This window comes from Paenibacillus psychroresistens, from assembly GCF_009728935.1.
Lineage (GTDB): Bacteria > Bacillota > Bacilli > Paenibacillales > NBRC-103111 > Paenibacillus_AC > Paenibacillus_AC psychroresistens.
The window spans coordinates 1,996,030-2,053,700 of the sequence record NZ_CP034235.1 but is presented as its reverse complement, the minus strand read 5'-3'; the positions used below and the strand labels follow the sequence as shown (position 1 = coordinate 2,053,700).

The following is a 57,671-nucleotide window of genomic DNA, read 5'->3' as shown; positions in this document are numbered from 1 at the left end:
CATTCGCTGGGACTCTCACTAGCAATGTATGGCTGCCGCTTAAGTCTAGAGCATTAAATACTGCTGCATTGTAGATTATATAGGCTGCGCTATCCAACTTATATTCCATCGCGGTCGTTAAGCCTGTTACGATATTCGTGATATCGTTTAATGTTACATTTGGGGCAAGAGGTGCGACAGGTGAAGGAGTTGCTATAGGTCCGGCAGGTGTCGGTCTAAAGATCAAAGTTGCTTCATGTCCTGCGGGTGCGCCCGTATTCTCATTCGCTGGGATGCGTACTAGCATTGTATGGCTGCCGCTTAAGTCGATACTATTGAATACGGCTGCATTGTAGATAACATAGTCTGCGCTATCCAGCTTATACTCCATTTCAGTCGTTATACCCGTCACGATATTCGTGATATCGTTCAATGTTACATTTGGGGCAGCAGGTGCTATTGGTGTTGGGGTAAAGATCAATGTCGCATTTAGTCCTGCTGGTGCTCCCGTATTCTCATCTGCTGGGATGCGCACTAGCAATGTATGGTTATCACTTAAGTCGATAGTATTGAATAGCGCCGCATTGTACATCACATAGTCTGCACTATCCAGCTTGTACTCCATCGTAATCGTTAAGCCTGTCACGACATTCGTTAAATCATTCAATGTTACATTTGGGGCAGCTGGTGCAACTGGTATTTCTGTAAATGTCAAAATTGCAGATAATCCCGCAGGAGCTCCCGTATTCTCATCCGCCGGGATACGCACTAGTATTGTATGTCTTCCGTTTAAGTCGATAGTATTAAATACCGCCTCATCGTATATTACAAAGGCTGCACTATCCAGCTTGTACTCCATCGAAGTCGTCAAGCCTGCCACGACATTCGTTAAATCATTTATTGTCACATTCGGTGCTGCGGGAGCGCCCGGTGTTGGGTTAAAAATTAAACTTGCTGCTATTCCTGCAGGTACTCCCGTATTCTCATCCGCTGGAATTCGCACTAGCAATGTGTGGTTATCACTTAAGTCAATTGCATTGAATACTGCCGCATTGTACACCACATAGTCTGCTTTATCCAGTTTGTATTCCATAGCAGTCGTTAAGCCCGTCACGATATTTGTTATATCATTCAATTTCAATATTGGTGCTGCCGGTGGATCCGGTGTTGGTGTAAAGGTCAAAGTTACGGCTAGTCCGGCAGGCGCACCTGTATTCTCATTTGCCGAGATGCGCACTAATAATGTATGGCTATCTCTTAAGTCAATTGCATTGAAAACTGCCGCATTGTACATCACATAGTCTGCGTTATCCAGCTTATACTCCATCACAGTCGTTAAGCCTGTCACGATATTCTTGATATCGTTCAATGTTACATTTGGTTCGGCAGGTGCTTCAGGAGTTGGGGTGAAGATTAAAGCTGCAGCTAGTCCAGGGGATGCTCCCGTATTCTCATTCGCTGGGATGCGCACTAACAATGTATGGCTGCCGCTTAAGTCAATTCCATTGAATATCGCCGCATTGTACCTCACATAATCTGCACTATCCAGTTTATACTCCATCGCTGCCGTTAAGCCTGTCACGATATTCGTCATATCATTCATTGTCACATTAGGTGCTGCTGGTGCGCCCGGTGTTGGGGTAAAGAACAAGGTTGCTGCTAGTCCTGCAGGCGTTCCCGTGTTCTCATCCGCTGGGATGCGCACTAGCAATGTATGGTTATCGCTTAAGTCGATAGCATTAAATACGGCTGCATTGTAGATAACATAGTCTGCGCTATCCAGCTTATACTCCATCGCAGTCGTTAAGCCCGTCACGATATTAGTAATATCGTTCAGTATTACATTTGGTGCTGCAGGTGCAGCTGGTGTTGGGGTAAAGAACAAAGTTGCAGCTAATCCTGCAGGCGCTCCCGCATTCTCATCCGCTGAGATGCGAACTAGCAAGGTGTGGCTGCCGCTTAAGTCTATAGCGTTAAATACGGCTGCATTGTAGATAACATAGTCTGCGCTATCCAGCTTGTACTCCATTGCTGTAGTCAGGCCCGTTACGATATTAGTAATATCATTTAATGTCACGCTCGGTGCTGCAGGTGCAGGTACTGGTTTCTCCGCCGTCATATTATAAAGGCTGTTTTTACCATGGATAAAACGATCAAAAGCAACTAGAGCATAGGTACCTTGATCAGTTGCAAGTCCATTTACCGATTTATTAATCGTGTGCATAAAGCCGCCATCGGGTATATTGAAAGTCAATAGAGCATCCAAAGCTGACTTACCATTCTTGACAAATCTAGGATCTGAATTGGGATCAATGCCCAATGCTGTTAATGCAACAATAACCTGTGCAATGCTTTCGCAATTCACGGTATTCAAGCTGGTAAATCCGCCGCCAACTGCTTGATTATTAGATAACCAAGTGACTGCTCTGTCTATCGCAGCTGTTACATTCTCTTGTTTTTTATAATAGGGAGCAAGACTTTGTAGGGTCATTGCCGTTATGTCCGGATCTGGTTTGGTACCGAATAATGCCCAACCGCCCGCATCACTTGTCCCTATCTTAATTTCCTTACTCAAAATATAACTAAGAAGCATCTCTCTTGTCGTCTGTATAGCCACACCTTGCATCTGCGGGATAACATAATTCTTGCTATCCAATGCAATTAGCGCAAAAATCGGTCCATTGAGACCTTGTATGAGGACTGAATTATAATCTGCAAGCTTTGCTAGCTGGTTAAAGCCGCCAACATCTGTAACATCTTTACCGACTGAAGCTAGCCCTAGAATCACTCTTGAATACTCTGTATATTTCGTTGCATCAAGGACACCATTTTTATCTTTTATCGTATTCACTACATTATTATAATAAATATCGTAATAGCCACTTGGCACTGCATAGTTAGCTCTTGCCAAAGAAAGAACCGACCATTCTCCACTGCCTGTTCCAAGCTTTGGATTTGGTACTGTTTTAACAATATAAGCTAGGCTTTTATTCAATTGTTGGGTGTAGGAATAAATTACGTCAAAGGCTAACTCCGTTTTGTTCCCAGCCGTATCCGTTGCCGAAACGGCTATTAGATTTCCTCCAACATGTAAAGAGGCCTTATATACTTTATTTGTAGCTGTGATAACAGTCCCATTCAGTTTAACTTGTGGGGTTATTGCAGTATTTACATTGTCTGTTGCCGTTACTGTAAAACTCAAGTCACTTTGTAAAACCACTTGTTTATCTACTAAGCCATTTACTGCAATAATTGGTGAAACACTAGTAGTTCCCGCTCCAATAGCGTAGGAGATCCCCGTGCTTGGTAAAACTATTGAAAATAACAAACTAATTAAGAGCAGCCAAGCGATGCTTTTATTTTTCTTCATTTTGATATTCATTCCTCTCATATAAAGCAAATAATAAACAAAAACCAGAATAAAATTAACAACACAACAATAAACCCCTCAACTGGAATCGTTGAGAGGCTGAATAAAGTACATAGATATACTACATGCACTAAACACACCCTTCTATCGTTCGTAGAATTTAATGGTGTACAAAACAGGCAGGTTTTCTGGCTTAAGCGTCATCATCCTTGCAACCTTCCCAGTTTCCCAGTGGCATTTAGCAAAGACTACACTTTCACAGCGGCGAGACCGCGCGGGATTATTACCCGCTTCCCTTTTAACCGATACATGCTTTGATGAATCAAAACATTATTGGCACCTGTTTGTAATATTTAATTGTAAGCTGGTTCATACAAACAAATCTTCTGTTGTCATATTACACTTTTCTCAGCGATAAAACCACAAAGGATTTATCTCCATGCAATTGTAGACTCATTTAATTTGACCGCGATAGCTGCTTGGCGTGTTCCCGACGATCCGTTTAAACAATACATTAAAGGAATGAATATCTTTATAACCCACTGATTCTGCTACTCGACTAACTGAAAGCTGTGAGCTTCTTAAGAGCTCGCAGCTTTTTGTGATCCGTAAATTTTGCAGGTAATGATTGAAGGTTTGCTCCGTATGCTGTTTAAATAACCGTTGCAAATGTCGCTCACTCCATTGAAAACGATCCGTCAAATGCGATAAAGTGATTTCCTCCGCGAATTGCTGGTCCATATAATGTAGAACCTGGAGAAAGCGTGCTGGTTTATTCGAGCTTGTCTCAATTTTATCATTTTTCAACCGGTATAACGTTACTATAAGCTGGATCAGAAGTGTATTTAAAAAGGTGGAGGAGCCACTAATAGGCAAGGAATACTCCCGATATAGCGCTAGAAAAAGCTTTTCAACAGCACCATCCGCATCCAATAAGGCATAATAAGGCAGCGTTTCTTCGGAAAGTCCTGCCAAATATTCCGCAATGGCTTTATCTGTGATGAAGGGGATCAAGCTATCTATGAGTTTGCGTGTAAATATACAATTATAGACAATCAGTGGATCCTTCAAAGCATCGGTGGAGTTGGGCCGAAAAACATGGGAGACCCCGATAGGGATGACATGCAGCTGACCTTTGTGGATACGTTGCACTTCATTCTCAATATAATGAAATCCTTTGCCTTCTGCGACATAAGCAAGTTCGATAAATTCATGGGAATGAAGCGGCATATGAAAGGTTTCTGTCGCCCGATTAACGTATAGGAGCAGTTGATCTTTAATAAAAATATCTTCTTTCAAAGTTTCCTTTGATGGCTTCATTCCCAGTTCTCCAATACTTAGTTGTCATTATCACACGCATAAAATGTCCTTTTTGCCCAGTTAAAACAACAGAATATCTTCTATAATTATAAGGGAAACAACAAGAATGGTATACCTTCTTAGAGGTTAATAAATCTAATTTTGAAAGGTGAGTAAATAGGATGATTAATGTTAAAAAACTGCGTTGTGAGTATATGGAGAACCCGATTGGTATTGATGTGCAAAACCCGAGAATCAGCTGGCAGATTCAGTCTGACGTTCGATCCTGGCTGCAAGCCGCTTATCAAATCCAAGTATTTACTGAGTCTGATCTTAAGGGCTTGATTTGGGATTCAGGTAAGGTAGAATCTGATCAATCCATTCACGTGGAATTGAATGAGCTGGCTGTAAAGTCTAGCCAACGCTACTATTATCAGGTACGAGTATGGGATCAACAAGATGGAGCATCGGAGTGGTCTGAAAGCGCTTTTTGGGAAATGGGATTATTGGCAGCAAGCGACTGGAAGGCAGAATGGATTAGTGCCCCACTTGCACAATTTCCTACAGAATCAGAAATTAGTCCGTTATTGCGTCGGAAATTCATTATTAGTAAGCCTATTAAGAGTGCAAGAATTTATGCGACCAGCTTGGGGCTATACGAGCTTGAGCTTAATGGGCATAGAGTCGGCGACCGTTATTTCACACCGGGCTGGACCAGCTATAAGCATCGACTCCAATATCAGACCTACGATGTGACCGATTTACTGGCAGCAGGAGATAATGCAGTTGGTGCGTTGCTCGGAAATGGCTGGTACAAAGGTAATCTTGCATGGCAGGATCAGAGTAATATTTGGGGAAATCGAACCGCGCTCCTTATGCAGCTTAATATTCAATACGTAGATGGTCATGAAGATATCATTACTACAGATTCGCAGTGGACAGTTTCGTCTAGTCCGATCTTAATGTCTGAACTGTATCATGGAGAAACCTACGATGCGCGTTTGGAAAAAGCCAATTGGAGCACTGCTGCTTATGATGCACAAGACTGGGTTGCAGCTGAAATTATCGAGCACTCTAAAGCTATTCTAGTTGCGCAAGAGAACGAACCTGTTCGTAAAATAGAAGAATTACAGCCCATCGAATTAATCATTACTCCTGCTGAAGAAACGGTAATCGACTTCGGACAAAATCTGGTAGGTTGGGTTCGCTTCACTATTCAAGGCTCTGCAGGGCAAGAAGTTACGATTCAGCATGCTGAAGTCTTGGATCAAGCAGGCAATTTCTATACGGCTAATTTACGAAAAGCGAAGCAAGCCATCCTATATTCACTCAAAGGCGAGGGTCAAGAAACCTATGAACCCCATTTCAGCTTTCAGGGCTTCCGTTATGTAAAGCTGGTTGGGTTTGGCGAGAATATTCAGTTGGAGAATTTCATAGCTGTTGTCCTACATACCGACATGGAATCTACGGGTTCATTTCAATGCTCGGATCCTTTAATCAATCAATTGCAGCACAATATCCTCTGGGGACAAAAGGGCAATTTCCTTGATGTACCAACAGATTGCCCTCAACGGGATGAGCGCTTAGGCTGGACAGGTGATGCGCAAATGTTTATACGCACATCCACACAATTAATGAATGTTGCTCCATTCTTCACGAAATGGTTGCGTGATTTGGCTGCAGATCAATTAGAATCTGGCGGAGTTCCTTTTGTAATACCACATGTACTTGATGAGGAGAACCACTCTTCAGCTGCTTGGGGAGATGCCGCTGTAATATGTCCATGGACCGTTTATCTAGCATATGGAGATACTCGAATTCTTGAGCAGCAATATACGAGCATGAAAGCGTGGGTAGAATATATGCGCGCTCAGGGCGATAATGAATACCTCTGGAATACACGCTTTCATTTTGGCGATTGGCTGGGCTTGGACTCCAAACCTGGTGACTACATCGGTGCCACAGACCGCGATTTCATCGCAACTGCTTTTTATGCTTACTCGACTTCTTTACTTGCAAAAGCAGCTAATATTTTACACAAAAACGAGGATTATCTGCTTTATAGCAATCTACATGCCAAAATCTTGGAAGCTTTTCAGCAAGAATTTGTCACACCATCCGGTAGGCTCTCAGTGAATACCCAAACCTCAACACTACTTGCATTAATGTTCGAGCTTGTAGAGGGCACAGCTAAGGAACGGACAGTTAAGAAGCTATTGCAGCTGCTTGAAGAAAGCAAGCATCATTTAACGACAGGATTTGTCGGAACTCCTTATTTAAATCTTGTGCTTAGCCAAACCGGGAATACAGAAGCTGCCTATAAGCTCCTATTTCAAACCGATTATCCTTCTTGGCTATATCAAGTTACTAAAGGGGCAACAACCATTTGGGAGCATTGGGATGGCATTAAAGAAGACGGCAGCTTTTGGAGCGAGGATATGAACTCCTTTAATCATTATGCCTATGGTGCGATTGGTGATTGGTTGTATCGTTATGTCGCAGGCTTGGATACAGATGAAGCTGCTCCGGGTTATAAACACATTTATATTAAACCTCACCCAGGACCTGGACTCGATTGGGCAGCACTAGATCTCGAATCTATGTATGGCTTAATTCATACCGAATGGCGACGTGTGGACGGAGCCGCTGCAATGGAGGTTCGCATTACTTTGCCAGCCAATACGACAGCTTCGGTTCATCTGCCAGATGCCTTATTAGATAAGTTGTTTGAGAGTGGAGCAACTCTTGAAAAAACGACTGGAGTAAGTACTATTGAACAATTGGAAACGGGGGTTTCACTAACTCTTGGTTCTGGTAAGTATTCATTCACTTATGCACTTGCTAAGGAAGTTGTTTGATGAAAGAACATCATCAAATTGCAATTAATAATTTAGTTAACTGGTTCAAGGATGATTCCGTTATTCAAGCCGTCATCCTAACTGGTTCAGTGGCAAAAGATATAGCAAGAGATGATTCAGATATTGATTGCGTCATCATTGTTACCGATGAAGAATTTACAAGAAGACAGCAGCTTAATGAATTATTCTACTACAACGATACCATTTGTGAATATCCAGGTGGTTATATCGATGGGAAAATCATTCCATTCCGTTATTTAGAATTAGCTGTAGATCAAGGAAGTGAGCCCACAAGGGCTTCCTTCCTTAACTCCCAAGTGGTTTTTTCCAGATTAGATGGAATTGAAGCTTTACTTGAAAAGGTTACACAATACCCTGAGAAAAATCGCCAAAAGAACCTGACCGATTTCTATGCACAGGTGCTGCTATATGGGAATTATTTTGCTATCAAAGCTATTGAACAAAATAATCCGTATTTATTATCGCAATCACTTAGCAATGTTGTCCTTTTTGCAAGCAGAATGATCTTAGCCTATAACCGTATCTTGTTTCCTTGTCATAAATCATTAATGCGAGTTGTTAACGATACACCCGATAAACCAACTGATTACGATCAGCTCGTTAATGAATTACTGACAGAGCCTACAAAAGCACGAATCACAGCCTTTGTAGAATTAATCAGCAGCTTTCAAGACTGGGGCTTATCCGCTGATCAAGCTGTCAGTCTATTTATTGAGAATAACGAGTGGAACTGGCTCGATGCTCCACCACCTTTACAAGATAGATAAACAAAAAAGTAGCCTCATGAGTAATTTCATGGGGCTTTTTCAGTAAATATTATAGCTTACACTCACTAATTATGAGTTTAATGCAATAGTTTGCACTATGGTTAAATCACTCTAATACGTTCATATTGTTGTAAAATTGTCAGCATATCTATTTAAAAGCTTAACAGCTCACTTCTATCCACTTAATTACTATTTCTAAAAGCTTTTCTCTCTTAGCTTCCACATCATTCATGTCCGTGAATTTAACTATAGCTCTATCAGTTGACGCCCAATCCAAAAGTCCTGTAGTATCGTCAAATAAGCGATTTTGGGATTGGTTTACTTTAACCTTTGATCCACAATGAAAGATTAGTCGGATAAATTTATCACCATGCAGGTTAAACGTAATCCTATCCTCGTTATTCATACAAAAGCTTGGTGCATTCCATTTAATATGTTCAGTCAATTGTTGATTCGCACTTTGAATAATATTTCTGACTACCTCTATTTCTTTTTTCAAGGGATGCTCGAGTTTGTTTAGGAATTCAACTACTTGCGGATTAATCGTCATTTCTACTTCATACCCCCCATTTGCTATTTTATTCTAGTATAACCGTTGTAAAATATGAGTTAAAGCCATATAATCCATGTTTTAAACCATTGTAGAACTGTGCATACTTTATTATTATTTGAAGATGCATGCATGAAATGACGAAGGGTGTGGTTGTATTGGCTATTCAGTTTAATCCTATAACGCGTATTTTTCATTTACAGTCCCAAGATGTTAGTTATGCCATAGGCATCGTTAAAGAAGGTTACTTGGCTCATCTTTATTGGGGAAAGAAATTAAATGGTGCTTTATCCGATCGTTTACTCGGGAAAACCTGGAGACCTTCATTTAGTCCAACACCTTATCCGGAGGATGAAACCTTCTCTTTGGATACACTACCGCAAGAATATCCAGGTTATGGAACCAGTGATTTTCGCGCTCCAGCCTATCAGGTTCAGCTTACAAATGGCAGCACAGTTAGTGAATTTTTGTATGTTTCCCATGAAGTGAAATCTGGAAAACCCAGCTTGGATGGACTGCCTGCGGTATATACAGAGGATGATTCAGAGGCAGAAACATTAGAAATTTTAGTTGAAGATAGCGTTGCAGGCCTACAGCTGCTGCTCTCTTATACCGTATTTCGCGATCACAATGCCATCTCACGTTCAGTAAAGCTAGTTAATAGAAGCAATGACGCTGTTCAAGTATTAAGAATTTTAAGCGCTAGCGTTGATTTCGGACAAGCTGACTATGACTTAATTCATTTGAATGGAGCTTGGACCAGAGAACGTCATATTTCACGAGCTGCTTTAAGACCAGGTATGCAATCCATAGAAAGTCGCCGAGGCTCGAGCAGTCATCAGCATAATCCATTTATTGCACTAGCTTCTGTTGATGCTACGGAGGATCATGGCGCGGTTTATGGCTTTAATCTAGTTTATAGCGGCAGCTTTCTTGGTATAGCTGAAGTGGACCAGTTCTCGACAACGCGAGTTTCGATTGGGATTAATCCCTTTGATTTCAATTGGCTGCTTGAACCAGGTGAGTCATTCCAATCTCCTGAAGCGATTATGGTTTATTCTCATGAGGGATTAGGCGGAATGTCTAGGACCTTTCACAAGCTATACCGTACCCGCTTGTGCCGCGGAGAATTCCGTGATAAAGCCAGACCTATCCTGATTAACAACTGGGAAGCGACTTACTTCAACTTTGATGCCGATAAATTAGAGAAAATTGCTCGTGCTGGCAGTGAATTGGGGATTGAGTTATTCGTATTAGATGACGGATGGTTCGGTAAACGAAATAATGATAAAAGCTCGCTTGGCGATTGGTTTGTTAATAGCGATAAGTTACAAGGTGGACTAACAACCATTGCTGAACGTGTGAATAAATTAGGGCTAAGCTTTGGATTATGGTTTGAACCGGAAATGATCTCCCCTGACAGTGATTTATATCGAGCTCATCCAGATTGGTGCTTGCATGTCCCCAATCGGAGACGTACAGTAGCCCGCAATCAATTGATTCTTGATTTTTCACGCAACGATGTGCAAGAAGCGATTTATGGGCAGTTAGCAAGCATCCTCTCTAGTGCGCCGATTACCTATGTAAAATGGGATATGAACCGTAATATGACGGAGATTGGCTCAGCCTTGTTGCCTGCTGAACGTCAACGTGAAACGGCTCATCGCTATATGCTTGGTTTATACAAGGTTATGGAACGAATCACGAGTGAATTTCCAGCTATTCTCTTCGAAAGCTGCTCCGGTGGTGGCGGCCGTTATGATGCTGGAATGCTTTATTACATGCCACAAACCTGGACAAGTGATGATACAGATGCGATTGAACGCTTAAAAATTCAATTCGGTACGAGCTTAGTGTATCCTGCCAGCTCAATGGGCAGTCATATTTCAGCTGTACCTAACCATCAGGTTGAACGTAATACTCCTATACTCACTCGCGGACATGTTGCGATGTCTGGGAATTTTGGCTATGAGCTTGACCTCTCCAAAATGGAAGAAGCGGATAAAGCAATTGCGCTTCAGCAAGTCATCGAGTACAAAAACATTCGAATGTTGGTTCAGCAAGGCGAGTTTTATCGATTGCTAAATCCATTTGAAGGCAATGAAACGGCTTGGCAATTTGTGGCCCAAGATCTTTCCGAAACGTATGCCGTGTATGTGCGTACACTCGCTATTCCCAATGGTCCCTTACGCAGGCTGCGTTTAAAAGGGCTTGATCCTGCTAAAAGCTATACTTTAGAGGGCAGTGAACTGATCTATAACGGTGATGAGCTCATGTATGCTGGACTGTCGATCCCTGATTTAAAGGGTGATTATCAGAGCATCACCTTCCATTTTAAAGTTTACGCTTAGGCTTGAAAATGATATAATTCACACAGCGGAAGCACCGCCAAACGTATTCTTTACGTCTTGGCTGGTGCTTTTTTGCGTTTTAATAAGGAGGAGAATGGATGAGTATTGATCATGATCGACTTTTCAAAGAATTAATTCAGACCTTTTTCAAAGAATTTCTGCAGCTGTTCTTCCCTCAAGCTTATAAAGCGATTGATTTTGAGCAGCTTACCTTTTTGTCAGAGGAAATTTTCACGGATTTAGTGGTCGGAGAACGACGAAAGGTAGACATATTAGCTCAGGGAATTATGCATGGAGAGGAAGTATTGGTTATTGTTCATGTAGAAACTCAATCGTACTATCAAAAAGAATTTGCGGAACGAATGTTTATTTATTCAAGCCGCTTGTACGAGAAATATCGTTGTCAAATCTTACCTATTGCACTATTTAGCTATGACCAGAATAAAGAAGAACCTAATACTTTCAATTGGGGCTTTCCGTTTTTCGAGGTACTCAACTATCGCTTTCACACGATTGAATTGCGCAAGCAAAATTGGCGTGATTTTATTAAAAGCACTAATCCAATAGCTGCTGCGTTATTGAGTAAAATGGGATATACTAAAAAAGAGAAGGTACAGGTAAAAAAAGAATTTTTACTGATGCTGGTACGTTTGGAACTAGACCCAGCAAGAATGCATTTACTCGCTGGATTTTTTGATACTTATTTAATATTGGATGTAAAAGAAAACATAGAATTACGTGAAGAACTACAAATGCTTGATTCAAAGGAGGGAGAAAAGATTATGGAGCTACAAACACAGTGGGAAAAAGATGGTGAATTACGTGGTTTAGAGATAGGAAAGATTGAAGGTAAAATTGAAGGTAAGATTGAAGGAAAGATTGAAGAAGCTCGAAAGTTTATAAGCAAATTCATTCAAGCACAGTTTGGTGAGGATAGCCGGGAACTATTAATTAATGTTGCTGCCTTGAAAGAGCTTGAAATACTTGAAGAATTAGCCGATCATTTATTCAAGGCTTCACGTTTGGAAGAAGCCAAACAACTTATTGATGAAGCTTGTACGAAGCAGCAAGCTTTAGATTAGTCCAATATGAAAGCCCCAAACCAATGACTAACGGTTTGGGGCTTTACTAATATTATTAGCTCTCTTTTCTTAAATCCAACCAACGATTCTCCTCTTGAGTTAATGATAATGCAAGTGCATTAGCGCTTGATTGAAGCTCAGCAACAGAATTAGGGCCGATAAGCGCACAGGTCGGAAATGTTTGATTCAAGACAAAAGCAAGAGCAATATCATTAGTTGAAACACCTTTTTGCTTAGCCAATGCTTCTGCTCTGCGATATCGCTCCCAGTTGTCTTCACTATAATAAACGCGGATCAGCTCAGCATCACCATTATCCGGTGTATAACGTCCTGTGAAGAATCCACCTGCTTGCGATGACCAGGATAGCAAAGGCAGCTGCGTTCGTTCATGCCAAGCTGCATCATCCGCATATACAGATATACACCCAGCCCAGCGTGGTTCGTTGGGTTTAGCCAAGCTTAAGTTCGGGCTATTACAGAGGAGCCCCTCTAGTTGATGAGCCGCTGCATATTCATTTGCCTCTTGAATCCGCGCAATGGTCCAGTTGGATACACCTAAGGCATGACAACGTCCGGCCTCCAGCTGCTTATTCATCGATTCCATAATATAACCAACGGATTGATTCGGATCATCGCGATGCAGCATAAAAATATCGACATAATCGGTTTGCATCCGTTCAAAGGTTTCTGCCAGATCTTGCTCCATACCCTCAAGCGTTACTCTCGGACCTTTATCATCATGATGTGCGCCTTTGCCGATAATCACCATATCCGCTCTATTTTTTCTTTCCTGCATCCAAATACCAACCGCACGAGAGCTGCTCGCCCCATAAACATGAGCGGTATCTATACTATTCCCCCCCGCTGTCACATACGCATCCATTAATCCGGCTGAAAACTCCATTTTTTCCTCATGCAGCATCATCGAGCCTAGAATTAATTGTGAACAACCTAATCCCGGTTTAATCGAGATCTTTTTCATCGATTGAGTCATGTTGAGCCTCCATGTAAAAATTCATTTATACTAACGAAACTCTAACTTTTTCTTTAGCAGACTTAAGTACAGCGTCGATTACCCGCATATTCAAAACAGCATCCTGAGATGCATAAAGTAAAGGCTGATCATCTAGTATAGCTCGGGCAAAATTATCTGCTTGTAATGTGTATGGATTCTGAAAAACGACTTTTTCTTCTCTGCGCTCACCTTTGACTATTACAGTGAAGTCAGCAGCATCTGGACTAGGTAGAAAAGCTTGAGACAATTCTATTCGTCCCTCCGTACCTAGAATTTCAAAGGTTTGCCTAAAATCCGCCCACATTCCGCAATCGAATGTCATAGCAACTTGATCAGAGAATTCTATCAAACCGGAGCACATCATATCCACTCCATCATGCTCCGTTGAAAAAAAGGCATGTGCTGTAGCTGCTGTTGGCTCGCTTCCCATTATTAATCGAGCTAAGCTAATTGGATAACAGCCGACATCATAAACGGAGCCTCCGCCCATATTCGCCTGGTATCTCACATTATTCTTATCCTGAGCATTGTTGAAAGTAAAAGCGCCATGTAAAGCACGTATAGATCCAATTTCACCAGAAGCTATTATCTCTTTTATCCGTTCTAACCGAGGGTTATGGCGATGCATAAAGGCTTCAGCTAGCTTAACATTTGCTTTGGCACAGGCATCTACCATTTCCTGAGCCTCCTCCGCATTCAAAGCTAGCGGCTTCTCGCAAAGTACATGCTTTCCAGCTTGTGCGGCACGAATAGCCCAATCTTTATGTAAATGGTTAGGCAACGGAATATACACAGCATCTATCTGGTCATCTAGCAAAATTTCCTCATAGCTTCCATAAGCTGTCGGAATATTGAACTTCTCTGCAGCTTTTTGTGCCTTTTCCAAATTACGGCTTGCAATGGCAGTAACACTTCCAGTTGAAGATGCTTGAATAGCAGGAATAACGGACTGATTGATCCCTGCAGCACCAATGACACCCCAACGCAATTTTCTCGTCAATCTAAACACCTCTTTCATTAATTGTACAATATTGTTATTATACTAAAGCATAAGATTGTTTTATATCTAAATATATTGTAATTAATGTAACTATATTGTTATCACTAAGGAGATTTTATGAAACACATTGCCTTGCCAACGATAAACGCTAATTCCTTCATCTGTTTTCCAGAATCCGTCGGGATTTATAATGATTTCCCAGAGCATAATACTTTTCGTGCTGCGGATGAGTTCCCACTTTTTAATATTCATTTTATTACTAAGGGGAAAGGTTATGTCGAGCTGGATGGCAAGGTTCATGAGCTTAAGAAAGGGGATTCCTTTCTCTTTTTCCCTATGCAGTCTCAGCACTATTATTCAAGCCAAGACGATCCATGGGAGGTTTATTGGATCCATTTCTATGGTGATAAAATGAAGGAATTTCTTAGTGAAAGAGGCTTTTATCGAACTAATTTGTGGACAATGAATCAATGGAATGCCTTGCAGCTTGCTTTTGATAACTTAATTAACGAGGCAGAGCAATATAAGCTATTACATCCAGCCTTATTATCAACGATGACCTACGGAATTATTACTGAATACATGATGCAAGCCATCCCCTTAACACCAAGAAGGGAGCAGGATGGTTCTGCCACGATTGTACAGCTATTAGCAGAGATGCAGGACGAGGCTTGTCAGCCATTTGAGCTGAAAGCTTGGGCTGCTAAAGCTGGAGTAAGCACATTCTATTTCTGTAAGCTTTTCCGTAAAACAACTCAATTAACACCGATGGAATTCATCTCACTTTGTCGAATTCGCCAAGCCAAGCAGCTGCTATTGGAACAAAAAAGCCTGCCGATTACGCAGATTGCCTTGGAATGTGGTTATCCGAGTGTAAGCTATTTCATTCAACGCTTTAAGAAGCAAGAAGGCTTAACTCCGCTTGAATATCGTAAAAGCTCAAATTTATGAGATCCAAAGCTGGCAATAGCTTTCTAAGAGCTAGATTTCAGCTTCAGTGGCAGACAATAATGCATAAAATCAATATTCTGCATTTGAAACATTGGAGGTTTAGGGGTAGTGAACATTTCCATGCTGGGTCTCATATCAAGCTCATATATACTCTCAGGCAGCCATTTTATATGCAACAGATGGATAAGCTCCCAAAAAGATCTAAAATCAAGATTATTAAAAGGGATAATTGCGTAAAGACCCCCTGGTATTACCTTTGTGCTGATAATTCCGCTTGCTTCCACATCAGGTGGACAAGAAAAACAAGCGTCATATCGACATTTATCAAATGGCGTTAAATAGGGATCATCTAATAAGGTTCCTATACACAATGTTTGCTCATTGATTTGATCTCTCTCCAGCAGCCAATGATAAACTTGATTAAATGAAGCTTCAATTCCTGGATGAGCCTGCCCATGCCCCTCGATAAAGCAATGATAGAAACGATAAAAGGCAACATGATAGGCAGGTAATCTCTCAATTCGAATTTCAAGATTCGCAAGTTTTTCTATATACTCTTCTTTTTTATACGAATCCTCAAGCTTGTATTTCTCTTTGTAAGCAGATCCCGTCATCCCAAATTCCTTAACAAACGTTCGCGAGAAATTAGCCGAGGATTGCAATCCGCTTCTCATGGCTACCTCTGTTAAAGTCAATCCCGGTTGGAAAATCATCAGCCTTCTGGCTTTTTGTAAACGAAGCCTTTGGATATAATCGTGAACATTTTCACCTATTATAGCTTTAAATACTCTATGAAAATGAAAGGTAGAGATTGCAGCAATCTCAGCCAAAGATTCTAGAGACAACGGTGATTGCAGGTGATTATCGATATGATTCAACACTAGATTAATTCTTGACATGTGATTATGAAAGGTTCGAGTTCGTTTAGTTTGCATAGCTTCCCTCCTTTAATGGCTTAATATACTGGCATCATAGCATGAAATTAGCAAGATATGTTAAAAAAATGCGCAAGAGCTGGATATCCATAAATTGCAATATTAGCTTAAAATGATTAAAACGATCAGAGGATGTATGCCATGAAAGTCAATGCTAATTTGTTCACTCTATCCATATGCAGCATCATTTGTTTACTTGTTTTTTCCTCTTGCAAGTCAACTGTTGCTTCAAAAGAATCAACATTACCTGCTTCAACCACATCACACATTTCAACAGAACCCGTCTTTCCAGACAAGGAATGGCTAACATCATCTCCCGAACAACAAGGCATGGACTCCCAAATACTTACTGACATGTTCACTGAAATTAATACCAGCCAAATCGACATCCATAGTGTTGCTATCGTGCGAAATGGCAACTTAATAACCGAGGCTTACGCAGATCCTTACACCCGTCAAAGTAAGCAAGGGATCTATTCCGTTACGAAAAGTATCATCTCCGCATTAATCGGGTTAGCAATCCAAGAAGATACTATTAAGAACGTGGATGAAAGAATAGTAGATTTATTAACAGACACCTCTTTTGATAATGAGGATGAAGAGAAACGCAGCATAACGATTAAACATTTATTAACAATGACTTCTGGATTAAACTGGCCTGAGCTCACTGGAGCTTATTATGGGGACAATAATATTATTTTTAAAATGAGCAACTCACCAAATTGGGTCGATTTTATTAGGGATCAACCCATGCTGGCTCCACCTGGACAGCTTTTTAATTACAGCTCGGGAAATTCTCACTTGCTCTCCGCGATCATTACAAAATCTACAGGAATTCCAACCCAGGATTATGCAGCAAAAAAGCTATTTCTCCCACTAGGTATTAATGATCTTCAATGGGATAGCGATCCTCAAGGCATCGCAAATGGCGGCTTTGGGCTGAAAATGAAAACATTGGATCTCGCTAGATTTGGACTACTTTATTTAAATAATGGGAAATGGGCGCACAATAAACAGTTGCTTTCACCCGATTGGATTAAGCAATCCACTCAAATTTTAGCTGGAGGTGAGTATGGGTATCAATGGAGAATTAGTGCCGATGGGGATTATTACGCAAGAGGCTTTCGGGGGCAATATATTTTCATTTCTCCCAGCAATAATCTGCTAGCGGTATTCACGAGCGATTTAAATTTGAATGATGAGCTATTGCCTTATCAGCTCTTTACTAGGTATGTGAAGAAATCGGTTAAATCCAGCTCACCATTACAGGGGAATATCACTGCTAAGGACACTTACAATAATGCCCTAACTCATTTCCAAACACCTGACCTCCTGAGTACAGATTTACCCGATAAAGCGATGCAAATATCAGGCGCTACCTACCAGTTCGAGCCAAACGAGTATGGCTACCAAGAGCTGAGCTTTAATTTCGACGAGAAAAGTAATGAAGGCTTATACACCCTGCATATCCAAGGTGGCCCTACTTTAGTGCAGACCTTTGGGCTTGATGGTCGATACAGAACACAGGATAATAATAGTCTAAAAGGTTTCTGGAAGGAGGATAGCTTCGTTCTGAATGAAAAATACTCTGGAGTTCCCTTTACTTATACATCGACATTTTCCTTTAATAAGGATGGAATTCAGCTGGATTTTTCTAGCAGCGAAGGTCAGTCCTTTTCTTTAAGCGGCAAGAAAAAATCTTGAAATCCTTTTGATTATCTCTGTTATCTTTTTATCACATTAAAGTTATCTTGAATAAGCAGCCAGTTTTGTGGAAAAGAAAGTCCTAGCTTCCAATAGCTGATGCCTCGAAGCCCTAGTTCTTTAATCAAATTGAATTTAGCTTGGATCGATCTGGCATCCTCAAACCACACCTTATGCTTCTTGCTTAAATCATCCCAATAATTAAAATACGGCGCCTGGTCCAGATAATCATATTGGATCGCTGCCCGTCTATCTCTCGCCAAGTCAATTGCTGCCTGTGGACTAAGCGCTTTAGCATATGGACCACCTGCCACAAAGGGCAAAGTCCAATCATAGCCGTATAAATTTTGCCCCATCATGACCTTGGTTGCCGGTATCTCGCTAATAGCATACTCCAATACTTTGCGAACAGGACCAATAGGTGAAACAGCCATCGGAGGTCCCCCACTATATCCCCATTCATAAGTCATAATGATCACAAAATCAGCAATTTCACCATGCGCCTTATAATCATGAGCCGTATACCAGGGTCCTGTTTGGGCTGCGCTTGTCTTAGGAGCCAATGCTGTAGACAATAAGAATCCTTCTTGATGGATGCGATCTGCAGCTTTTCGCAAAAAAGCATTATAAGCTTCACGATCCTCAGGCTTGAGAAATTCAATATCAAAATGGATATCTTTGAAATCTAATTGTTTCGCTAGATCAATTATATTTTCCAATAAACGATTTTGGACGACTGGATCATTCAAAATAATACTTCCCAGCTCGGAGCTAAATTGAGCATTCTCCAAATTAGTCACAACCATCATCAGCGTAACCTGTTTTTGTTCGGCTATAGATGGAAGCTTATCCAGCCCTAGAGCTTTCAATGATCCATCGCGCTGGATTTGGAAGCTAAACGGTGCCAGATAAGTAAGGTTTGGCGCAGCTTCAGTCGCAGAATCAAGTGAATTCTGGGATAATGCCTCACCTCTAGGCTCTATATAGGCATTAACTTCTGCCGATTGTTTTGTTTTAGCTGGAATATATAAACGTTTCCCAATCTGCAAAGGCCGATTCAAAGGCTGCTGATTGATTTCGGCAAGCTTACTGACGCTTGTGCCAAACCTCTGGGCGATCGTATATAAGCTATCCCCCGATTGAACCCAGTAATACATTCCATTTAGCGGAATCACCAAAGTTTGCCCAACCACAAGATTACTCGGTGCAGACAGTTGATTAGCTTCGGTAATCTTACTCATCGATATCTCATAGGCATTAGCAATTCCATACAAAGTTTGTCCGCTTTGTATAACATGAATTTGCATATTTCCACTTCCCCCTTCAATTAACGGACAATGAATATATTCCTTAATTTATTCGACTGAAGGGGAGGGTATGCCATCTCAGAGATGGGAGTGTTCAACGGCTTGATCCTTTTTCTACTTTACGATGTTCCGATACTCAGTTGGCGAAATACCGACTATTTTTTTGAATACTCTGCTGAAGTAAGTAGCATCACTATAGCCCACTTTATCACCAACCTCATAAGTCTTAAATCTAGCATCCTTCAATAGAAGCTTTGCCTTCTCTATCCGAATCTTTGTTAGATACTCGATGAAATTCTCACCCGTTTGATTCTTAAATAGATCACAAATATAACTCGAATTGACGTAGGTTATCTCTGCAATTTTACTTAGAGTAACATCCTCATTATAGTGTTTGGTTACATAGTCTTTAACAATATCAACAAGCTTCCCTTCCTTTCTTTTTCTATTGGACATCATCTTTTTCAATACATCACTATATATGAATAGATTATATTTTTTAAAGTCGCTTAGACAATCATATATCCCAATTTCATTTATATAAAAATAATCAGATCCGTAGAGCTCATGAACAGCTCGATTAAAATCAGAAATGTCGGACTGAATTTTGATAAAAGCATTAATGAATATGTTGACTACTTCTCCGGGGTCCATATTATTTTTCACTAAAATCGTACAAAAATCTTCAATAGCCGACTCTGCTTGCTTTGCGTTTGATATTTCAAAGGCATTTTTTAATTGATCTTCAAATCTATCCACTAAATAAGCAGGGAAATCCGCATTAAAGTGCATAAACTCCGCTTCCGCGTAATAGTCGATAACCGCATATTTATCACGATAAAACCTACGCTTTAATGCCGAAACTGCATGATTATAGCTGCTTTTTAAATCAAGCAAATCCGTCGAAAGTGATCCAATTGCAATCGTACAATCAATTTTGGCGGCATATCGCTGAAGATTATCGCCGATTCCTTTTACAATCTTATGGATCAGTTCCTCTTCCCCACTCGGTATAGATATGGCTATAACTAAGCCAAGCGGATCCGTATAAGAAACGTAAGACGACGAAATCCGAATGGTTTCCTCTGTAATATTCTTAATGATATAAGCCTTTATTCTAGCCTCTTCCATACCTATTTCTCTCGTGATCACTTTATATTTATTGATACTCACAATGATGACATAATAATTCCCTGTTTCCTCTTGGAGGTTAAAATAATCCAGCTTACTCGCTAAATCCTGCCGCGAAAATTTCTTGCCTTTAATCAATTCCTCAATAAATTGCTCTTTTAAAAAAGGCAAGCTTTCATTTAGCTTTACCTTCAGCCTGATATCATTTATTCGGAGCTCATTCTCATTCTTTATGCTATCTTCTATCTTACTTAGAAGAGTAAGCAGCTGTACATCGTCAACAGGCTTAAGCAAATAATCTAACGCTCCGAGCTTCATAGAATCTCTGACATAATTAAATTCATTAAATCCGCTAATCATAATCTTTTTAATCGAAGGATGTAGGGTTTCAAGCTGTTTAATCAGTTCTATTCCATCCATACCCGGCATTTTTATATCGGTAATAATCACGTCCGGAAGCCGGTTTTTAATAAACTCCAGAGCCTCCAAACCATTATTCACATCACCAATAACTTCAAATCCCGCCCCTGAACGGTTTATGATTTTGGCTAACCCTTTTCTTATAACTTCCTCATCATCTACAATCAATATGGTTAGCATAAGCTTCCTCCGCACCTGAAACTGTTTAAAGCTGCACGATGTTCATCGTAAATTTATCAGGTAATTCAAGACTTACTGTTGTACCTTTGCCTTGTTCGCTTGTAATCTTTATGCCATATATTTCACCATAATGCAGCTTTATACGCTCGTTTACATTCTTCAAACCAATCCCTCGCGAGGCGTCCCCAGAATGGATTTCAGTAACGTCTGGATCATTTAGTTTTTCCAGCTGTTCAGCGGTCATCCCAATCCCGTTATCCTCAATTAAGAAGATGGTCTTATTCTCAGCTTGGTATCCCGTTATCTTTATCTCGCCTTTCCCGATCATGGTCTCCAAACCATGAAAGATCGCATTCTCAATAATTGGCTGAAAGATGAGTTTAATAATCGGAATGTCGATAAGCTCCTGATCCATCTCTATAATCAACTCAAATTTATCTTTAAAACGGAAATTTTGCAGCATGATATAGTTTTTTAGATGTTCTATCTCGTCTCCAATGGTAACTAGCCTATCCTTGGGATTAATACTATAACGAAGCAGCTTTCCAAGAATCAACGTCATCTTGGCCGTAACGGTATCATCGTTGAGCTCAGCCGTCATCCGGATGGATTCCAAAGTATTGTACATAAAGTGAGGATTGATCTGAGACTGCAAAGCATTCATTTCCGCTTCCTTCTTGCGAAGCTCAGTAGAATAGACAATGCTGACTAATTGATCGATTTTGTTAATCATATTGTTGAAGCCATGGCCCAGCCTGCCAATTTCATCTTTATGCATCACGGTAAAGCGAATCGTTAGGTCGCCATTTTCAACAACTCTCATTGTTTTAATAAGTCTTTTCAAAGGTTTTGTAATGTTATAAGAAGTAACAATCGATAAAAGCAACGACAATAGCACAAAAATGATAATAAGCGTTAATAAGCGTGTTTGAATCGCTTTTATTTTCGAGAATAAAGCGGCCTCCGGTAAAATACTAACTAATTTCCAAGTGGTTTCTTTCGAGAATTCAACATCAACTAAAGATTTTTTGTTCAGCACCTGCATGCTGGATTGACTCGCTTGCAAATTAAGATTGTGAATTTCGTTTAGATCAAAGCTTTTGTCCCCAATTGATTTGGTAATATTCGTTTCATTGGTATCGTACACGATAAACCCATTATCATCGAGCAACAAGATTCTTTCTTCATCAAACGATTTCATTTTCTTAATAATATTTCTAATAATGTCGATATCGGAATCAATACTGATTAATCCCATGCTTCCTCCGCTTTTTATTTCTTTAATAGCACGGGTAACCGAAAACATGTAAAAATCCTTGCCCCTAGGTGCATTCCAATTACTAAATCTAAAGCTGTTGCCAACTACAGCTGACCCCTTAAGCTCATTAGCTTCCTTAAACCAATCCTCTTGTGATGGATTATAAGCAGGATCAAGCTTGCTATCCACCATTCTATATTCGTTGGTTCCATTCAAATTAAATATAAAAACAGAATAAATATTCTTGTTAAAAGCCAGAATTTCATTTAAGGTAACGGATAAAAGCGCCCGATCGTTAAAATCAAAGCCTTTACTGCCTGTCGTTAATGCAGAATCCCCGAAGTTTTTCTCATACAAAAGCTCCAAAATATCATTATCATATAATGGATGCATGGTAAGCACTTTCATGTCCTTAACATAATTATCGATGTTTTCCATCGACTGAATATTCACCTGTTTAATAAACCGTAAGGTTTCTGTTTTTTTATCATGCGTATAAATACTAAATATCAGGTAGTAAATAATGATTACGGGCAATAAAATCAACAAAAAATGATTCAAGAAGATCTTTTTGAGCATTTTTATTCTTCTTTCTACAATTCTTTTAATTTAATATTGTCATTTGTCATTGGGAATGTAAACAGCTATTTTACTCCTTGCTTGAACCCAAGGTAATCCCAGAAAGAATATACCTTTGCATAAATAAAAACATCAGTATAGTTGGGATCATGATCATCATAATTCCTGCTGACATCAGATTCTGCTGGTTTACCCGATCTCCTGCAAAAGTCATTAACGAATTAATTACGGTATATAGCTTGGGACTCGAATTGTATAGATATTGGGTAAACAAATCGTTATAAATGCCAATCGACTTTAAGATGATTACGGTAGCGGTCGCTGGAGCCAGCATCGGGAAAATAATCGATCTAAAGATTCTAAGATAAGAAGCCCCATCTAGCATCGCGCTCTCATCCAAGGAGATTGATATTTTATCAATAAATTGCAGGTATATCCAGATTTGAATAATATCAGCGCCTAAATAAATTAGAATCGGCGCAGTCAAATGGCCTGTGAATCCAAACTGCTTTAATATCGGATAAATGGAAACCTGGAGCAGAACGCCGGGTATCATTACAGAGACAACGTAAATGGATTTGATTATATTCTTGAATAAGAAATCAAAGCGGCTAAGACAATAAGCGGTCATTGTCCCCAGGATCACACTTCCTATGGTCCCTGATGCAACAAGAATAAAACTGTTCATAAAGGAATGTAGAAATTTCCCTTGAATAAATGTTGTTTTATAATTTTCAAAGTTCAAAAAATTGGAAGGCATTTGAAAAACGGAAGTTCGGGTATACTCCGCATCTGTCTTAAAGGAAGTAAAAAAAACAACTAATAACGGTAAGATCACAATCCATGTCCACACAAGAACAGGAGTATACTTCAGAATATTGAAATAGATACTTCGATCAGAAATCTGATTACCTAAGTGTCGCATTATTCTCATAACCTCCATCCCCGATAACCAGCTTTCGCTGAATGGCAGTAATTATCAGAATTAAAACGAGAAGCACCACCGATAAGGCAGCGGCTAAGCCATAGTTGTTATATTTGAAAAAAGCGTCAATCGTATAAACGATAAAAGTACTGCTGGCATGGTCAGGACCTCCTTTTGTTAAAACCAATGCTTCAGAAAATGCATTCAACGAGCCACTAAGCGTTAAGAATAAATTCAGCTCGACAATTCTAATAATGCTCGGATAAGTAATAAAGCGAAAGCTTTGCCAAGCATTAGCCCCATCCACAGTAGCAGATTCATAAATTTCTTCCGATACAGATTGCAGCGCCGAGATATAAACGACCATTGTAAAACCGAGATATCTCCATAAAGAAATTCCAGCCAATGAAAAATTTACGATGTGAATATTACTTAGGAACCGGATCGGCGAGAGCCCAATATGGGTCAGCATCAGATTGATCGGACCATGCTCATAGTCAAAAATATAATTAAACATATAAGCAACCGCCACCGAGTTTAGGATAAACGGCAAAAATATAATCGCTTTAAAGAAATTTCCTCCTCTAAACTTCCTGGCAAGGAATACTGCAAAAAGCAATCCAAGCATATTCTGCAGGAGTCCGCCGAGCACATAATAAAGGTTATTTCTTAATGACAGCCAAGCTGTTGGATCTGTGAAAACATCCCTAAAGTTATCTATCCCTACAAAGTTATAACGAGGCAGTACACCGTCCCAATCGGTTAAACTCATAAAGATCAGTCTAAAAAAAGGGTAGATCAGAAACATAATTAATAAGGCTATAGGGATAAAAAGAAACCCGAAAATCAGTAGTTTTTTTTGTGTTTGATAGCTCATAAATAGCTTACCAACTTTCTATCTATCGGCTTTTGCTTTTTTCCACTTAGTATTAACATCAGTGAATATTTTATCGAAATCTTTCCCCGTTAGAACGGCTTGGGCAATATCCCGATAATCAAACTGCATTTTATTGGCAATTGTCTGATAAGCTGCTGAATCGGTCGCCCCAACTATCTGGATTGGCTTAAAGCTGTTAAATTCTTCAAAGTACGGATTTTCGACGCTTATACTCTTTCTGGCTGACATAAAACCACCTAACTTAACCAGTTCAGCATATTTCGTATCATTCAGAAAGTTGAAGAAGGCAAGTGCAGCTTCAGGGTTTTTCGATGTTTTGGAAATGGAAAACCCATTGTCCGGCGCTACAACAACATTCTTTCCGCCATTATTGTCGTATGGGAATGGGAAGAAACCAATATCCTCTTCCTTCAAAGCATCACCTACTGCTTGAGGTACAAACCAGTTACCTAGGAAGAACATGCCCACATTCCCAGAACGGAATTCTTTTTTCATTGGCTCCCAATCTGCAGAGAGTGGATCTTTTTCGAATATTTTTGCATCAGAGAGTTTTTTGAGAATGGCATAGGATTGCACCACTGGACTGTCTTTGGTAAATGGTTCATCCGTATCCGCAAGCTTGTTGGTAGCATTGGGGTCTCCACTCAGCTGCAACGGTACAGACTGCCAATAGTATTGCAACGGCCATTTGGCTTTTGCAGCGGAGGCAACCCCCACCTTGCCAGCAGCGTTGATCTTCTGTGCAGCGGCGATAAATTGATCTAACGTCGTTGGTACTTCAAGCGCTAATTCCTTGAATATTTTTTTATTATAAATCACACCGTAAGTATTGAGTCCCTCAGGCAATGCGTAGGTTTTGTTGTCTGTTCCTTTAAAATATTCGGTTCCGATAAAATCCTGAGTAATCGGCAGATCATCCAAAGGCAGCGCATATTGCATCATCTGTTCCTTGAAGCGATTATCAGGCTCAAAAACATCCGGCACATCGTTCGCAGAGAACTTAATTTTCAAACCATCCTGATAAGTATCCCCTACTGTTTCAACGTTGACTTTCACATCTGGATAGAGCTTATTGAATTCAGCAATATATTTTGGGAAAATATCATTTTGTCTATCTGTCCAATGACTATAGAATAAAATTTCCCCGGAAATTTTCTTTGCTGACGTATCTGTAGATTCAGCAGTAGATGGTGCAGTTGATATAGCTGATTTTGAATCCGAGCTTGAGCATCCTGCAAGAAGTGAGCCCGACAAAGCAATACAGCCTACTAAAGTTATAGCTTTTTTTAACATTTTGTTTTCCCCTTTCGACTCTCGCTGCTATGAGGCAAGCCCTTGATCACTTTAACATAATGTAAGTTTACCATCTCTTACTATTGATTTAGAATAAACTATCTTTGTTTTTCTAGGACTATCTTTAGGTATAGAAAAATCGCCCTTATGGACGATTTTTGATTTGCGTATGACTAACGAAACTCTAAAGTGCAAAAAGATCTTGGATAATCACTTTTGGTACTTTTGGTACGGATACTCCTAATAGCTTAACCAAAGAACCAAATTCCAGCTCTTCGAATTTACTAGTTGCTGTATCGTGGCTTAACTCCCAAATACACTCTATCAAACTGCATTCAATTGGCACATCGATTCGAATCCTCGCTAAATCCCTTGAAAGATGCAGCATTTCCAAATCGGCTTCAATTTTACCCTTAACACCCTTCGGCAGGAGGTGCAAATTCTCCAAGACTCCCTCTACCGATTGATAGTCAATAAGCAGCTTTAAAGCAGTTTTCTGGCCGATTCCTTTTACCCCTGGATAATTATCGCTTGTATCGCCCATAAAGCCTTTTATATCAATGACCTGTTGAGGGGATAATTGTTTCTCCACAAGCAGGCTTGCTATGTCATAAACGGCATAATTTAGTTTACCTGGTTTCATAATAACCACTTTGATCAGGTCGGTCACCAGCTGCAGCATATCGTGATCTCCCGTTAGAATATAAACCTCCGAATCTATACCGAGACGACTCGCAAGAGTGCCGATGCAGTCATCAGCTTCAAATCCAGCCAACCCAATATTGATTACACCTAAGGAGCTTACAACTTCTTTTACTAGATCAAACTGTGGAATTAGCTCTTCTGGAGCTTCCATGCGATTGGCTTTATATTGATCATACATCTCTGATCTGAAGGTTTTACTCCCCATATCCCAGCAGCAAATAACGTGGGTTGGCTTGAAGGTATCAATCGCATCAAAAAAATATTGAATAAAGCCATAGATTGCATTGGTAGGCGTTCCTGACTTGGTTTTTCTAATATAACCACCATATGAAGTTGCATAAAACGCACGAAATAATAGAGCCATTCCATCCACTATTAAAACCTTGTTATCATTTCCCATAATTAACTACACTCCAACATTTTTTTATAATTATACCATACAAATCTATGATCTATAACCTGTTCCAGCGAAACCTCAAAGATAGATCTTCAAAAGCATCCTTTAACCAAGTGAAGGATTTTGAGATACACTATTTTACCTATCCGTGTTGTTTCTATTGTTTGCATTGCATTTCCAGTCCGTCCGTCTCTCTCTAAAATCCTATCAATAACAACTGTTTAGGGATTTATTCAATATTTCGAATCAAAATATTCTGAACGCAGTAGGCTGCCACACAACGCTGAGAAAAAATGCTACACTTCTCGACAATGTGCTTTTTGTTGCTGATAAAATTGAGAGTGGTACGTAGAGGTTTTTTTTCGTTTATTTGGGCCGCAGCGGTTATAAACATTATAGAATAGGGTCCTAAACGACGTTTAGCATTCCAATGAACATTGTTTGTCATGTGTTATCCGGCAAGCAATGTTAAAAGGTATTATTGACTGGAACGATAGCGATTAATGAGGTACTTGTACCTCATTCAGCAACGGAAGGATAACTTTTGCCAAATTCTCTCCGATCTCGATCATTCCAAGGTTTCCAGGATGCAGCATGTCACTCGTCAGACCGCCGTGACGTGTTAGCAGATGCCTACCATCAACATAATATAGATTAGGTAACTTTGCTTGTTCTACAATATGGCGCAATGCTTCACGATATTGATTCGTAGTAGCACATAATTTGCGGCCTGGCCACACTTGTCCAAAATCGGCAAAGGACGGCAGCAGCCCTATACAAACGACCGGTTTATTCGGGTTTGCCGAAGCAACTGTATGAATCATATAATTCGCTCTCACTTGGAATATATCAACAGGAACCTCTTGGTTAAACATGTTAATAGAAATACAAAAGGTTGCAAAATCCCAATCCGTTCTAGCTGCAATATAATCAGCAAGCTCCGGCTCACAATGGGCCGATCCAGATGCACCCAGGTTAATTACATCTGCCCCAAGCCGCCACGCTGTTTGTTTAACATAAGAAAGGTCAGGGCTTGTTGCGGATTCCCCGTAGGTAATTGAAGTTCCATAAGCAAGATATTTCCGTTTGGGAATTTCATGTGGCAAGGGTGGACGAATCGAATCACCCACGATATCGATAAGGTGAAATTCGGCTCCATGCAAAACTAATCTCCAAACTGTTGGCAAAAAGGTGGAAGACGTACTGCTTAAATCAATTGCCGCTAAAAAATCGGGGAATGGCAATTTCAATTTCAGATCAGATGGCTCTTCAGAGATAGTGTACCGGCTCGCCTGAAAATCTCCGTAATAGAGCAAAGCTGTTCCGGTTCCACCATAACATGCTAAGGTAATATCAACTGAATTCCAGTCGCTAACAAACCGGATTTCCGAACAAGCCGCTCTTTTAAATTGGATTTGGGACTGTTCATGCAGCTGGATTTTTGTGGACTCAGGCAATCGTTGTAGCAGTACACCCGGTCTACTCGGTACTTCCACCAATTCTGAGACGTTTAGCAATTCTGTTTGTTTGTAAATCATCTATGCACCCTCTGTCTTTTATTGGGTCACTGTTACATTCATAGTTTCACTGGACACAGTTCCTGCATAATTAACGAGTTCGCCCCGATACTCATAAACGCCTGGCGTTTTATTATGGATTATTGTCACTGTAGACTGCGCCTGCGGGGTTTGGTCGGTAAGCGCCTGTGAATCTATCAGAACCCCATTCTCATATAAACGATACGTTGTCCCGTTGGTGCCCCACCACAAGTTCATGCTGACTTTGAAGCTCCCGTCTCCATCCCAATTGTCATTGGAGAGTACCAGTTTGGCCGGCGTCGCTTGTGTGACATTCACAGTCAGAACATCGCTTCTCGTTGTGCCGAATGCATTCGTCAGTTCCCCATAATAACGGTAGGTCCCATTCTTCTTGTAGGTAACGGATATAATAGTGGACTCTGCATTCGGTGAATTATCCGTGAGAATTTGGGTATCTATTAGCTTATCATTTTCAAACAGCTTATAAAGCTTGCCGTTATTTCCCCACCACATATCCATTTTCACTTTATAATTACCGTCAAGAATGCCCGTATCATACCCATTATCATCTGATAGAACGGGCTTTCCCGGTGCTCCGGTACTTTTGTTAGTTATGTTGCTTACAGTAGCCGTCGCACTGCCCAGATTACCCGCCGCATCGACAAAATCGAAGGTGAAGCTGCCGTTAAATAAGAATGTATAACTGTTTGCACCTCCGTTGTTCGTAATCGTTACAGGTTCACTTGGCGTGATGGTGGCGGTCACACTATCGCTCGTCGTCGCTGTACTGCTGAATGCTACGGAAGCGGTCGGTGAAGTTTTATCCGATGTCGCTGAAATAAAATTAATGCTGTATTGCATAGCGTTCCTTCGATTTTGTGGAAGCACGGTGAGTATCGCCTTACCAGGAATTCCTGTCGCAGCTGAGATATGCAGCAAGCCATAAAGAGAATCTGCAACCGTTGCGGTTATAGGCGAAAAGGCAGAATCAGCAGGTAAAGCAACATCATAGGTGGTTTGATCTGGCGTGAACGCTTCCAGTTTCTCTCCATCGATAGAAAGGTCCTTCAAGTAAGCATTATCTCTTTCCTTCTCGGGATAAGTGATCTTGAAGTCATCAAAATAATATTTACCTATATAGAGATCATCCGCCAGACTGCTATTTCTTGTAGCAATACCGATTTGATCCAATTGCAAATAATCCGGCACATCAAAGTCAGGAAGACTGAGCAGATTGCCTTGGGTAATTACTGGCAGGCCGTCGATATAAAAGTCATATTTTCGAGTTTGAAAATTCAGATTCGCTTTGATCTCATACCAGGTATCGCTCGCATAAGGCGTACGATACTGTCCATTATTAATGTCCAGGTACCCATCTGGCATAAAGGAAATCTTCAGTGGATCGGTGTAAAGGCCCGTTCGGAAAAACACCTTCATCAGTGTATTCGTTTTCTCTAGTCGAACGCGGAAGCTCACGTTCATACTCAGCTCAGCTGGAAGAAACGGTCGCTTAACTACCATAGAGCCAGTTGCTGTATCATCATTTAATTCGGCTACACGATTCGTTGGGTTATCTGGATCAGCAACCACCGTATACTTCGCTGTTGTGGTTCCCGCAGCATTGACATAAGGAGGTTGTGTGCCAATTGTCACTCCGTTGTAATCATCAGCTACCGCCGTATGAATGGTACCGCTAGATACTCTTGCCGTGTGAAAGCTGTCAATTGCCTCTGTCAAATCTTCTAATGATCCGTCATAGGGACCACTGCTGTTCAGCTGCAGCTCAGCTGCGTCAATCGCGTCCACAAGACCTGCCTTCGCTCCGCCTGCATATTGTCCGCCTTCCGTCCCTTCCACTGCATAATAATGAAGGGCTTCAGCCAGCGCGATCTGATGCTCAAGCTTATCTTTAGCCAATAATGTATTAAAGATCTGGCTGCCGCCTACATTCCATTGTGTACCATAAGATGCGACTAACGGCTCAGCTTCTACTTTCCAATAATAGGTTTGACCGTATTCTAGCCCCTCAATAATCGCATAGGGCAGAGTTGTCACCGAGTCTTTTACGATTTGCAGAAACTCTGCATCTTTAGCGACAACAATTCGGAATTGCTTGGACCCCACTGCTGGATCCCAACTAAGCTTTAATCCATTCGGATCAGCATCATTCTCAGCTGGGTAGAGCGTAACTCCACCGAACATTTGGACATTCTTTGGGGGAATGGTTGGTCTAACTGAGTCCGTGTATAAGCCTATTTGATCGAAAAGAATCGGTTCAAAATCGGGCAGCTGGTCAAAGACAACGGAATCCTCCTTCAAGCCATAATTATCTGCTGATGGATTGATAAACCCTGGATCTATTGCCGTTGAATAATTGGGAGCGAATACGCCGCTAGGCAGGGCATAGTCATGAACGTAGATGGCTGCTCCATTCACGATCACATTATTCATGGCTTTAACATATTTGGGCTTCTCGACTTCATCCTGCAAAATATTGGCCAAATGAGGATACTTGGCATAAACAGGTCCGGCATATGGAACGGTCATCAGCTTGTATACCAGTGAAAGTGGATCATTAGGATCATAGGACTTGGCAAAACCGTGATTCTGGACGAAAATCGAGCTTTGATTAGTGTTGATGAGCAAATTGTTCTTCATAATATTATCTCTGCCGCCATTACTGAAAATACCATGCGTCACATTGCGAATCACATTTCCAATGACGTTAACACCACTGTACCCGCCATCCAGATAGATCCCCCATACACCACTCGGTCCGGGAATGCCTGTTACATCATGAATATAGTTGTAGCTGACCTCAGTTCCTCGCCCAGCTAGATCGAGGAAGCTATAAATCGCTCCTGCATCCTCAACCTCTCGATTCACGGCAAATATTTCATTGTATGAGACCAAATGATCATTCCCGTCAAAAATAATACCTTGGTGCGGTCCATCATAAATTCGGTTATGAGTGACTTCATTGCCAACTCCCCTTACTTGAACTCCACTTTTATTCGTTTTGGCAATGCGGCCAAATTCATAAATAACATTGTTATCTATGCGATGATTTGCAGGTTCAAGTGTCTGTTTATTGCCAGCATCGAGATAGATCCCATTGGAGCCCGTATTATGCACATCACTTCCTAATACAGAATGATGTGTACCTCCGGTTATATTAATCCCATCCAGACCAAAATTACGGACGGTCAAGCCTTCGAAATGATCTTCTACTCCACCATTGACCATAATACCGTTGCTGCGACTATTTTCGAAGGTGATCCCCTTGAAAGTAAGGTGCGATGCCTCCGATAGCATCATTAGCGGCTTATTGAACAATGACATCTGGATGTCTGCTCCTGTCATAGCTGCGGGTGGAAGCATGTACAGCTTGCCATCTGATCTATCGAGATACCACTCTCCAGGCTGATCAGTTTCTTCTAGCACGTTATAAGCATAGTAACGCTGACCTTTCTTTACCGCATAATAGCTTGGCTTCTTGGTCTTGATCGTGCCTTTAGTAGCATCAATGGAATCCAAAGGCACAAAAGTAATGTCCCAATCGTACATCCAATAGCCTGCTAACCAAATATCATTAGACTTCGTCCAGCGCAACGGATTGCCAGAAGTATATTCAAACGTAAAGCCTCTTGGTGTATTCCCATCATCATAACGAGTTCCCGGATCCTCAACATTGCCAGTTAAGGCGTAGCTGGCATTAGGCCAGCGGGATAACGTCATCGGGCTTCCATTAAAGAACAGCTCAGGCGGTACCTTTTGATTCAAAGGCGCAAGCACGTCATAATTCGTGATGCCTAATTGAGCCAGATCAGCTACAAGCACATCAGCTCTCGATTCCAGCGGTAACGCATCCAGTATATCCGGATTCGTAACAGCTGCGAATTGGCTTGAGGGAATCGAATACCCTCCAGTAAATTGGACAGCTTCACCTGCGTAAGCCTGATAAGTTACTGGAGAATCAGAAGTACCCGAATCCCAGTAGTTAAACTCTAGCGTGTCTAATACACGATAAGTTCCCCCGCGGAAATAAATCTGAACGCCACCTGTTGGCAAAACGCCATCATTCGTTTGCTTAACCGTCCGTATGACATCGCGAGCTTCGTTTATAGTGAGAAGCGGCTCCAGCAGTGTACCTGGATTGGCATCATTCCCATTGGGAGATACATATAGCGATTGCGTATAAACCACATTTGTAACCGCTTGCATATTGCTCGATCCATGCTCCTGGCTAATAGCCTCATTAGACGGTTCAAATTTAACCGCGCTCGTTCTCAGGAATCCCCCGGAGCCTGATAGCTTGACCAGATTGCTCGTTCCTGCAGAGAATCTGAATACACCCACAGCCTCCCACCCTGCTACCCCCATTGTCTGATTCATAGTGATTGGGGTCATTCCATTTTGATGGAAAACCGAGATCTTAGCATTCGTTGAAGAGCTCGTATGAACAGGCTTCCAGATGTACACTTTATATTTGCCTTCCTCCAGATTAGGCCGCCATGTGGCATAGACGGAGGAACCAACACCATAGCGAGTAAAGGTGTTATTATACGAAGGCACTGCCGTTACATTGGTGCTTGTATACCAACTGTTGCTTGTTCCTTGTGGATACTCATAATAGCCAGTTGCGTTTGGGCTCGCATTCGGATTTAAACTGGCATCCATAATCACCGTTGGTCGAAGATCCTCAGCGGCTGCTGCAATTCCTGCACCCGGAACGGCAGGCAGCACCGACAAACAAATGCTGATCACAAGAAAAAGACTGATTTTTCGAAACCAGACAGACATTATTATTCCTCCTTAGAATTTTGCTTTAACAAAGCTAGTATTTATAGCATAGACTCATTGGGGTCTACCGCAGGCAATAGTAATACACTGCAGCAAACCCCTCTGACGTTTCTCCTTGATTTTGATTGACTACTTTTTGCCCTTTTCCTGCAGCCAAGCATCCAACTGACGTTGTACCTCGGCAATCAATTGCTCGGAACCTGACTTTTGCACCTTATCGATATACTGCTGAAGATAGACGTTCGGATCGACGGAGCCTGAATCGAGCGCTTTAGTGAATTCGTCCTCTACGGCTTTCCGGTTAGCCATCCACGTTTTGATCGGCTCGGGATCAATTTTGAAGCCTTGCAGTTCTTTCATTTCGGCGGCATCGTTCATCTTCTTCGTTGCTTCCCAAGTATCTGCCGGCTGTCCTTCTACTAGAAAGCCATTCGTTACATTACCGAATATCCATGCTGCATTAGGAGCGTAGCCGGCATCGTTATTGACTTTAACCGTTTGATCGTTAATTTTCGTATAATGCTTGCCTTCAACACCGAAGGAAAGCAGATTAAACAGCTTGGAATCCGAATTAACCAGCTCCAGCAGCATCATGGCTCTTTCCGGATTCTTTGATGTTCTGCTGATGGCTGTGAGGGTGGAAGAGAAGCCACTGAATTGAGATTTAGTGATAGGTACAGCTACCACGTCAAAGCCTCCGTTATTCTTCTTCTCGCTTTGCTCCCCGCCTGGACTGATCGTTACACCATCAAGTACAACAAGCTTTCCATTAACACGTAGATCTAGTCCGTTCTTAATTGAGGCTTCATCTTTGTTAATGTATCCTTTTTCAAACCAGTCCCTCTTCATCTCAACAAATTGTTTGTATTCAGATGTCGTCGCCTTATCTACCAGCTTGAATGTCTTATCGCTTGGTCGATATACCAGATAATCATTCACCTGTTCCAATCCATAACCATTCGCGATAAATGTGCCTGAGTATGGGATTGCATCAGGCTCGCTTTTCTTAAGCAGCTCAAGAAATGGCTCCACATCCTTAGTGGATTTAATCGTGGACAAATCCAGCTTATATTTATCAATAAAACGCTTCTGAATCACCATCCCGCGCTGACTGGATGCAATTTGGTAATTCGGTGCCGCGAAAAGCTTGCCATTTACCTTTAAATCTTCCCAGTATTCAGGCTTGATGCTTTCTTTCAGCTTAGGTGCATATTTATCCAGCAATGGCTGCATATCGAGGAATGCTCCCTTGGCAGCATTCTGCTCGTAATTAAATTTCCAGTTCGAGGTCCAGATTAAATCAAATGCCTCTCCACCAGCCACTACTGCATTAAGCTTCTGATCATAGTTTCCGAAATCAACCGGCTTGAGTTTAAGCTTTGTATTCAGCTTGGTATTGTCTTTCAGATACTGATTCACAGCATCCTCGACTGTTTGTACATCGGATTGTGCTTTGGATTGGCCATAATACCATACCAGCTCAACCTCAGGCAGCGCTTCTGCCGCCTCTGATGAGACGCTGTTACTTGGCTTTGTTGTACTTTCTGTTGTTTTATCTGCACCGCATGCACTTAACAACAACGTGAAGCTAATTGCCAAAATGGCCTTATTCATATAACCGAATTTACTTTTCAATGGAACATCCCCCTCAAATGGTTTAAAACTTTGCTAAATCATCCCTACATGCTTTTTTAAAGATATACTACATCCAACCACCTCCTTTCTCTTTCTGCGCTAAGTGTCCACTATCCTTTTAATGAGCCTACGGTAATTCCCTTAACAAAGTATTTCTGAAAGAACGGAAACACGAGCAGCATAGGTCCTGTCGCCACAATCGCCATTGCCATCCTTGCTGAGATCTTCGGTAAATCCTTCAAATCCAAGCCCAAACCGATAACAAAATCAGCATTGTTCGATAAGAAATCAACGGAATTCATCATTCTCACAAGTAAAAGCTGCAGCGGCACCAAGCTTTCCTTATCGATATATAGTAGCGCTGGGAACCAGGAGTTCCAATAGTTAAAGGCAATAAATAAGCCAAGTGTAGCTAGTGCGGGCTTCGATAACGGCATAATAATCTGCCAAAAAATCCGCCACTCTCTGCTCCCGTCTACCTTCGCGGATTCCACAATTTCCATCGGAATTTTATCAAGGAAGCCTTTCATCACCATAATATTAAAAGGACTAAGTAAGCCCGGCAGCACCATGGCCCAGATGGTATCCTTCACATGGAGATAATGTGTCATCAGGATATAAGTAGGAACAAGTCCACCATTAAACAACATCGTGAAGAAGACAAGAAATGTCGTAATTCGGTTATACGCATAATCACGGCGTGAAATCCCATAGGCTGTCATCGCTGTGAGCAGCAGACCCAGAATCGTTCCCATCATCGTCATCAAAATCGTAACCCCATAAGCCCGCAGCACCAAAATAGGCGATTCGAAAATATAAGTGTACGCAAGCAAGCTGAAATTCTGCGGCAGCAGCTGATAGCCGTTTGCTATCAGAGCCTTATCGTCGGAAAGAGAGATAGAGATAACGAGAATGAACGGTATCAGCATCAAGGCCGTCACGACTATAAAAAAGAGATGTATAAGACCCGTTGAATGGCTATCTGTTTGTTTCTTGTAAGACACAATAACTATCCTCCCCTAGAGCTTTGCTATAGCAAAGCTGACATCGTAAGCATACTCTGAGCTTCTTCGTAAGCATCTGCTTCGTTCTACCACAACGCATGATCTGGATTCATTTTCTTTACAATATAGTTAGCCGTCAGCACAAGAATAAGTCCGACTACCGATTGGTACAAGCCCACTGCTGCAGCCATTCCAATATCACCAATATCGCGAAGTGCCCGATACACATAGGTATCGATAATATCCGTCGTTGCATAGGTCATGCCAGAGTTGTTGGGAATAAAGTAATGCAGCCCGAAATCTCCGTTGAATATACCTCCAATTGCGAGAATCAATAGGATCACAATCAATGGTGAAATCATCGGTAATGTGATATGCCTAGCTAGTTGAACCCGTGTAGCCCCATCCATTCTTGCTGCCTCGTAGTATTCCGGATGAATGCCGATAATGCCTGCGTAATAAATCAGCGCAGCAAAGCCGATCCTTTTCCATAGTGCAACCACATTTAATATGACTGGCCAAGGCTCCTTCTCCATATACCAGCTATGAGGGTCTACACCAAACCAAGATAGAAATTGATTTAAAAACCCGTTCTGCTGATCGAGGAAAGCAAGCGTAATGTAACTAATCACAACCCATGAAAGAAAATGTGGCAGGAACAGCGCGGTCTGATACCATCTTAAATATTTTTTCTTTAATTCATTCATCAGAATGGCCAGCAGCAGTGCCATCGAAGTCGAGAGCAAAATATAGCCCAATTCATATAAAATCGTATTACGCGTTACCCGAAATGCATCCTCCGAGTTGAAGAAAAACTTAAAGTTTTGCAGCCCCACCCACGCGCTGCCCAGAATACCAAGGTCAAACCGATAATTTTTGAAGGCTAGAACCAATCCGAGCATTGGCAAATAAGCAAAGATCAGCATGTACAGCAGCCCGGGAACGGTAAGCGAAAAAATTTCTCCATTTTTCCGAATTATACTTATTAATGATTTCTTCCTTAACATCGCAGTAGGCTTCGTATTGTCATGTTCCAACAGAGACTGCGATTGATCATCCATATGCTTCGTCCTCCTACTCTCTCTTATTCGGAAGTTAATCTCGCTACTCCCCTATCTGTCTTGCTCTTATCTTGCCATTATTAGCCCGCTGTCCGAAACTGTACGATGTGGATTTCCCTACGTTTTAGCAGTGTACAATGTTGATATTCAGCTAAAATGTGGATATTTCGGGGGGATGACATCTCCGAATCCATTGGCTGCTTGATGCAGCAAAGACCTGGGGCTCTGCCCCAGGTCTTTGCTTTCCTAAATATGAACCGTCCATCAAGGACGAAGTGTAATTATTGCGTGTAAATCATCTTCTTCAATCGGTATTCTTTGGGTGTAGTGCCGAATTTTTTCTTAAATAGCCGGAAGAAGTAGCTTTGGTTGCCGTAGCCAACCTTTTGCATAATCAAATGAATGCTGTAATCTTTGTTTTCCAGTAAATGAATAGCATGACTTAACCTTATTTCATGAATATAGTCAGCGACTGATAAGGATTCACTCTTCTTGAAGATACGCCCGATGTATTCAGGAGACATTTTCAGAATGGAGCTAATACCTTGAAGGCTCACATTCTCATCCATATACGACTCTTCCACCATATGCTTTATGGTATCAATCAGCGTGTCATGCCGATTAACCTCCACTATCTGAGGCGCCGTAATCTCATTAAGGATATCCAACAGCAGCAGGAGCATTTCATCTAAAGTTTCCTTTTTAAATATAAGCTGGTTGATCGAATGAAGGTCTGCTGAAACTGGAATGAGCCGGTTATAATTCATTTCCCGCAGTGTATTCTTCAAGAGTACTACGGTATGCAGCACGGAATAAATAATCTGATCATATTGAAATCTAGTGAAATATTGGAACAAGCTTCGTAAGCTTTCTTCAGCCTTATCTGCCTCTCCCAGCCGAATGGCCTCAACCAATCCGCGCTCTAGCTCGTATGGTATCTGGGTATCCTCGTTGTTTATATGAGTCCGCATCATCTCAGCTAGAATCAAGCATCCTTTTCCGTAGACGATTCGATACATCATAACCTGCAAAACTAGATTATACTGGGCTGTCGTTTCTGTGTGGCTTATGAAGGGATCACTTATGGATGCAGAAATAGATATTTTATAATATTCCTCCACCGTTTTCTGAACATCCTTGATCAAGGCTTTTAACAGCTCTGCATGATGTTCAGGTAAACTAATTACCAGAATGAGGCTGCCATTCCTCATGTCTACTGCTTCACACGGATAACGGCTGGACACAATCTCTTCGGCAATATTGGAAACGGCAAACTCATATACTTGCTTCTCCTTGGGTGTATAGTGCTGATAGCTTTCCCCATCAATTTGGATCGCACACAGGATCAGACTGCCGCTTATATCGATTTTAAGCGGATATTCGCTGATCGCTTCTCTAAGCTCCTCTTCGCGAATCGAGAGACTATCCGAAATCAGCTTGCGAAGAAATCCGAACTTAATCATATCTTGCTTCTGATGCCGCTCGGTCATCGCTTGATTAAGGTGGTCAACAACTCGCCGATACTCATCCGAAATAAAGGTCAATTCATCGCGTTTATCCCGATCGGGTGGTTGACCGAAGGTATGGCGCTTCATAACACGCAGTGTATCCTCAATCGGCTTATACAGCTTTCGTGATATCATAAACGAAGCCACAATAGAGAGTACAATGAACAACAACGTCAGCAGAATAGTCGTTTGTCTTAGCTTAGTAAGCTTGCCAAACATTTCCTTATACGATCCTACACTGACAGCAAACCAATCCTTAAGATTAGTTTGTATAACGGTCGCCATATATTTCTTATTGCCAATAACAAGTGTCTGATACTGCAACGAAGCAGCATCTTCACTTCCGAGAAGCGAGACCCGACTTCGAAGCTCCTGCATCTCGTCTTCAGCCAGTAGATCAGATGGATACATCTTTCCCTGGCGATCCATCATAAAAATATGTTCGTTTGGCTTGGCTGATAGCAGGTTAATATAATTCAGATTATCGAGCAGCCATTCTGCTTTTACATTAATAATCAGTGCGCTTTCGCCTATATGGTAATAATCGAGAGAATCGAACATAAAAAAAGAAAAGATATCTTTTTGTTTTCCATTCTCTACAATCTGCATCGGGGTTAGCTGCATCTTCCTGATGCTGCCATCACTTTTCAGATAATCCAAAAAATGATCTTTAATGCCGCTATTATCGCCTCCCAAATAGATGCCTCCGGCATACAATTGATCGGCTCCTCCATTATATACAAGGATCGAATGTAAATAAGATGTAGAGCTGACCATAGAATCAAGCTTCCATTGTGTCTTTAGAATATCGAATCTTTCATTATACTTCTGAAATAATAGCGGGATTACAGTATTATCATTATAGACTTGATTGGTTAGGTCTCTAACCATTCCGTCCATCGATTTAATGTTGAACTGGATTTGCGAGAGCATCTTCATGCTTGATTCCTGTTGAAGAGCCACGACCGTTTTTTCCGAATTTGTAAGCAGCACAAAAGAAGAGACGATTAAGAAAAAGAAGGTCACCAGCAGAACGGAAAGCAGAATTCTCTGGAAGTATGTTTTGGTTTTATAAATTCTGTCGATCCCAATCTTCATTTATTGCAGCCTCCCCCCATCCTATTATGCCGATTATTCCAACCTTTGGCTACTGTACGATCTGGACTTCCCTGCAAATTCTAGTGTATGGATTAGACAAAATCAAAAGCCCCATGTGTAATTTACATGGGAACTTCCATTAAACAGGCTATGTGGTGATGCTACTCAATTAGGTAACGTTTGGTATTCTGTAAAACTGTTGAGCATTGGAACCAAAAAGGTTGTTTAATTGTATTTCGGTAATCTGGGGCAGAGCTTCTATGAGTGAAGATATCGTTTCCTCATAGCTGCAGGCAAGCAGACATACGGGCCAATCGCTACCATACATCACCCGCTCCACTCCGAAGCAACTCATAACATGCTGGACGTAAGGCTTCATGCTCGTAACAAAATCCTGCTCTTTGTTTATTCGTGTTACCATCCCAGAAAGCTTGCAATAGGTTTGATCAAATTTAGAAAGGCGTTCCAAATCGCTGTGCCAAGGCTCTAATACTCCTTCTGAGATATAGGGATTTCCTAAATGATCGAGCACCACTCATAAATGCGGTATTTGCTCCAAGACCTCTATCATCTCAGCTAAATGCTCGGGTACAATAAGTAAATCCAGCGGGACATTAAGCTTAGCCATGAGCATAAGCGATTGCATGACTTTTTGATTCACAGTTAACCCCTTAGGTCCGCCTATTTTTAGATTGGGTCGCAAGCCTAGAAAGTATGGATGAAGCATGAGACCTCGAAGCTGCTTCTCAAACTGCTCACTTTCCAAATCCAACCAACCGACAACCCCAGCTAGGGAAGCCTCTTGATGACAAAGCTCCAAAAGAAACTCTGTTTCTTCAATCGTTGGTGCAGCCTGAACAACTATCGATTTAGTTATACCCTGCTGCTGCAGCAAGGGGGCCAATTGACTTGGTAAATAATCCTTATACAACAAGCCTGCTTCTGGTGTAAGCCATCCATAATCACCTCGAGCAAGCTGCCAATAATGCTGATGGGCATCGATTCTCATTCTTAACCCCTCCTCTTTGCCGATAAAATTAAAAATCAGTGGAGCTCCGCCCATGGCTCATCGTAAGATGGGTCATTCGCAAAACGCCGAGTTGCCAAATCAAGCGTCGAGTGACAGCCTGGCTCTAGCTCCACGAGCAGCCATTTGCCATCAATTTGCTGGGTTTGAATGCTGACAGCAGGCTGTTGGAACCCGGATGGCAGCTTCTCCATTGTAGTGGAACCGCCTAGCTCCAGAGAATCCTTTTCATTCGCTGCACCTCTAACCGTATATTGCACACACGTAAACTGATGCTCACCAAAAGCTCCAGCTTGCAATATCACTCTTCGGGATTTCGTCGGATGAAGATTAACGAGACGTACAACCGTCCTTTCGTTTTCCAGCTCTTCCACAAGAGAAGCTACATCAGGCGGAAGTCCCGGACGCTTATTATCCGCATCATAATATCGCAAACGTGCCATAAGATGGCCTCCGTTGTATAGCGGTGAAGGTGCACCAAGTGTTAATTGAAGTAAGCCTTCCAGGGTAATTGGATTCCTTATTTGCAGATAATCGTCCTTGTATTGGGCTGGATTTTCTGTATCCGTCTTCATGAAATCAAGCCGGTGGTATACCTGGGACAAATTGAACTTAAGGATTTCAGTCGGATAGGACGGATAATTCCCTTCAAGATAAGAGACCCACGCATATTCGTGACCTCCTTGATCTTTCGCTCTCAAATAGCGGATTTGCTCCCAATCCGGGTCTGCATAGTTGCGAAGTTTCTTAAGGAGGGATTTGTCCGAATTCTCCATAGACATGTACCACAGATGAGTGGGATAACAGGCTTCCATGGGTTGAAATTCAAACCAGCCTTCCTTCCTCAACACATTCTTATTCTCCTTCTTAAAGGCAGCTGCCCGCGAGTTGTCTTCGTACAACACATTCTCAAACTGCATTTCGTAACCATACCAGCCATCATCTCCATACTTATAAGGTACGAACCGAGTCCCCTCCGACTCTACTGCAAGCGCATCTAACGCTACGATCTGGGAGCGAAGGAATTCCATGTAATCCGTATTGCGCTCCAATAAAAGTGCGTTCTCTGCAGCTACGGATACTCCCTGCCCGATGCTTAACCAGCCGTGTGGCCATGTCCACCCATACCAGCCTCCATACCATTTACCGCCGTTATGCTCACCGACAATCCCATTGAGCCCGATATTATCAGGAACAATGCCGTTGTTCTCCTGTGTTCGCTTGATCCAAGCGTCCACGTACGCTTTCAGCCATACCTTGTATTTAGAATCGCCCGTATGCAAATAGGCATTCACTACCATACTTGTAGCCAGCAGATTCAATGGCACATCTCCTCGTGACATCCGTTCTACGATAGCTTCACCCATACGGCGGGCATTCTCATCATCTTTGAGATCCTCTAGCTTGCTGACTCCTTCAATATCCTGGAAATGAAGCCCGTAATATTTCATCCAATCCGAATAGCTCCACCTGACGAAGTGTTGTTTAAAATTTCGGTCTGTTGCCCCTTTGCTTCCAGAGTGCGGATACGGAATGATGTTATGCTCTTTGTCAAAGTTAATGGCTTCTGGATCCTCGTTGAGAAAAAAACCTGCATATCGAATCGCTCTATTTTTGTTCACTTCGTGACTTGGATCCATTAAAGCCATGTGATAGAAGAACGTATAGCCTTCACCTTGATGAAACCAGTCATAGCCTTGCTCATATTCCTTCTCGACCATTTTGTGGCCAGTGCCGGAGTCGTAGCTGGCAAACTGCTTGGTTATAGCATCGAATTCCTTCAGGGACAGCTCACGGAATTTCTCATGTCCCCCAATGACATAGAACAATGGCCAGTTAAAAAAGCTCTCATACGTATCGTCCAGCGCATCAATTCCAGTGTGGTTATCCGTAGTAGGCCATTTAATCCTTCCGTCTGGATGTATATATCTTTCGACAAGAGGATCAACCGCCTCGTTCATAAGATCAATAAGCTGACGCTCCAATAACGCCCACTCAGGAGGATCAAAAAATGGCAAATCCACTTTAATCTGCTTCATTCAGGCTTCCCCCTTGATTAGACATATCCATTTTCTTTTTTCCATTGCTCAAACTCATGTTTGGCTTCCGTGTTAGGCGGATAGTGAGTATGGAGGGAAGCACCTTCGTCCAGCTTTAACTTAATCCATTTTTCTAAAAGCTCATCGTGGTCTCGCGCACTCTTAACAATTTCTTCGATACATTGAGGCGGAATCGCAACAACCCCATCGCGGTCAGCCAAGATGATATCTCCCGGCACGACTCCGACACCGCCGCAGCGTATGGGCTCGTTGAAGCCGACAGACATGAGTGTACGCGGAATGGCACTACCATGAATCCCTTTGGAGAACACAGGAAAATTCACGTCCTTGATACGGATCAGATCTCTTATGCATCCATCGACAATAATGGCCTGTCCACCTAAGTAACGCAAACGGCGGGTGAAGATATCTCCGATGACACCCGTTTCCATGTGACTTCCTGTATCAATGACTAGAACATCATTCTTGCGGATAGATTCCAACGCGGAGCGATGCGGGGATTCTGTCAACGATTCATACTGTTGCTTGACCAAGTCTTCCCGAAGCGGGATAAAGCGCAGTGTAACCGCACGGCCTACTGCACTGCTTTGCCCCTCGGGGAAGCACATGGGCAGGATTCCCTGCATATAGGCGTTTCTATAACCCATTTCCACCAATGTATGCGAAGCCGTAGATACGCTGACGTGCTTCAGTTCTTCCAACAATTCATCCGATACATCATATGTGTTCTTAATAATCATCTGAATATCTCTCCTTATTTTGGAATTATGGGAATAAAGGTGGTGCGTTTCGAAACAAATCCATGACACATGTATGTTGCTCAGGATCGAGTCCTATTCCATCGCAATAAGATGCGTTGGCACGAAGCGATTTCATTGAGGCTGTCCCCGTCAGTGAAACATGGATGTCCGGGTTTTCTAAACTAAAACGCATGGCTGGCTCGATGAGGCCTTTGGGTTCAGATTGTCTAAGGAATGCTAGCTCATCCATCCGTTTGGCGGCATTCGTCAAAATATCTTCATTTAGGAAGGACGCAGGTGCATCGGCCAGAATCCCCATTCCAAGCACGCTGCCGTTAATTACAGCAATTCCAAGCTTTCGCGCAAGCGGCAGGATTTCCTGTGACGCGGAATGATCTATTAACATGTATCGGGCATAGAATTGGATCGAGTCGAATAAACCCGTTTCCATATAGCGCTTCAGCAAAGACAGGTCCCTAGTCGTTACACCGATAAATCTGACTTTCCCTTCCTGCTTAAGCTTGTGAATTGCCGGAAGGGTCTCATCGATAATGGTGTCATAAGCTTGATTTTCCACATCATGTATTTGCAGCAAGTCTATCCGATCGGTGCGAAGCCGTTTCAGACTTCCCTCCACCGAGCTGATAGTGCTATTGAAATCATAAGACAAATCCCTTCTAACAGCTTTGCTTGCCAAGACTACTTGCTCCCTCTTACCGCCGATTAGCGCTTTGCCAATTCTCTCCTCCGACTTCCCCATTCCGTATAATGGCGCAGTATCCATGAAATTGATCCCCAAATCCAAAGACTCATGAATAACTCTCTCGATTTCCTTTTCATCCGCTGCCCCAAAATCACCGCCGATTGGAGCCCCTCCAAGCCCAAGCTTGGAAACGCGAAGACCGGTTCTTCCGAAATCCGTATATTCCATCCGTTTCTCTCCTATACTTCTATTTTGTCATTGATGTGTTAATAAGTTCAATATATAATAGATTTATAAAGCTTTATATACATGAATATTGCGAAAAGTATTATTTTTTTGCGAAAAGGCAGGGACTAATATGTATGAGTCACGATTTCTTGCTCAGCCTTCGTTTGACCGTCTTCCCGGTTATCCGATTGCCATTGGACGTATCTTTGATGAACCCTCCCATCTTATTAAGGGTAAACGATACCCCTTTCACACTTACAACTTTCATTTTATCGTTAAAGGTAGGGGATGGCTTAAGACTTCGACTGAAATGCTAATTTTGGAATCAGGCACTGGATTCCTCTATTCGGGTGATCAAGCACAGAATTACGGTTCCGACCCTGATGATCCCTGGGAGGTTTGGTGGATTTACTTCAGCGGAAAAGGTATGCGTGAAATTCTAGGGGATAAAGCGCTTGATGGGGATGCCTGGCTCTTCTTGTACAAAGATAATGAACCGCTGCTGGCAATTATTCAGGAATTATGGGAGCTGTCCGGTATCCAGGATAGCTTGCTTATCCCCAAGCTTGCGGCACTCTTATACGAAATAACGCTTCATCTCCTCCTATACGGCTCCAGCCTCCGGACTTCCAAGAAACGAAGCATGGAGCAATTGATTAAAAGCATGGCAGAGTACATCCGGTTGAATTGCAGCAAGCGTTTGACCCTGTCATATCTAGCAGAGCAAAGCGGAATTAGCTCTTTTTATTTCAGCCGCATGTTTCATGAATACATAGGACTGCCTCCATTGGAGTACCTCAACTTACAGAGAATCGAGTTGGCCAAACAAATGCTTCTGGCGACATCAAAGCCTGTTAAATTAATTGCGTTGGAGGTTGGATTCTCGCAATCAAGCTACTTTATCGAACGATTTCGATTATTGCAAGGCGTGACTCCTGCCGTTTTCCGCGAGCAGTACAAATATCCGGATTAAACTTCATAATAAAAAAGGAGCATAAAATGATGAACGAGCAGTCTTTAATGCGAACTGAGTTTGTTTATAAAACTGTTTCCGGAACAGAGCTTCGTATGTTATGCACACGTCCAACAGATTGGCAAGAAACGGATAACAGATCTGCTGTGGTATGGATTCATGGCGGTGGCTGGACCGGAGGCAATGCTGAAATGTTTATTCCACATTGTGATTATTTTGCTAGGCGGGGTGCGGTCTCTTTCAGTGTCCAGTATAGACTTGCTGATCAGCTAACGGGGGAAAAGATGCCGACATTGCCTGCCGTTACCGTTGCCGATTGTCTGACGGATTGCAAGACCGCTATCCGCTACTTGCGGAAACATGCGCGTACACTCGGGATTGACCCCAAGCGTATCGTGGTTGCCGGGGATTCTGCAGGGGGACACCTTGCGGCCAGTCTGGGAACAATTAGAGAGTATGACGCTCCGAACGAGGAACTCTCGATTTCGTCGAAAGCCGATGTGGTCATTGATTGCAACGGCATTGTGGATATGACGCTTTATTGGAAGCAAATGATCCCAAATGTTTGGGTTCACGGGGAGAGCGAGGATGAAATTTCTAGCTGGCTGGCCAGAAACGAGCTTGCCAAATCGTTATCGCCTTATTATCATGTAGCTTCAGGGCAGCCTCCTGTACTAATTCTGCAAGGACTTCAAGATACTATAGTCGTACCTGAGGATTCCGTGAAATACTATGAAGCCCACAAAAAAGCGGGCAATCATGTCAAACTGGTTTTGTATCCGGAGTCCAAGCATGCTTTTATCTTATACAACTATACGGCTACGGAGGCAGAGGTGGATAGAGCACTCGCGCATATTGACGAATTTCTCGTAACACTCGGGTTTCTACCGAACTTATCCCACTAACGGGTAAAGATTAAGGTAACCCTAATTTACATATACAAGTCCTCATAAATAAGAGGTTTTTTTACTGAATTTGTATCTATCTCAAGTAATAGTAAATCATTTTGACCATTATACAACCTGTTTGCCAACTCACTGATTTGAGCCTGTGTACAACAGGTTATGTCACAATGGATAATTCCAAAAATATTTCAGCAATATCATTATCATTGTATTTTGGTATCTCATAAAAGCCAAAACTTCGAAACACTGACATCGCTTTATAAGATTGTTTCTCAGTGTCCAACCTCAGCTTTATTAATCCAGCTTGTCTTGCAAATTCTATTATTTGGCTCATCATGTTTTTGCCGTAACCCTTATCTTGATATTCAGGTAAGACGAAGAACCTCTTTATTTCACCAATTCTGTTTTCAGAATCAATACCCTTTAAACCAATAGTCCCAATAACGCTCTGTTCTTCCTTCAATAACCAGAACCCGCCTCCCGTCTCAAAATATAGCAGTTCAATACTTCTAATATCTGAATGCGACCCTTCAGGATCAAAGACATATCCTCTGGAAACATACATAGTTTCCATAAAATATTCCAATTTATCCTGATCTGATCTAATGTATCTCTGTAGCAATCCGCATTCCCCTCTCTCGTGGATAGAACTTCTTTACTCTCGTAACCCGTAGTTGAATGCAACTTTCATGTAGATATCGAATTTATCTCGTCACCCTATTAACAAATTCTGTTTTTGCTTCCGTATAAGCTTCCCGATCATTAATAAATTCCTGAGCTAACTTTCTCTTAAGATTTGTGTATTCAATAATTAGTGATGGATTCATTCTTAATCGATCTCGAAATAAAAGTTGTTTATCCCACCGTTCCTCTCCCTTCAGCATAAGATGAAGATGTCCTATCCGCTTATCGTTCTTTACTTTTATGAAGAATCTCCTCCATGATAGTTTATCTAATTCAGGCGGCACATAATGCCAGTCTTTTGAGGCTAATTTAGTTATAATTTCGTCTATCTCATTTAGTGAAGGAATACATGCCATTAGATCGATGATTGGTTTAGCTGGTAAATTAGGAATCGATGTACTCCCTATATGCTCCACTTGAATGACACCAAATGGAAAAAGCAACCTATATAGTTCATTGCATTCAAAAATGCCACGATCAATCCAAATAGGATCAGGTTTTTTTATTTCTACTGTTTCCATCGCCCAGACAGGATAATTACTTTGGTCATTGTCATTGGTCATAAACAAGTCGTCTCCTTAGAACCAGAGTTTATACAAACTTTCATCCAAGATTCGATAAACCACTGTCATATCCTTTTCATTTTTTAACATCAAATCATACATTCTAAACTCCGTTCTTTTTGGTATATCTTCAACAATATGCTCTTTAAAATTCATTAAATCAATCCATGAAATAATAGAGCGATGGATACCCGAACCAAATGAATATGTATAAATTATCTCCGAGGTGCCATCCTTATTGACATCGTAAGGCACTGCACTTGTTACACCATACCCACCTAATCCATTACCTATATGAACTACTTCTTGATTTGCTACGATAAATGTTTCACCTGCAACCTTAAACAGTTGACACTTTGTTTTATCCCAAATATCAGAAGAAGTAATTTCAATCATTTCAACTTCCTTATCGCTCAGCTGAGAAAAATTTTGAGTTCTTACCTCCTAATTAAATCAGTGTCCAATGGCTACTTCTTTAGAACTATTTACGGTCGATATTGCTCAGTCATGTACACTATTTTATTGTCAATAAAATAGAACCAAAACAAAGAATCCTTATTGTTTTGGTTGTATAAGATAAAGTCGGAATCATTCATATATTTTAATTTTGGACCTGCATCGCCATAAACCCCGTAGATTAAAGCGTCATTTTCTATTTGAACCATGTCTTGCTCCACTTTCTTATTTCGTATGTAATAACCATTTGTAAATGAATCCACAAATGCATCAGCTTCAGCTTGTGTAGCTTGGGTGTCCTCCATATAGGATCTAGCAGCTGCTTCACCGCCTAACATTTCAACATAATCTAGAATTGAATAGGTACTTCCGTCTTTTTCAACTACATTTTTAATAATTGCCATTTTCTTAGAAACCTGCGGCAATTTTATTAATAGATGCTCCACCTTTTCATTGTCCACTCTTTTATTTTCAAAATCCTCACTATTAGATCGATTCGTAGCATTAATTTGATTTTGCATTTCAGAAACAGATTTCTTAAGCGAATCAATCATAACTTTGGAAGCACTCAACTCATCAGTTTTAATGGTTTCATTTTCTTGAAGTTGATTTATTTCTTGTTCGATGGCAATGATTGATGAAGCATTTTTATTTATTTCCATCAACTTATTGCATTCGAATAATAAAGCAGCACCAATTAGAATGATGGAAAAAATTCCTATAGCCACTTTAAAGAGTTTAGATATTTTCAACATAAACACCTCTTTCACTTAGTGGTTGTTATAAAAGAACTCATTTTCCATTTACTAACATAATTATACTTTAATTAATATTATTAGTTTCTAATTCTGATTCAGCATAACATTACATTACTTTAAATCCACTTAGTTCTATTCAACAATGCTGCACGTTAGTTAAGAAAAGGCTGCCACTTGGCAGCCTCCTTTTTAATATTGTCCTATTGCTCCGTTAGCTTAATAGCAAATGAATTACAACTCGTTATTTCTCCCAAAGCTCGACCAGTCGACCTTCTGGATCCTCAATCCAAACAAATTTTCCAAATTCACTAATCTCTTTTTTCTTTGCAAGAGGTACACCAATATGTTCAAGATGCTTAATAGTCTCGTTTAGATTGTGCACTTGGAAATTTAACATCACTTGTTGTTCTGTTGGAAAATAACTGTCATTCTCGGTAAAGAAAGAAAAGATAGTCTCATTTCCTAATTGGGGTTTTATCACAGTCCCATTCCAATTTTCTATTTCAATCTTCAATACTTCACTGTACCATTTTTTTATAACTTCAAGATTTTTAGTTCTCCAAAATACTCCTCCGAAACCTTTTATCATTGTATCTAACTCCTGTCTGTCATCAAATTTTTAGCTATTCGAATACATTAGATATTCGAGATTTAAATTTAATTTCCTTTTTTCAACTATTCTGCCTGTTCAATAAAAAGAAGAGCTGCACATAGCAAGCTCCTCCGCTATAGTTCCTCGTCAGTTAAGCTAACCACTCTCCAAAGCTAACTTTGACACTTAGATTACTGCTCAGCCCTTTACGGCACCAGCGGTCATCCCTTTAATCACTTGCTCTTGGAATAGAATGTACATAAGAATAACAGGAATCATCATAAGTGCCAGACCTGCGCACAGCAGCCCGTAATCTGTAATATATTGCCCTCTTAAAGCATAAATCGCTTGAGTGATCACTTTCAATTTTGTTGAGGAAATCAACACATAGGCAAAAAGATATTCATTCCAGCAATCAAGAAAGCTAAGTGTAGCAACGGTGGCTAGACCAGGCTTGGAGAGCGGCAAGACAATTGAAAAGAAAGTCCTAGCCCTTCCACAACCGTCGATTAAAGCTGCTTCCTCCATTTCCTTAGGCAGTGTCTTCATAAAAGCAACCATAATAAAAATCGTCAAGGGAAGTCTACCCACTACATACTCAATAATCAAACCCAAATGTGTATTTATGAGGTCAAACTGTTTAAGTAAAATAAAGGAGGGAATGAGAATCGTTTGAATCGGTATCATGATGCCTAAAGTAAAATAGGTGTACAGAATCAAACTCGGTTTGACTCTAGCAAGAATGTAGGCTGCCATCGAGCCAACCAGCACAGCAATGAAAACAGAAAACACACAAATGTAGAGGCTATTCATAAAATTCGTGCCTAAGTGAGCCTTGGTCAATACCTTAACATAATTAGCAAAATTCAAGTGTGCTGGCAAGGCAAACGGCTTGCTGAAAATATCCGTGTTTGGCTTCAACGAGCTGGTGAATATCCAAAAAAAGGGATAAATCGTCGTAAGGGCATACAGCGACAGGAAGAAATATTTTAATGATACGGTTGTTTTAGCCATATTTACCCTCCCTTAATATTGGACAGCTTCTTTGGAGAAAAATCGTTTCAAAATAACCGTAAAAGCTAGCGCATAGATTAAAACGGTGATCGTAATAGCGCTGGCATAACCAAAGTCGCTTGTGATGAATTTTTGATAAATATAGACAGCAAGATAGGCCGAGGAAAGACCTGGACCTCCTTGAGTAATAGCCCAAGTATGGTCAAAGGATTTTAAAGTTCCGGTGACGGCAAGAATCATGCAAACCTGAATGACATCCCAAATTAAGGGGACGACTATTCTGAAAAAAGTGTTTACCACTGTAGCACCGTCCATCTTTGCACTTTCAAATAGGTCTTCGGGAATGGACATTAAAGCAGCGAGAATAATCACAATAAATAAGCCAATATACTGCCATACCTGCGGGAACATGACGGAATACAAGACAACTTTAATATCAGAAAGCCAATTATGCTTCCATGAGCTTAATCCCACAAGATCAAAGAATTTATTAATCGGCCCAAAATCCCCATTGTAAAATAGCGAGAACATAATCCCGATTGCGATAGGTGCTACAACTACCGGCAGGAAATAGACGGATCTAAAGAACTTAAAACCGACTTTTACTTTAAACAAAATATAAGCAATAATAATCGCAGGCGGTACCTGAAATACCAAGGTAAATAGGATGAGAGTTAGTGTATTTTTAGCCACAAGCCAATAATTGCTATCATGGAGGATCTCCATATAATTATCCAAGCCAATGAATTTGGGATTAAAAATCCCATTCCAAAGCGTAAGACTATAATAGGCCGAGGAAGCTACAGGAATCATCATAAATAAAGTATAAATGAACAGCGCTGGTGCGAGAAACATAATGCTAAACGAAAGCCTGCCTTTTTTCATAGGTATCCCCTCAAATCATTACATGGATAGAGAGGGATTGCTCCCTCTCTTATTAGCTGATTAACCTACTATTACTTTTTGGCTTTTGCAACTGATTTTTGAATCGAGCTGATAAATGCATCCGGTTTAACGGCTCCTGCGAATAAAGAATCGAGCTGACTGAAATATTCTGCAGCCGAATCAGGAGTAGGGAACCAGTTATAAACTGGAGGGTACATCCCTTGCTTGCCTGCAAAATCAACAAACTTCACAAACAACGGATTTAGATCGGTTACAGCTAATTTCAGGTCTTTCGCAGGTGTCATGCTTGCTTTACCAAGTGCACTAAACATTTCATCCGACACGAGGAAATCAGAGAACTTAACCAGCTCAGCTTGCTTCGCCATATCTTCAAATGGTTTTCTGCTAACTACCAAGCCCATTGAAACGCCGCCAATTGTAAAGCCAGCAGGGTCAACAGTGGCATTGTCCATTTTTGGAAATGCCGCCATTTCGGATACGGCTCCAATCTCCGGTTTAAAAGTGCCAATCATCCATGGGAAGGAATAGATCATAGCCGCTTTACCTTCATTATAAGTCGTTATGGAAGGTCCCCAGTCACCATTGGCAATCGTATCATCTGGAAACATTTTATTCTTTCTCATATCATCAATTATATTTGCTGTTGTTATGGCTGATGGTGAATCGAATTTAAACGATGTTCCTAAATTTTGCGCATCTGCAATGCCGTCAGGGAATTGATCTCTAATTTGATCGAAGAACAAATGTCCAGGATTGCCTCCCTTACTGCTCATCGCCAAAGGAATAATTCCATTGTCCCGTAACACCTTGGAAACCACTTTCAATTCTGCATACGTTGTGGGTACAGTTAATTTGTATTTATCAAATATCGTTTTGTTATACATGAAGAATCCTTTAAACGATTCTACTGGGAAGCCATAATGCTGATCTCCCAATTTAAAAGAATCCCAAGCGGAGTCTGTCCATTGCTCTTTTTTGACCGCTTTGCTGACCGCCATATATTCTTCCGCGCTTACAATCACTTTGCCGTCAACCAAAGGCTTAATGTAGGCATCTCCGTTATAATACATGAACAAATCCGGCTGATTTCCACTCGCAATCTCAATTTTCATCTTCGTTTTATGCTCATCCCCTGGAGTGGCTTCCAGTGTAATATCGACTGTGTCCTTGTGCTCTTCCATATACTTTTTCAGCAAGCCTTCATAGATTTCTGCCTTAGCATCTGTACCTGTCCAGTTATACGCAAAGGTTAGCTTTACCTTATCCTTGGCCTTTGGTGCTTCAGTAACTTCCGGAGTCGCCGTTGTTGCTGCTGTGGCTGTTGCTGCCGCCGTCGCTGCATGCTCTGTCTCCTTGGCTGCTGCTTTATCATCGCTAGCTGATTTCGAGCTGCACGCGCTTAATATCACTGACATAACCATTGCCAAAACCATTAACCTAGCACCAAATCTTAATTTCCCCTTGCGCATCTGTAATCCTCCTTGAGATATTATGCTTGCATGAACAATATATAATGAACCCTGTTTATTAAAAATAAGCATAAAATATCATTCATCGTCTTTAATTATGAACATTGCAATTGCGAATAGAGATCGTTTATCCCCCTATTTAAAAAGGTGTTTTATGTTATGGAAATGTATTCAAATATTGTCTCTTGGCCTTTTTTTGCACATAAAAAAACCCATTCCTATGTGGGTAGGATGGGATCTTTTTGCTGCTCTATATTCCATTACTTTTTGTTTTTATAGTCTATCGCTTTCTGTATGGTACTGATAAATTCACCAGGCTTTACAGCACCTGCAAATAAGGAATCCATTTGATAATTATAGACAATTACCGTATCCTGGGTGGGAAATGTCGAATATACAGGGGGATAGCTAATCTTTTTTGCTGTAAAATCAACGTATTTGATAAATAAAGGATTTAAATCTTTTGTTTCCAATTCAACATTTTTGGCGGGCGACATACTTGCCTTACCCAAAGCTCGGAACATTTCATCCGATACCAGATAATCGGCGAATTTAACTATTTCAGCTTGCTTCGCCTGATTCTCAAACGACTTTTTATTAATAACTAAACCCATTGATATCCCGCCAATCGTAAAACCAGCAGGATCCTTCACTGCATTATCCATCTTGGGAAAATCGGCAAATTCTGAGACATGGACAATTTCCGGTTTAATGGCATCAATCATCCACGGGAAAGTGTAAATCATCGCCGCCTTACCTTCGTTATAAGTCGAAACGGATGGAGCCCAGTCACCATTCTCAATGGTGTCCTCTGGAAACATTTGGTTGGACCTCATCTCATCTATGATCGCTGCTGCCGATCTGAAGGAAGCCGTATCAAACTTAAAAGTGGAGCCCAAATCACTAGCATCGGATACACCATCCGGCAATTGGTCTCTAATCTGATCATAAAACAAGTGCCCAGGATTGCCGCCTTTACTGCTCATGGCCAAAGGAATAATATGGTTGTCCCGCAGCACCTTGGCAACCTGCTTCAGCTCTGTATATGTTTTCGGCACCATTAGCTTGTATTGGTCGAATATCGTTTTATTGTACATAAAGAATCCTTTAAAGGATTCAACCGGCAAGCCGTAATGCTTATCTCCCACCTTAAAAGAATCCCAAGCGGATTCGCTCCATTGCTGCTTTTTCACAGCTTTACTAACCAGCAAATAATCTTCCATACTGACAATTACCTGGGCATCAACCATTGGCTTAATATTGGCACTTCCAGCCCAATACATAAACAAATCTGGTGTTGTTTCACTCGCAATTTCCACCTTCATTTTGGCCATATGCTCATCACCTGGAGTAGCTTCCAATTCAATGATTACGTTATTCTTGTTGGCATCGATATATTTGTGCAGCATTTCCTCATAAATACCTGCTTTACCATCTGCTCCTGTCCAATTATAAGCGAAAGTTAGCTTTATTGCGGCCGAGTTCGATTTATCCGAGGTTAACTTAAGCGTATTAGCTGGTAAATCATCATCTTTGCTGCAGCCGCTTAATGCCATAATCACAATCAATATAATCACTAAGAAGCCAGCCCGATATTTAACTCTCTGCATAAGCATTTGTTCACCCCTCTCAGACTTTGGAACCAGAAAACTCCAAGCTTGGTTAATGCTTATCTGCGGATGCTCGAAAGCTGTTTTCCTTTGTGCTTTTTATATACTTTGCTGAAATATCGCCAATCCGGATAACCCACTAGCTCGGAAATCTGATAAATTTTTAATTCAGTAGTCCGATACAGCTTTTCAGCTTTGCGTATTCGCATCTCGGTTAGATGATCAATAAAATTGTTGCCGGTCGTCTCTTTAAACAAGCGGCTGAAATAATTACGGCTGATGTTGACATGGTTGGCTACGGTTCCTAAGTTGATATCAATGTCTCCTAAGTTTTCCTCCATATATTTAAGCGCCATTTGAATTTCTTTACGGTGTATGCCTTGGATGCGATTCTGAATCAGCTCAGCAATTTGCAGCAGAAATTGCTCCATTTCATCCATATGTCGAAAGGTAAACAGCTTGGAATAAATTTCAGGTTCCGCGGCGTAAACCGCTTCAATTACACCTTCATTTTCGACTTTTTTGAATAAGATCGAGATAATGTTAGCACTAATTTCCAATGCGATTGAAAGCTCCACAAACGAATTTGCGCGCAGCCCTTGAAACAAATTAGCAATTTTCCCCTGATAATTAGGTTCATCGTGATGATGGAGCGAGTCCAACAAGCTCCTTAATTCCAAGCTTGACATCTTACGCTCTTCAACCGAATCCTCGTAAAATATCGTTCGCAGCGTACCCAGCATAAATCGTTTATCCACGGAATAACACGACTCTTCATAGGCTGTTTTCAGATTTTCTGGTGTATGATCTGCCTTACTTACACCTATGGTAATGACCAGCGATAAATACTGGTTTAAAGACTCGATAATATTCTTCCCAATGGCGCTTACCCGAGCATAGGTTTTCTTAGTGTTCTCTCCCCCATGAGAAAAAATCACCATATATTCATCCGTTTGCTTGCTAATAATTTCGCAATGGGGGTAAGCCTGCAAATTTTCAGCAACAATATTCAAGACAGAGAATTTCAATAAGTAAGCCGCATCTTTATATTTATTCGCTAGAACATCACTGATATTGTTAATTTTAATCAATAGCAGCACCGTAGGCTCGGTTGAGAACGTAATGTTGAGCTCATCCGCTTTAGCTTGAAAATCCAAGAGGTTTGTCTTCTTGCCATTAATGATGTCCAGCAGATAATCCTCCTTGATCTTGGGGATAATCGCTTCAATCTGCTCCTCTAACTTTTTCACCCGACCGTCTAATTGAACCCGATCATTTAATTTATGGACGGCTTTAAGGATAGATTTAAGAATATCCTCAGGAAGCATCGCCGGTTTGAATAAATAATCGCAAGCTCCAAGCTCCAAAGCTCCGCGAACATACTCGAAATCGTTATGGCAGCTAAGCATAATCACTTCCGTTTGTTTATTATTTTCGTGGATGACCTTAAGAAGCTCCAGTCCATCCATCCCCGGCATCCGAATATCCGTAAGTACAATATCTATTTTCTCGCGTTGAATCAGCTCCCACGCCTCTTCACCATTCGAGGCTTCCAGTGGCGGAGCAAATTGATTTTCCGTCCAATTGATACAATTGACAATCCCGATTCGTACCATGACTTCATCGTCTACAACAAGCAAATTATACATAGCCTATCTTTGCCTCCTCGGAGATCATAGGTATTTTGATGATTACACGCGTGCCCTCATTCGGTATGCTAAAAATTTGCAAGGCATAGCTTTCGCCAAAATGAAGCTGTAAGCGGAGATCTACATTGCGGATTCCCAAGCCAGTCAATTTATCCGTGTTGCTTTCAATCATGCCAACGCCGTCATCCTCTATTTCAAAATAAACATCGTTGTCGACTAATTTGCCTTTAACTACGATTAATCCTTTATAATTTTTCTTGCCCAATCCATGCATGACGGCGTTTTCTATAATTGGCTGCAAAATAAACTTCAAGGTATAGAACTGATGAATTTCAGCAGATACCTGAATTTCAATTTGGACGCTTTGCCCATAACGCAGCTTTAAAATGGCAATATAGCTTTCAATAAATTGCAATTCCTCTGCAATCAGAATGATCCGTTCGGAATCCTTGCTGCTAAATTCCAATACATTAACCAAAGAAACAATCGCGTTCGCGATTGGCTCTGATTTCTCCATTAAAGCCATCCACTTGATCGTATTCAAGGTGTTGTATAGAAAATGCGGGTTAATTTGAGCCTGCAAGGCTAATAAATCGGATCTCGTTTTTTCCTTTTCCTTCTGAATAACGTTGTTCATGAGTATATCGATTTTATTAACCATGCTGTTAAAGCTGCTTGAGAGAATTTGCAGGTCACGATTTCTAACCGAGGGAACCGTAAGATTTAATTGTCCGTCTCCAACTTTTCTCATCGTTCTCACGAGTATCGTAATCGGCCTAATAATATTTCGCGATAACAAGTTAAACGCAAAAAACGAGAATAACAAAGATATCACAAGCACGAAAACCGATACGTTCTTCACAGTGGCAATTTGGTGGAAAATGCCCTCCTTAGGAATTATCGTATACACATTCCAATCCTGCACCTGAAGCGTGTGTTTAAGTGCGATAAAATCTTTGCTGTAATGCTCCTTTTCTACTCCAAAAAAATCTGCTGCATGCATTTGTTTATATGGGACCTTTGCGAAATCTTGACCCAGCATGCTATCATCCTGCGCGTATAAGACCCGATCTTTACCGTCGGTGACGATTAAAAAAGGGACCTCCAATTGGTTAGCGGTTTCTATAATTCTTTTCAATTCCTCGTATTTTAAATCGACTTGGACAACCCCGCTCGAGCTATTATCTACATCCAAAATCGTTTTTTTTAGAAAGGATATGACGTACTTAGGATTGGTTTGATGAATAATGCCATAATCAGCTAGATGTGTCGGGACAACATCCTGACTTTCATCCGATTCATTCAGCTTAGTTAAATATTCCTGTCCTATTAAAGTATTTTTATTAAAAGAGGAATTAGAAGAGTAAGCGTTTCCATCGTTCCCCATCAGATATACGTCAAAAATAAGTGAAAAGCCCATTCGGATGTTTTTTAGAACCGCTTCTGTTTTATCAACGCTGCTAACTCGATCGACTGGAGATTTGGCACTGTAGTTTACAAACACTTGTGTGTAAATAATCGTTGAAATCATCTGTTTTTCCATAATATCCACCTGGGTTAAGAGAAAATCCAGCTTGCTGCCCAGCTCACGAATAATTTCCTCGTTATAAAATTGGACTTTATCCTGAACGTACTTGTCGATTTTGTTGAAGTAATAGAGGTTAATAACCAAGGCTGGAATGAACACAGAAAAAGTGAACACCATGATAAAA

43 protein-coding genes, 2 pseudogenes and 1 riboswitch (2 of these 46 only partly in view) are annotated in these 57,671 nt (G+C 41.2%); of the genes and pseudogenes, 9 read left to right on the top strand and 36 right to left on the bottom strand.

Annotated elements, in window-relative coordinates; all coding sequences use genetic code 11:
* Both EHS13_RS09275 and EHS13_RS09270 read right to left on the bottom strand, forming a co-directional pair.
* Positions 1 to 3,349, bottom strand: the 5' portion of a protein-coding gene (locus EHS13_RS09275; RefSeq protein ID WP_227013860.1) for an S-layer homology domain-containing protein. 3,266 nt of this gene lie to the left of the window's left edge; the window shows 3,349 of its 6,615 coding nt (coding positions 1–3,349); its start codon is at positions 3,347 to 3,349; its stop codon lies off the left edge, out of view.
* Positions 3,350 to 3,510: 161 nt separating this feature from the next.
* A riboswitch (cobalamin riboswitch) is annotated at positions 3,511 to 3,708 on the bottom strand.
* A gap of 94 nt (positions 3,709 to 3,802) precedes the next feature.
* Entirely contained in the window at positions 3,803 to 4,669 is an 867-nt protein-coding gene (locus EHS13_RS09270; RefSeq protein ID WP_155700064.1) for an AraC family transcriptional regulator, read from the bottom strand.
* Positions 4,670 to 4,830: 161 nt separating this feature from the next.
* Here EHS13_RS09270 and EHS13_RS09265 point away from each other — a divergent pair, with 161 nt between their 5' ends.
* The gene (locus tag EHS13_RS09265; protein WP_155700063.1) at positions 4,831 to 7,506 is read left to right on the top strand and encodes an alpha-L-rhamnosidase; all 2,676 of its coding nucleotides are present in this window, start codon (positions 4,831 to 4,833) and stop codon (positions 7,504 to 7,506) included.
* On the top strand, positions 7,506 to 8,294 hold the full coding sequence (locus tag EHS13_RS09260; protein WP_155700062.1) for a nucleotidyltransferase domain-containing protein: 789 nt from the start codon (positions 7,506 to 7,508) through the stop codon (positions 8,292 to 8,294). The genes EHS13_RS09265 and EHS13_RS09260 overlap by 1 nt, the downstream gene beginning before the upstream one ends.
* A 160-nt stretch (positions 8,295 to 8,454) precedes the next feature.
* Here the strand turns inward: EHS13_RS09260 and EHS13_RS09255 are convergent, their stop codons facing one another.
* Positions 8,455 to 8,844, bottom strand: a complete 390-nt coding sequence (locus tag EHS13_RS09255; RefSeq protein ID WP_155700061.1) for a DUF1801 domain-containing protein — start codon at positions 8,842 to 8,844, stop codon at positions 8,455 to 8,457.
* Positions 8,845 to 9,002: 158 nt separating this feature from the next.
* Between EHS13_RS09255 and EHS13_RS09250 the strand changes: the two genes are divergently transcribed.
* Both EHS13_RS09250 and EHS13_RS09245 read left to right on the top strand, forming a co-directional pair.
* Positions 9,003 to 11,195 carry an alpha-galactosidase gene (locus EHS13_RS09250; RefSeq protein ID WP_155705282.1) on the top strand — a complete coding sequence of 731 codons (2,193 nt, stop codon included), beginning with the start codon at positions 9,003 to 9,005 and terminating at the stop codon, positions 11,193 to 11,195.
* A gap of 98 nt (positions 11,196 to 11,293) precedes the next feature.
* Positions 11,294 to 12,277, top strand: coding sequence for an RpnC/YadD family protein (locus EHS13_RS09245; protein ID WP_155700060.1), 984 nt, complete (start codon positions 11,294 to 11,296; stop codon positions 12,275 to 12,277).
* Between the two features lie 55 nt (positions 12,278 to 12,332).
* Here EHS13_RS09245 and EHS13_RS09240 read toward each other — a convergent pair whose 3' ends face one another.
* Together EHS13_RS09240 and EHS13_RS09235 are read right to left on the bottom strand one after the other, a co-directional pair.
* Entirely contained in the window at positions 12,333 to 13,271 is a 939-nt protein-coding gene (locus tag EHS13_RS09240) for an aldo/keto reductase (RefSeq protein WP_227013858.1), read from the bottom strand.
* A gap of 25 nt (positions 13,272 to 13,296) precedes the next feature.
* Positions 13,297 to 14,292, bottom strand: coding sequence for a Gfo/Idh/MocA family protein (locus EHS13_RS09235; protein ID WP_227013857.1), 996 nt, complete (start codon positions 14,290 to 14,292; stop codon positions 13,297 to 13,299).
* Positions 14,293 to 14,409: 117 nt separating this feature from the next.
* Here EHS13_RS09235 and EHS13_RS09230 point away from each other — a divergent pair, with 117 nt between their 5' ends.
* The gene (locus tag EHS13_RS09230) at positions 14,410 to 15,243 is read left to right on the top strand and encodes an AraC family transcriptional regulator (RefSeq protein ID WP_155700058.1); all 834 of its coding nucleotides are present in this window, start codon (positions 14,410 to 14,412) and stop codon (positions 15,241 to 15,243) included.
* Positions 15,244 to 15,266: 23 nt separating this feature from the next.
* Here the strand turns inward: EHS13_RS09230 and EHS13_RS09225 are convergent, their stop codons facing one another.
* Both EHS13_RS09225 and EHS13_RS36695 read right to left on the bottom strand, forming a co-directional pair.
* Positions 15,267 to 16,178 carry an AraC family transcriptional regulator gene (locus EHS13_RS09225; RefSeq protein WP_155700057.1) on the bottom strand — a complete coding sequence of 304 codons (912 nt, stop codon included), beginning with the start codon at positions 16,176 to 16,178 and terminating at the stop codon, positions 15,267 to 15,269.
* A gap of 125 nt (positions 16,179 to 16,303) precedes the next feature.
* Positions 16,304 to 16,534, bottom strand: coding sequence for a hypothetical protein (locus EHS13_RS36695; protein WP_227013856.1), 231 nt, complete (start codon positions 16,532 to 16,534; stop codon positions 16,304 to 16,306).
* Here EHS13_RS36695 and EHS13_RS09220 point away from each other — a divergent pair.
* A complete protein-coding gene (locus EHS13_RS09220; RefSeq protein WP_227013855.1) occupies positions 16,533 to 17,882 on the top strand; it encodes a serine hydrolase domain-containing protein in 1,350 nt (449 codons plus the stop codon). The two genes, EHS13_RS36695 and EHS13_RS09220, sit on opposite strands and share 2 nt — an antisense overlap.
* Before the next feature lie 20 nt (positions 17,883 to 17,902).
* On the opposite strand, the gene EHS13_RS09215 is transcribed toward EHS13_RS09220, so the two are convergent.
* The 7 genes from EHS13_RS09215 to EHS13_RS09185 all read right to left on the bottom strand — a co-directional run bounded on the left by EHS13_RS09215 (position 17,903) and on the right by EHS13_RS09185 (position 26,978).
* Positions 17,903 to 19,189, bottom strand: a complete 1,287-nt coding sequence (locus EHS13_RS09215; RefSeq protein ID WP_155700055.1) for a glycoside hydrolase family 18 protein — start codon at positions 19,187 to 19,189, stop codon at positions 17,903 to 17,905.
* Between the two features lie 114 nt (positions 19,190 to 19,303).
* Positions 19,304 to 20,920, bottom strand: a complete 1,617-nt coding sequence (locus EHS13_RS09210) for a response regulator (protein ID WP_155700054.1) — start codon at positions 20,918 to 20,920, stop codon at positions 19,304 to 19,306.
* A 25-nt stretch (positions 20,921 to 20,945) separates the two neighbouring features.
* Positions 20,946 to 22,757 carry a sensor histidine kinase gene (locus tag EHS13_RS09205; protein WP_155700053.1) on the bottom strand — a complete coding sequence of 604 codons (1,812 nt, stop codon included), beginning with the start codon at positions 22,755 to 22,757 and terminating at the stop codon, positions 20,946 to 20,948.
* 70 nt (positions 22,758 to 22,827) lie between these two features.
* The gene (locus EHS13_RS09200) at positions 22,828 to 23,682 is read right to left on the bottom strand and encodes a carbohydrate ABC transporter permease (protein ID WP_162463023.1); all 855 of its coding nucleotides are present in this window, start codon (positions 23,680 to 23,682) and stop codon (positions 22,828 to 22,830) included.
* Entirely contained in the window at positions 23,666 to 24,454 is a 789-nt protein-coding gene (locus EHS13_RS09195; RefSeq protein ID WP_227013854.1) for a carbohydrate ABC transporter permease, read from the bottom strand. Before EHS13_RS09195 ends, EHS13_RS09200 begins: the two co-directional genes overlap by 17 nt.
* Positions 24,455 to 24,577: 123 nt before the next feature.
* A complete protein-coding gene (locus tag EHS13_RS09190) occupies positions 24,578 to 25,873 on the bottom strand; it encodes an ABC transporter substrate-binding protein (RefSeq protein WP_155700050.1) in 1,296 nt (431 codons plus the stop codon).
* Positions 25,874 to 26,057: 184 nt separating this feature from the next.
* The gene (locus tag EHS13_RS09185) at positions 26,058 to 26,978 is read right to left on the bottom strand and encodes a 5'-3' exonuclease (RefSeq protein WP_155700049.1); all 921 of its coding nucleotides are present in this window, start codon (positions 26,976 to 26,978) and stop codon (positions 26,058 to 26,060) included.
* Positions 26,979 to 27,219: 241 nt separating this feature from the next.
* Between EHS13_RS09185 and EHS13_RS37495 the strand changes: the two are divergent.
* Positions 27,220 to 27,315 (top strand): annotated as a pseudogene (locus EHS13_RS37495) (HAD family hydrolase); the annotation flags it as partial.
* Positions 27,316 to 27,475: 160 nt separating this feature from the next.
* Here EHS13_RS37495 and EHS13_RS09180 read toward each other — a convergent pair.
* The 10 genes and pseudogenes from EHS13_RS09180 to EHS13_RS09130 form a co-directional block, all read right to left on the bottom strand.
* A complete protein-coding gene (locus EHS13_RS09180) occupies positions 27,476 to 28,513 on the bottom strand; it encodes an SGNH/GDSL hydrolase family protein (RefSeq protein ID WP_155700048.1) in 1,038 nt (345 codons plus the stop codon).
* 18 nt (positions 28,514 to 28,531) lie between these two features.
* Positions 28,532 to 33,316: a golvesin C-terminal-like domain-containing protein gene (locus EHS13_RS09175; protein ID WP_155700047.1), complete on the bottom strand. Its 4,785-nt coding sequence runs from the start codon at positions 33,314 to 33,316 to the stop codon at positions 28,532 to 28,534.
* A gap of 129 nt (positions 33,317 to 33,445) precedes the next feature.
* The gene (locus tag EHS13_RS09170; protein WP_162463022.1) at positions 33,446 to 34,951 is read right to left on the bottom strand and encodes an ABC transporter substrate-binding protein; all 1,506 of its coding nucleotides are present in this window, start codon (positions 34,949 to 34,951) and stop codon (positions 33,446 to 33,448) included.
* Positions 34,952 to 35,061: 110 nt separating this feature from the next.
* Positions 35,062 to 35,955 (bottom strand): carbohydrate ABC transporter permease, encoded by an 894-nt coding sequence (locus tag EHS13_RS09165; RefSeq protein WP_319633423.1) that lies wholly within the window; start codon positions 35,953 to 35,955, stop codon positions 35,062 to 35,064.
* Between the two features lie 86 nt (positions 35,956 to 36,041).
* The gene (locus EHS13_RS09160; protein ID WP_227013853.1) at positions 36,042 to 37,016 is read right to left on the bottom strand and encodes an ABC transporter permease; all 975 of its coding nucleotides are present in this window, start codon (positions 37,014 to 37,016) and stop codon (positions 36,042 to 36,044) included.
* 281 nt (positions 37,017 to 37,297) lie between these two features.
* A complete protein-coding gene (locus tag EHS13_RS09155) occupies positions 37,298 to 39,622 on the bottom strand; it encodes a helix-turn-helix domain-containing protein (RefSeq protein ID WP_155700045.1) in 2,325 nt (774 codons plus the stop codon).
* Positions 39,623 to 39,791: 169 nt separating this feature from the next.
* Positions 39,792 to 40,631, bottom strand: a pseudogene (locus EHS13_RS37490) (amidohydrolase family protein).
* 35 nt (positions 40,632 to 40,666) lie between these two features.
* Positions 40,667 to 42,688, bottom strand: coding sequence for a DUF8034 domain-containing protein (locus tag EHS13_RS09140; protein ID WP_155700042.1), 2,022 nt, complete (start codon positions 42,686 to 42,688; stop codon positions 40,667 to 40,669).
* Between the two features lie 17 nt (positions 42,689 to 42,705).
* On the bottom strand, positions 42,706 to 43,449 hold the full coding sequence (locus tag EHS13_RS09135) for an RraA family protein (RefSeq protein ID WP_155700041.1): 744 nt from the start codon (positions 43,447 to 43,449) through the stop codon (positions 42,706 to 42,708).
* A gap of 25 nt (positions 43,450 to 43,474) precedes the next feature.
* Positions 43,475 to 44,380 carry an aldo/keto reductase gene (locus EHS13_RS09130; protein ID WP_155700040.1) on the bottom strand — a complete coding sequence of 302 codons (906 nt, stop codon included), beginning with the start codon at positions 44,378 to 44,380 and terminating at the stop codon, positions 43,475 to 43,477.
* A 130-nt stretch (positions 44,381 to 44,510) separates the two neighbouring features.
* On the opposite strand from EHS13_RS09130, the gene EHS13_RS09125 reads away from it, so the two are divergent.
* Positions 44,511 to 45,353: an AraC family transcriptional regulator gene (locus EHS13_RS09125; RefSeq protein ID WP_155700039.1), complete on the top strand. Its 843-nt coding sequence runs from the start codon at positions 44,511 to 44,513 to the stop codon at positions 45,351 to 45,353.
* 26 nt (positions 45,354 to 45,379) lie between these two features.
* Positions 45,380 to 46,258 carry an alpha/beta hydrolase gene (locus EHS13_RS09120; protein ID WP_155700038.1) on the top strand — a complete coding sequence of 293 codons (879 nt, stop codon included), beginning with the start codon at positions 45,380 to 45,382 and terminating at the stop codon, positions 46,256 to 46,258.
* Positions 46,259 to 46,284: 26 nt separating this feature from the next.
* On the opposite strand, the gene EHS13_RS37485 is transcribed toward EHS13_RS09120, so the two are convergent.
* The 12 genes from EHS13_RS37485 to EHS13_RS09060 form a co-directional block, all read right to left on the bottom strand.
* Positions 46,285 to 46,419, bottom strand: coding sequence for a DUF952 domain-containing protein (locus EHS13_RS37485; RefSeq protein WP_405083577.1), 135 nt, complete (start codon positions 46,417 to 46,419; stop codon positions 46,285 to 46,287).
* Positions 46,416 to 46,880: a GNAT family N-acetyltransferase gene (locus tag EHS13_RS09110; protein WP_155700037.1), complete on the bottom strand. Its 465-nt coding sequence runs from the start codon at positions 46,878 to 46,880 to the stop codon at positions 46,416 to 46,418. Before EHS13_RS09110 ends, EHS13_RS37485 begins: the two co-directional genes overlap by 4 nt.
* A gap of 82 nt (positions 46,881 to 46,962) precedes the next feature.
* A complete protein-coding gene (locus EHS13_RS09105; RefSeq protein WP_155700036.1) occupies positions 46,963 to 47,505 on the bottom strand; it encodes a GrpB family protein in 543 nt (180 codons plus the stop codon).
* 15 nt (positions 47,506 to 47,520) lie between these two features.
* The gene (locus tag EHS13_RS09100) at positions 47,521 to 47,901 is read right to left on the bottom strand and encodes a hypothetical protein (RefSeq protein ID WP_155700035.1); all 381 of its coding nucleotides are present in this window, start codon (positions 47,899 to 47,901) and stop codon (positions 47,521 to 47,523) included.
* Positions 47,902 to 47,990: 89 nt separating this feature from the next.
* Positions 47,991 to 48,716, bottom strand: a complete 726-nt coding sequence (locus EHS13_RS09095) for a hypothetical protein (protein WP_162463019.1) — start codon at positions 48,714 to 48,716, stop codon at positions 47,991 to 47,993.
* Between the two features lie 244 nt (positions 48,717 to 48,960).
* Complete coding sequence (locus tag EHS13_RS09090; RefSeq protein ID WP_155700033.1) at positions 48,961 to 49,308, bottom strand: VOC family protein; 348 nt, start codon at positions 49,306 to 49,308, stop codon at positions 48,961 to 48,963.
* A gap of 201 nt (positions 49,309 to 49,509) precedes the next feature.
* A complete protein-coding gene (locus EHS13_RS09085) occupies positions 49,510 to 50,325 on the bottom strand; it encodes a carbohydrate ABC transporter permease (RefSeq protein WP_155700032.1) in 816 nt (271 codons plus the stop codon).
* 12 nt (positions 50,326 to 50,337) lie between these two features.
* Positions 50,338 to 51,210, bottom strand: a complete 873-nt coding sequence (locus tag EHS13_RS09080) for a carbohydrate ABC transporter permease (RefSeq protein WP_155700031.1) — start codon at positions 51,208 to 51,210, stop codon at positions 50,338 to 50,340.
* A gap of 71 nt (positions 51,211 to 51,281) precedes the next feature.
* Positions 51,282 to 52,700, bottom strand: a complete 1,419-nt coding sequence (locus EHS13_RS09075) for an ABC transporter substrate-binding protein (RefSeq protein ID WP_162463018.1) — start codon at positions 52,698 to 52,700, stop codon at positions 51,282 to 51,284.
* A 260-nt stretch (positions 52,701 to 52,960) separates the two neighbouring features.
* Positions 52,961 to 54,316 carry an ABC transporter substrate-binding protein gene (locus EHS13_RS09070; protein ID WP_155700029.1) on the bottom strand — a complete coding sequence of 452 codons (1,356 nt, stop codon included), beginning with the start codon at positions 54,314 to 54,316 and terminating at the stop codon, positions 52,961 to 52,963.
* A gap of 53 nt (positions 54,317 to 54,369) precedes the next feature.
* A complete protein-coding gene (locus EHS13_RS09065; RefSeq protein ID WP_155700028.1) occupies positions 54,370 to 55,959 on the bottom strand; it encodes a response regulator in 1,590 nt (529 codons plus the stop codon).
* A protein-coding gene (locus EHS13_RS09060; protein ID WP_162463017.1) for a sensor histidine kinase crosses the window boundary here: on the bottom strand, positions 55,952 to 57,671 show its 3' portion. It continues 71 nt past the right edge of the window; the window shows 1,720 of its 1,791 coding nt (coding positions 72–1,791); its start codon lies off the right edge, out of view; it ends in the stop codon at positions 55,952 to 55,954. Before EHS13_RS09060 ends, EHS13_RS09065 begins: the two co-directional genes overlap by 8 nt.

Coding starts and splice junctions, on each gene's coding strand:
- EHS13_RS09135 (WP_155700041.1), bottom strand. CDS start 43,449: ATGATTATTAAGAACACATATGATGTATCGGATGAATTGTTGGAAGAA.
- EHS13_RS09140 (WP_155700042.1), bottom strand. CDS start 42,688: ATGAAGCAGATTAAAGTGGATTTGCCATTTTTTGATCCTCCTGAGTGG.
- EHS13_RS09260 (WP_155700062.1), top strand. CDS start 7,506: ATGAAAGAACATCATCAAATTGCAATTAATAATTTAGTTAACTGGTTC.
- EHS13_RS09075 (WP_162463018.1), bottom strand. CDS start 52,700: ATGCGCAAGGGGAAATTAAGATTTGGTGCTAGGTTAATGGTTTTGGCA.
- EHS13_RS09270 (WP_155700064.1), bottom strand. CDS start 4,669: ATGAAGCCATCAAAGGAAACTTTGAAAGAAGATATTTTTATTAAAGAT.
- EHS13_RS09245 (WP_155700060.1), top strand. CDS start 11,294: ATGAGTATTGATCATGATCGACTTTTCAAAGAATTAATTCAGACCTTT.
- EHS13_RS09095 (WP_162463019.1), bottom strand. CDS start 48,716: ATGTTGAAAATATCTAAACTCTTTAAAGTGGCTATAGGAATTTTTTCC.
- EHS13_RS09100 (WP_155700035.1), bottom strand. CDS start 47,901: ATGATTGAAATTACTTCTTCTGATATTTGGGATAAAACAAAGTGTCAA.
- EHS13_RS09240 (WP_227013858.1), bottom strand. CDS start 13,271: ATGACTCAATCGATGAAAAAGATCTCGATTAAACCGGGATTAGGTTGT.
- EHS13_RS09155 (WP_155700045.1), bottom strand. CDS start 39,622: ATGAAGATTGGGATCGACAGAATTTATAAAACCAAAACATACTTCCAG.
- EHS13_RS09255 (WP_155700061.1), bottom strand. CDS start 8,844: ATGACGATTAATCCGCAAGTAGTTGAATTCCTAAACAAACTCGAGCAT.
- EHS13_RS09230 (WP_155700058.1), top strand. CDS start 14,410: ATGAAACACATTGCCTTGCCAACGATAAACGCTAATTCCTTCATCTGT.
- EHS13_RS09080 (WP_155700031.1), bottom strand. CDS start 51,210: ATGAAAAAAGGCAGGCTTTCGTTTAGCATTATGTTTCTCGCACCAGCG.
- EHS13_RS09185 (WP_155700049.1), bottom strand. CDS start 26,978: ATGGGAAATGATAACAAGGTTTTAATAGTGGATGGAATGGCTCTATTA.
- EHS13_RS09175 (WP_155700047.1), bottom strand. CDS start 33,316: ATGTCTGTCTGGTTTCGAAAAATCAGTCTTTTTCTTGTGATCAGCATT.
- EHS13_RS09210 (WP_155700054.1), bottom strand. CDS start 20,920: ATGCTAACCATATTGATTGTAGATGATGAGGAAGTTATAAGAAAAGGG.
- EHS13_RS09070 (WP_155700029.1), bottom strand. CDS start 54,316: ATGCTTATGCAGAGAGTTAAATATCGGGCTGGCTTCTTAGTGATTATA.
- EHS13_RS09130 (WP_155700040.1), bottom strand. CDS start 44,380: ATGGAATATACGGATTTCGGAAGAACCGGTCTTCGCGTTTCCAAGCTT.
- EHS13_RS09225 (WP_155700057.1), bottom strand. CDS start 16,178: ATGCAAACTAAACGAACTCGAACCTTTCATAATCACATGTCAAGAATT.
- EHS13_RS09120 (WP_155700038.1), top strand. CDS start 45,380: ATGATGAACGAGCAGTCTTTAATGCGAACTGAGTTTGTTTATAAAACT.
- EHS13_RS09105 (WP_155700036.1), bottom strand. CDS start 47,505: ATGACCAATGACAATGACCAAAGTAATTATCCTGTCTGGGCGATGGAA.
- EHS13_RS09085 (WP_155700032.1), bottom strand. CDS start 50,325: ATGGCTAAAACAACCGTATCATTAAAATATTTCTTCCTGTCGCTGTAT.
- EHS13_RS09200 (WP_162463023.1), bottom strand. CDS start 23,682: ATGCGACACTTAGGTAATCAGATTTCTGATCGAAGTATCTATTTCAAT.
- EHS13_RS09180 (WP_155700048.1), bottom strand. CDS start 28,513: ATGATTTACAAACAAACAGAATTGCTAAACGTCTCAGAATTGGTGGAA.
- EHS13_RS09195 (WP_227013854.1), bottom strand. CDS start 24,454: ATGAGTTTAACCGATTGGGACGGTGTACTGCCTCGTTATAACTTTGTA.
- EHS13_RS09065 (WP_155700028.1), bottom strand. CDS start 55,959: ATGTATAATTTGCTTGTTGTAGACGATGAAGTCATGGTACGAATCGGG.
- EHS13_RS09090 (WP_155700033.1), bottom strand. CDS start 49,308: ATGATAAAAGGTTTCGGAGGAGTATTTTGGAGAACTAAAAATCTTGAA.
- EHS13_RS09220 (WP_227013855.1), top strand. CDS start 16,533: ATGTTCACTGAAATTAATACCAGCCAAATCGACATCCATAGTGTTGCT.
- EHS13_RS09160 (WP_227013853.1), bottom strand. CDS start 37,016: ATGGATGATCAATCGCAGTCTCTGTTGGAACATGACAATACGAAGCCT.
- EHS13_RS09190 (WP_155700050.1), bottom strand. CDS start 25,873: ATGTTAAAAAAAGCTATAACTTTAGTAGGCTGTATTGCTTTGTCGGGC.
- EHS13_RS09125 (WP_155700039.1), top strand. CDS start 44,511: ATGTATGAGTCACGATTTCTTGCTCAGCCTTCGTTTGACCGTCTTCCC.
- EHS13_RS09265 (WP_155700063.1), top strand. CDS start 4,831: ATGATTAATGTTAAAAAACTGCGTTGTGAGTATATGGAGAACCCGATT.
- EHS13_RS09215 (WP_155700055.1), bottom strand. CDS start 19,189: ATGCAAATTCATGTTATACAAAGCGGACAAACTTTGTATGGAATTGCT.
- EHS13_RS36695 (WP_227013856.1), bottom strand. CDS start 16,534: ATGTCAGTAAGTATTTGGGAGTCCATGCCTTGTTGTTCGGGAGATGAT.
- EHS13_RS09205 (WP_155700053.1), bottom strand. CDS start 22,757: ATGCTCAAAAAGATCTTCTTGAATCATTTTTTGTTGATTTTATTGCCC.